Genomic DNA, 55,741 nt, shown 5'->3' on the forward strand with positions numbered 1-55,741 from the left:
CCGCATTCCGCACGAGCGCAGCGGCGCGAACCGCGTCGGCCAGGGTGAATCCGAACTTCTGGTCCTCGTGCGCCGTTGCGAGGAAGTCGTGGGTCTCGGCGTGGACACCGCTGTTGACGCGCAGCAGCACGTCCTGCACGGTCCCCGCGGCAGCGACGATGGCGGCGAGGCGCTCGATCTCCTGGAAGCTGTCGACGACGATCGAGCCCACACCGCTCGCGACGGCGCGCTCGAGTTCGGCGATGCTCTTGTTGTTGCCGTGCAGTCCGATCCGACCCGGGTCTGCTCCCGCGGCTAGAGCGACAGCCAACTCGCCGCCGCTGGCCACATCGACAGCGAGGCCCGCATCCGTGACCCACCGCACCACCTCGGTGCTCAGGAATGCCTTTCCGGCGTAATAGACACGGGCGGCGACACCGTGCCGCGCGGCGGCGGATTCGAACGCCTCGCGCGCGCGTCGCGCGTGGGAGCGGACCTCGTCCTCGTCGACGACGTACAGCGGCGTGCCGTACTCCCGGGCCAGCGCGGATGCGGTCACTCCCCCGATGATCAGATCGCCGTCAGCATCGCGCGCGGCATCCGTCGGCCACACGCCATCGACGAGGTCGTTGGGATCCGACGGCACGTCCAGCCACGCCGGCAGGGGCGGGGTGGAAGTCGGGTGGGCGGACACGCAGAAGCCAATCGGTGAAGTCTTCGGCGCCGAACAAGCGGCGCGAGCAGGCCCCGGGCGGTCAGCGCACGCGCCGAGACACTCCGGTCAGTCTAGGGCACCGGGTATCCTCGCCCGGGAATCCGCCGGCCGGCACGCTCAGGCCTCCGCGCGCTGTTCCGTCGGGGTGTCCAGTCGGCTCCGCCAGCCCTGTCGTACGCCGTCTGCGACGAACGCCGCGTCCACGCTGTGCCGCTCCAGCGCCGCGATCATGGCGTCATCGAACCCGAGGTCCTCGCGCAACACGGCGACTTCGCTCGACAGCAGCGAGCCGGTCTGGCGTGGATTGTCATCGCCGAGGACGACGCGGGCACCGGCGCGGGCGAATTGCGCCGCGGGGTGGGACGCCATCGACGACACAGCACCCGTGTAGACGTTCGAGGTTGGACACACTTCGATCGCGATTTCGCGCTCGACGAACCAGCCGATGAGGTTCGGTTCCTCGGCGATGCGCGCACCGTGGCCGATCCGTGTGGCACCCAGGAGCTCCACGGCCTGCTGAGCCGCGCGCCCGGATGCCGCCTCGGCAGCGTGGCATGTGATGCCCAGGCCCGCGCTGCGCGCGATCGCGAACGCGTCCCGATAGCGCTCGAGATCGGGGAAGAGCAGTTCGTCGCCGGCAAGATCGAATCCGACGACACCGGTCCCGGCCGCACGAGCGGCGGCCCGGGCCACCGCCTCATTCACCTCGGTCGGGTCGCTCCGCAAAGCGGCAACGACGACGCCGGCGGAAATCCCGGTGTCCGCCATGCCCGCTACGATTCCCGCGCACATTGCAGCGATCACGGCATCCAACTCAGCGAGCGTCGAGGCGTGCGAGGCGGGACCGAACCGCAGTTCGAGGTGCTCCTCACCATCGGCGGCAGCGTCTTCGACGGCTTCCCGCGTGATCCGCTCGAGCAGGTCGAGGCGCGAGAAGAACGGGAAGGTCGCGACAACCTTCACGAGGTACGTGGTGAGGTCTGCGGGACCGTCCAGTTGCAGCGCCGCAGTCCAGTCGCGGTCGGCATCCGGCAGCCCGAGTTTGCGCGCGATCCCTGCCGCCGTGCTCGGCCGCACCCGCCCTTCGAGGTGCGAGTGCAGGTTGATCAGGAGAGGCGCACCCGCCATCACGCGCTCTGCTGGAGTGAGATGGTGCCGGCCGCAGGCAGAATGACGTCTTTGGCATAGAGCACAGTCGTACCGCGATAGGAAACATGCTGCGTGAGAATCAGGGCGCTGGTGTCGGGGTCTGCTCCGAGCGCCTTGGCGCGGTGCTCACCGAGAACGCCCACGGAGATATCGCAGGCACTCGATACATGGGACGGGTCGACGGAGGCGAGAAGCCGAGTCAACGCGGTGGCTTCGGGCATGGTGTCTGTTCCGGGGTCCGGGAACGCAGAACTGGCGGCAGGAACAGCCTCGAACGTGAGTGCGAGCTCGTTTCCCGTCCGCCGCAGTACAGACTCCCACGTCCACACGGCAGCAGACGGATCGAGTGCTAGCGCCTGACTGAGCAGATCAGATGCCGGCTGCACTTCGTGGCTGATCCGATCCACCGTGATGGCGCCGACGGATTCGCCGAGCAAGAGCTCGAGTCCGCGTACGCGCTCGAGGCCGATCCCGGGAATCGCGTCGCTGACGAAGCGACCGACACCGCGACGCGTCGAAATCAAGCGGTCCTCTTCGAGGAGCAGCATCGCCTCGCGCACGACTGGTCGGCTCACACCCAGAGCTGTGCAGAACTCTGCATCGCTGGGCAGCACGGACCCGAGGGGGTATGTCCCGTTGCGGATTGCTCGGGAAATGCTGTTGTACACCGCGACACGCAGAGGTTGGCCGACGGTGAGAGACAACGGCTCGAGGGTCATACGGCCATCTCTCCTCACAAGCGTCTCGGCGGTCACAATCCTCCCCCCAGCGAGGTCGGGGAGGTCATGAGAGGACGCCGATCATGGTCTGGAAGAACAGATCCTCGTCGATCTCCTCGATCACGCGCGCATTCGGCTCGCGACCGGATCGACGGACCGAGTCGACCAAGCAGTAGCCGGTTGCGATTCCGCGCGCGGTCTCGACGTCCACATAGTAGTCGCTCGCCTTCGTTACGATCCGCGGCTCCACGGCGATCGCGACCGCGATGGAGTCCGGGTGGGTACTTCCATCCATCCCGTGGGCCTTCTTGTTGTAGGCGAGAGTGCCGCGGTTCGCTCGAACGAAGAACCGGGATGCCGGCGTATCCAAGCTCTCGATGCGCTGCAGCTTGTCCGGACCGAACACGCCCTGACGCATCACGAGATCCCAGGGGACGAGCGTCGTGCGAAAGCCTGCCCGGAGCACGATCGCGGCGGCCTCGGGGTCATGCCAGAAATTGGCCTCAGCGGCTGCTGTGATGTTGCCCGCGGCGTTATTCGTCCCCCCCATGATGACGAGTTCTTTGACGTTCCCGGCGAAGCGTCGATCCGCGGCGGCAGCGAGCGCGAGGTTGGTCAGCGGCGCCTGGGCGATGATCGTGAACTGTCCGGGGTTGCCGGCGACGAGACGGAGCAGAGCAGTGACGGCATTCTCGGGTTCGGGGCGCTGCTGGGCTCGGGGAAAGCCCGCCCCACCGAACCCGTCGGCACCGTGCACGTACGAGGAATCATCGACGGGGGCCAGCAGCGGTAGCCGCGCCCCCTCGTAGACGGGCACCTCGCCCCCGCGGCCCGCTACCTCGATCGTATAGAGAGCGTTCTCGACCATCTGGTCGAACGCGACGTTGCCGTAGTTGATCGTGACGGCCTCCAGCTGCGCGCGCGGGTCGCGCAGTCCGATCAGCAGCGCGAAGGCATCATCCTGCGCGGTGTCGGTGTCGATGATCATGCGAACTGTCATTGACGGCCCCTTTCTCGGTGGTTGTCTCTGATGATGGGCTGCGCGCAACGGCGCAGCCCATCAGGAGGGTCAGGAGCCGAGCGCGACGAGCTCAGGGAACTCGGCGTACACCTCGGCGAGCAGGGTCAGATCGAACAGATCGTCAGCCGCGACCTCGATCCCTGCGGCGGACAGGCTCGCGAGGGTACGCTCCTGGAGCTCTGGGCTGATGGTGAACAGGCCGTTGGCAACCGTCTCGTCCGACACGACGAGCGTGTTCTGCGCCTCGGCCCCGGCGCGCACGGCGACGGGGTCAAGGTCAAGGTCAACACCGAACTGCTCCGTGACCAGACGCACGGTCTCGTCGACGTTTCCCAGCGCATCAGCCCACCCCTGGATCTCGGCACGAAGGAAGGACTTCAGCATTTCCCGGTTCTCGGCGATTGTCTCGTCGGCGGCGGTGATCGTCTTTGCAACGAACGGCAGCCCGTTGGTCGCGAAGGGGAGCGTCGTCGTCGTGATGCCCTGGGCTTCCAACACGAGCGGCTCGTTCGTGAGGTAGGCGATGAATCCGTCGACGTCGCCGTTCACGAGCGGCGCCGGATCGAACTGCACGGGCACGACCGTGACCTCGTCGGCGCCGATTCCGTTCGCCGCGAGCAGTGCGGAGAACAGCGCGGAGTTGCCATCTTGAACGCCGATGCGCTTGCCGATCATGTCTTGCGGCGTCGCGATATCGGCCCCTTCCTTCAACGAGAGCACCGCGAACGGGTTCTGTTGGAACACGGCGCCGAGGATCTTCAAGGGCGCCTGCTCGCGGGCAACCGCGGCGCCGATGGTCACGGCGTCGCTGAACGCGACATCCGCCGTTCCGCTGATGAGTTCGGGCACACCTGCGGAGGGTCCGGGAACGAGCTGGACGGGACCGAGCCCCGCCTCGGCGTAGTAGCCGCTGGTTTCCGCGAAGTACTCCCCGGCGAACTCTTCGTTGAAGATCCAACTGAGTTGGACCGATACCGGCTCGGTCTGGGCGTTCGGATCAGCGGATGCCGAGGCTGAGGCCCCCGGGGCTTCGGAGGAACACGCGGCAAGGGCGAGTAGGCCGGTCAGTAGGGCGGCGAATCCGACGGCGTGACGAGCGCGGCCGGGTGAGAACAGGGTTGTCATGACGAGCTGACTCCGGGATCGAGGGGACCGACACGGATGTGCCGACACCATGAAGCTAGGCAGCCAGCATTTCGTCCCGTCATCCGGAAAGTTTCCATCTGATTTCAGATATCGGTTGTCTGACATCTGTAGGCATCCGACGGCCGATACACAGCGTGCGGCGCTGGTCAGCAGGTGCCGTTCTGCTGCAGCGTCGCGTCGTCAAGCATCCGGCCGTCAATGTCGAAGGTGGCGACAAGGTGATCGTCCGTGACGGATGCTGCCGTGAGCGTCGCCCCGGCCGGCAGGTACTGTGCGACGCAGATCTGCCAGTCCTGCAGGATCGGGTCGGCAATCGTCCCGAACTGCCGCCTCACACCGTCCGCGGTGACGGCCAGGCCGCTGACCTGAAGGCTCTCGGGACGAAGCACGAGCTCCCCCGCCTGCGCGCTGGGCACCAGCGACAGCGAGACCGGGATGCCGAATCCGAACAGCGAGAGCTCGGTACCGACGACGATCGCCGGGTCTTCGAGTGCGAGCTCGAGGATGTCGATCTGGGCGACGCTGTCGGTGAGTGCGGCGACCTGGCTCTGGTCCAGGGTCACGGTGGCAGCTCCGACCCCGACCGTATACGGAGCGGTCGTGCTGACGCCGCGCAGCGTGACCTCGACGTCCGCCGTTGTCGGACCGAGCGGGACGTCATCGGAAGAGAGCCGGAGGTCGTCGAGGCTCCCCGTAAGCAGCTGAAGGGTGAGCGGTCCCTCGATCGACACGTCGACGGGCTGATCGGCGGGCAGTTCCAGACCCGTCCGTACCTGGCTGGCGATGCCCGACTCGATGTTCGATCGCACGACGGTCTCGACGATGACGACGGCCACCACGACGACGATGACCACCGCCGCAGCGGCAACGAGCCACGGCCACACCCGGCGACGCTTCTTCGGCTCTTCGGGAACCGCGAGCACCCACCCCGCGCGCAGGTCCGGCAGCGGGTCGGTCGGGTGTTCGGCATCCGTCATGGGTTACATCCGTTCGGGGGCGCCGACGCCCAGCAGCGTCAGTCCGTTGCGCAGCACCTGGCCGGTGGCGTCGTTGAGCCACAACCGCGTCTGGTGCACGGGCTCGATGGGATCGTCGCCGAGCGGGATCACGCGGCAGTTGTCGTACCAGCGGTGATAGAGCCCCGCGAGCTCTTCGAGGTAGCGGGCGATCCGGTGAGGCTCCCGCACCTCTGCGGCGAACGCGACGGTTCGGGGGAACTCCTGCAGCGCGCCCAACAGCGCCGACTCGGTCTCGTGGGTCAGCGTCTCGGGCGCGAACACGCTGCGGTCGACGCCTGCCGCGGCAGCGTTGCGACCGACGTTGTGCGTGCGGGCGTGCGCGTACTGCACGTAGAAGACGGGGTTGTCGTTCGTCCGCTTCTGCAGGATGTCCAGGTCGATGTCGAGGTTCGAGTCCGCCGAACTCCGGGTGAGGGCGTAGCGGGCAGCATCCACCCCGACTGCCTCGACGAGGTCCTCCAGCGTCACGACCGTTCCGGCACGCTTGGACATCCGCACCGGCTGGCCCTCGCGCAGCAGGTTCACCATCTGGCCGATGAGGATCTGCAGGTTCACGTACGGCTCGTCGCCGAACGCTGCGCACATCGCCATGAGGCGCTTGACGTAACCGTGGTGATCGGCGCCGAGCATGATGATGCAGCGGTTGAAGCCCCGCTCGCGCTTGTCGAGGTAGTACGCCAGGTCGCCGGAGATGTAGGCAGGCTGACCGTCGCTCTTGATGACGACGCGGTCTTTGTCGTCGCCGAAGTCGGTCGAGCGCAGCCAGATGGCACCGTCTGCCTCGTAGATGTGGCCGAGATCGCGCAGCCGGTCGACGGCGCGGGTGACCGCGCCGGACGCGTGCAGATCGTTCTCGTGGAAGTACACGTCGAAATCGACACCGAACTCGTGCAGGCTCTGCTTGATCTCGTCGAACATGAACCCGACGCCGAGCTCTCGGAACGCCTCCTGCTTGGCCTCGGCATCCAGCGCACCGAGATCGCCGTCGTAGGCATCCGTCACTCGCGCCGCGATGTCGGCGATGTATGCCCCGCCGTATCCGTCCTCGGGCGCCGGGCGCCCCTCGGCCGCGGCGACGAGGCTCCTGGCGAACCGGTCGATCTGGGCGCCGTGATCGTTGAAGTAGTACTCCCGCGTCACGCGTGCGCCCTGGGAGGCGAGAATGCGGGCAAGGGCGTCGCCGACTGCCGCCCACCGGGTGCCGCCGATATGGATCGGTCCTGTCGGGTTCGCCGACACGAACTCCAGGTTGATGATCTGACCGTCGAGCACGTCAGAGGTCCCGAACGCGGCACCCGCGTCGACGATCGTCTTCGCGAGCGAACCCGCGGCTGCGGCATCCAGTCGAATGTTGATGAATCCGGGGCCGGCGACCTCGACGCTCGCGATCCCCTCGACCTGCTCGAGTCCGGCCGCGATCTCCGCCGCAAGCTCCCGCGGGTTGGCGCCGATGCTCTTCGCGAGCTTGAGTGCGGCGTTGGAGGCCCAGTCACCGTGATCGCGGTTCTTGGGACGCTCCAGTGGCAGGTCGGCGGCGGTGAGATCGGATGCCGAACCCGCGCGTCGCGCCTCCGCCAGGGGCGTGATGACGGCGAGCAGGGCGGCGGAGAGGGCTTCGGGATTCATGGCCGAACCAGTCTAGGCGCGCCGCGCGCCTGCCCCATCCGTCGTCGCAGCAGCACAGGACCAGCCAACAAGCCCCGCGACGGCGAAGCAGCCGCGTCCGCGGGCTGGTTCGCCGTGCGCGGGCTGGTTCGCGTTCAGGCGAGCTGGACGAGGGACGTGAAGTCGTCGGGCGCGGTGGGGGCGGGGGCTTCGGTGGGGGCGACCCAGGCGTCCACGCGCATCCGGTCGAGGGTGAGGTTTCCGCCGTGGTAGCTCAGGAACGCGCAGTCGGCGGCATCCCGGCCCGTCGCGATGCGCACGAGGGACCGGCGGTCCGCCAATCGCGTCGCATCGATGACGTACCAGGTCCCGTCGAGATAGGCCTCGGCGACGGCGTGGAAGTCCATCGGCTCCAGGCCCGGGGCGTAGCAGGCGGTGTACCGCGCTGGCACATCCATGGCCCGCAGGAGCGCGATCACGAGATGCGCGAAGTCGCGGCACACTCCCTGGCCGGTCATGAGGGTCGTGACCGCCGAATCCGTCCCGAGGCTCAAGCCGGGCGTATAGGCGACGGCGCCGGCCACGAAGTCGGTGACGGCAGCGACGAGCTCGGCGCCCGCGAGGCCCCGGAACTGCCGGCGCGCCTGCGAGAAGACCTCGTCGGACTGCGCGTAGCGGCTCGGACGCAGGTACGTGACGGCCTCGAGGTCGCTCGTCGGGCGCGAGGTGGGCTGCGCGTCGACGACGGCGTCATAGCGCACGGCCAGCGCGCCCGGCTCGCCCCGGAACCGGTGAAGCCGGCTGCCGGTCTGGTCGATGATCTCGATCGGGGTGTACACGCGCTCGCCCTGCGAGAACGTCAGATTCTCAGTCACGACGGGTGTGTACTGGGCCGCCGTGATCTGGAAGATGAGGTCGATCGACGCGGCCAGTTCCAGGTCGAGTTCGGCGGTCACGATGCGCTGCACCGGAGTATCCTCGCATGCTGCGATGACCTCGGGATGACGCGCCTCGAGGGCCCGTCCGCCGCGCCGTCAGAGAGGGCTGGGTCCGCGGTGGTAACCTCGATCGGTGCGCCTCCGTAGCTCAGGGGATAGAGCGTTGGTTTCCGGTACCAAAGGTCGCAGGTTCGATTCCTGTCGGGGGCACGATATCGAGAAAGGGGCCGTCCGAAGGGCGGTCCCTTTCTCGATATCTACACCACCCGTCGGGCGGGCCCCTGCCGCCGGAGGCTCCGCGCGACGCGAAGCGGCGCGTGGAGTGGCGGTAGGGCGCGGGGGCACGTTATTGAGAGAGGGATCGTCCCGGAGGGGCGGTCCCTCTCTCAATCTCTACACCCACCACCAGGCGGGCCCCCACCGCCCGAGGCTCCGCGCGACGCGAAGCGGCGCGTGGAGTGGCGGTAGGGCGCGGGGGCACGTTATTGAGAGAGGGGCCGTCCCGGAGGGGCGGTCCCTCTCTCAATCTCTACACCCACCACCAGGCGGGCCCCCACCGCCCGAGGCTCCGCGCGACGCGAAGCGGCGCGTGGAGTGGCGGTAGCCCTTCCGCTGCCGCCACCGCGTCGATAGCCTGCCCACGACAACACTCGGGGAGAAACCATGGCTCACCTCTTCGGCCGGCACGCACACGACGTCTTCGAGACGGGCTTCTACAGCGAGGACTTCGACTTCGACGTCCGCATCCAGCTCGGTATGGCCCCGTACGGCGGCGCGGATGCGGGTGAGGTACTGCGCACGATCGTCGACGTCAAGGATGGCGACCACGAGGCGTGGTTCTCGGCGTGGTCGGCCCTGGGTGCGCGTCTTCGTACGCAGGCCGAGGGGAGCGATGCTGCCGGACACCGGGTGAGCGCAGCATCCGCGTACCTGCGCTGCGCGAACGCGTTCGCTGTCGCGGTGAACGCGGCCGCGGCGCTGGGCGACGACGACCGCCTCCACACGGCGTTCCGAGCCCACCGCTCCGCCTGGGACGCATTCGTCGACCGCGCTCCGTATCGCGCCGAGCGCGTCGAGGTCCCCTACGGCGACGAGACGATGCCGGGATACTTCTTCGCCGCATCCGACGGACCCGGTCCTCTGCCGACGCTCATCCTCGTCAACGGGAGCGACGGCGCCATCAGTGGCATGTGGGCGACGGGGGGCCTGGGGGGACTACGACGCGGCTACAACGTGTTCATGTTCGACGGTCCGGGCCAACAGTCGATGCTCTTCGATCGCAACATCCCGTTCCGGCACGACTGGGAGGCCGTGCTCACACCGGTCGTCGACACGCTCGTCGCCCGGGCCGACGTGGATGCCGCCCGCCTCGCGGCGTACGGCATCAGCCAGGCCGGATACTGGCTCCCCCGGGCGCTGGCGTTCGAGCATCGGATCGCTGCGGCCGTCGCCGACCCGGGCGTCGTCGACGTGTCGCAGTCCTGGCTCGCGCACTTCCCCAAGAGCGAGCTCGCGCTGGTCGAGAAGGGCGAGAAGGAGAAGTTCGACCACGGGATGCGGCTTGCGATGCACTACTCGGCATCCGTCTCCCGCCTATGGAAGTTCCGCGCGCGGCCCTACGGCAAGGACAGCCCGTACGACACGATCGTCGAGATGATGACGTACCGCCTCTCGGACGAGGACGCGGCGCGCATCACCACTCCCCTGCTGATCACCTCCCCCGAGAAGGAGCAGTTCTGGCCGGGTCAGTCCGAGCAACTGGCGCAGATGGTGCCGAACGGGACGCTGCAACCGTTCACGGCAGACGAGGGCGCGGACTACCACTGCCAGCCGCTGGCGCGCCTGCTCACCGACGAGCGCATGTTCGACTGGCTCGACGTGCGCCTCGGGCGCTGAGGAGCCCGCGCCGCGAACGGCGAAGGCGCGCCCCTCAGGGCAGCACGATGTCGAAAGCCGGGTCACCCGGCTGCAGTACGCCGGCCAGCTGCTCGAACACCCTCCCGTCTCCGTCCGACTCGATACCGGGGCTCGACCTGTCGCCCCCGAGCAACGCGAGCAGGCGAAGCTTCGACATCCGCAGCACGAGAGGAGCATCCGTCGGTTCGGGCCGACGTCGGTAGACGAGCACGCCGTTTCGCAGCGTCACACGGTAGGTGGCGTCCAGGTCGGTGAACACGAGATCCAGGGCAAGGTCCAGATCCCATGCCGCCGGACCGTCGACCGACACCGCGAGCGAGTCCAGGAGCTGCTCGGGCGAGAGCTGCGCGACGATCGAGGGCGCGTTGGGACTGGTCGGAGTGCCGAAATTGCCCTCGGTCAGCTCGGTGGCACCGGAGAGGAAGAAGTTGCGCCACGGGCCGTTCTCGGAGCCGTAGCCGAGCTGACGAAGCGTCGCCGCGTACAGCTCCCGTACCGCAGTGTGCTCGGGATCGACGAAGACCGCATGATCGAGCAGGGTCGCCGCCCACCGAAAATCACCCTCGTCGTACGCCATCTGCGCACGCTCGATGACACGATCGACTCCCCCGATGGCCTCGACGTAGCGCTCGGCCAGCGCCTCGGGAGGATGGGGCCACAGCCGTGCCGGGTTCCCGTCGAACCAGCCCATGTAGCGCTGGTAGATCGCCTTGACGTTGTGGCTGACCGACCCGTAGTAGCCCCGAGCGTTCCACGCGTTCTCCAGCGCCGGGGGCAGCTGGATGACCTCAGCGATCTCCGCGCCGGTCATCCCCTGATTGAGCATGCGCACGGTCTGGTCGTGCAGATAGGCGTACAGGTCCCGCTGGGTCGAGAGGAACTCGACGATCTCGTCGCGGCCCCAGGTCGGCCAGTGGTGGGAGGCGAAGACGACATCGGACGCGTCGCCCCACCGCTCGATCGCCTCCGTGAGGTACTGCGACCACACGTGCGGGTCGCGCACGAGCGCGCCGCGCAGTGTGAGGATGTTGTGGAGGTTGTGGGTCGCGTTCTCGGCCATGCACAGGGCACGGAAACGCGGGAAGGAGAAGTGCATCTCGGCTGGCGCCTCGGTGCCCGGGGCCATCTGGAACTCGATCTCGATTCCGTCGATCGTGTGCCGTTCGCCTGTCTCACGGATGTCGAGGGTCGGGACGATGAGCCCGACCGAACCGGTCGAGGTCGTCTGTCCGAGGCCCGTGCCGACCTGCCCCCGAGGTCCCCGGGCCAGCACCGCTCCATACATGTAACCTGCGCGACGCCCCATCGCCGTCCCGGCATAGACGTTCTCTGCCACCGCGTGCGCCACGAGTCCCTCGGGGGCGATGACCTGCACCGCGCCGGAGTCCACCTCCTGCTGGGAGGTCACGCCGAAGACACCGCCGAAGTGATCGACGTGACTGTGGGTGTAGATGACCGCGACCACGGGACGCGCACCGCGGTGCTGCCGGTACAGGGCGAGTGCCGCGGCGGCTGTCTCGCTGGAGATCAGCGGGTCGATGACGATGATCCCGGTGTCCCCCTCGACGAACGTGATGTTCGAGAGGTCGAACCCGCGCACCTGATAGATCCCGGGCACGACTTCGAACAGACCGTGCCGCGAGGCAAGCGTGGACTGACGCCACAGACTCGGGTGCACGGATGCCGGAGGCTCGCCCTGCACGAAGGCGTAACTCTCCCCGTCCCAGACGACGCCGCCATCGGCATCCGTGATCACGAGCGGATCGAGCGTGCCGAGGAAGCCGCGCTCCGCGGCAACCACGTCCCGATCATCAGCGAACGGCAGGGTGTTCAGGGCGAGCGCATGAGCATCGACGATGGCCGGTGCCGGATCGAGGAGGTCGGTCATGGACTCAGCGTGGATGAGGTGTCCGACCGGCACAAGGGGCGAATGGCGTAGCCGGCCACGGGGTTCAGACCAGGAAGAACCCGTCGAACAGCCCGGGGTTGTGGGCGTGCACGAGCACGGCGAACACGACCGCGTCGAAGAGCAGATGCACCGTGACGACGTAGGCGAGTGACCGCGTCACGAGGAAGATGTACCCCTGTAGCAACGCGAACGGGATGGTCAGCAGCGGTCCCCACGCCTGGTAGCCGAGCTCCCACAGGAACGAGACGAACACGACAGCCTGCAGCAGGTTCGCGGTGACCGGATGCAGGTGGCGCAACAGCAGGACGAACACGGTGCAGATGAAGAAGAGCTCATCCCAGATCCCGACCGCGCCGACCCCGACGAACAGGCGCGCGATGAGGTCGGGGGTGTCGACGACTGGCCAGTTGAGGTAGACGCCGGAGGTGATGAAGTAGAACGGCAGGATGAGCCAGCCGAGCACGAGGACGGCGACAAGCCACGTCCATTGAAACCACGTCCACCGCCCGCCGCCGCGCCACGGAAAGCCGATCGCCCGATCCCGGTACACGAACCGTGAGATCAGGTAAGGGACCGCGACAGCTCCCCCGAGGGCGAGAGCGAAGCGGAGGATGGCGAGGTTGTCGAGCTCAGCCTTGAGCGGGATCGCGCTGACGATGAGCATCCCGATCGCGATGAGCGACAGGTCGCGGACGATCGACGGGGGCCGGGACACGACCCAGGCCGTCTCCCGGCGGGAGCCCGCGCGCACCGTCGGGCGCGACGGCGCGGGCGCGAACCGCTCGACGAGGACGGCGGCGATCATCCCGGCCGCCAGCAGCGTCCACCCCAGCCAAGGGATCAGGGCGACGAAGAACGCCGGCGCCGCCAGGACGACGAACCCGGCCGGCACGATCGACCACGAGATCGCAGGAAGCCGGGCCGTGACGCCGTGCCCGGCAGGGGAACCGACACTCACGGGGTTCGCCGATAGGTCAGGTCGCGGATCTCGCGTCCCGCGCGCACGCCCTTACGCTCGAAGGCCGTCAGCACCCGACCCTCGTAACGCTCTGCCCACTCGCCCTCGAACGCGCGCACGACGCCAGGTGCTGCATCCATGACCGACCGCATCTGGTCGGCGTAGTCCTGCCAGTCCGTCGCAAGACGCAGCACCCCGTCAGGGCGCAGCACGGATGCCGCGAGCGCGGCGAACTCGGTGGTGACCAGCCGGCGCTTGGTGTGCTTCTTCTTGTGCCACGGGTCGGGGAAGAAGACCCAGAGCTCATCGACGGATGCCGACGGCAGGAGATACTCGAGCACCTCCGGAGCGTTGCCCTCGACGAGTCGAAGGTTGGTAAGGCCGGCCCGGTCGGCATCGAGCATCGTCCGCGCGAGGCCCGCCCGGAAGACCTCGATGGCCAGGAAGTTCGCGTCGGGACGGGCTGACGCCCCGTGCACGATCGCGTGTCCCTGGCCCGATCCGATCTCAACGACCAGCGGCGCCGTGCGACCCCACACGGCTGCGGGGTCGATGGTCGACCCTTCCCGGATGCTCGTGGATGCGGCATCCCGCTCGACGGGAATCAGCATCCGGGGACTGACCTCGGCCCACGCGCGCTGCTGCGCTTCCGACATCCTGCCGCTTCGGCGGACGAAAGACACGGGCTGCTGACGAAAACCCGTCGAGGCGTTCTCGGCAGTCGTCACCGCGGGTGCCCGACCGCTCACGGATACCCGATGGTCCACAGCAGGAACACGGCGACGACCTGGAGGGCCAGGCACCCGAGCAGGAGCCATTGGCGGCGATGCTGCGTCGACGAGAAACGTTCGTCACCCAGCAGCGGCGACAGCGGCATCATGAGGCGGAACGTGCTCTGCTGCGGCAGGAAGACTCCGAACAGGTACAGACCGTAGCTGGCTGCGTACGCGACGATCACGAGGCCGAGCTTGCGAGTCGGCTTCGAGAACATCCACCAGGCGAAGGCCGCCATGATGGCCAGCACGACGAGAATGCCGAAGACGTTGAGGTAGGTGCCGAAGAACCGGAACCACGGCGTGAGCGGGACGAAGTCACCGGTGCCGACGAGAGGAATCCACCAGGCGGTCTCGGTGCGCACGTAGGCGTGAGGAATGCCCGTGACGGCATCGGCGATGTAGGTCCACGACAGGCCGGCAGCCGCGATCGCGAGGCCGCTCGCGGCAAGACTCAGCCGCTGCGTCCAGGGGAACGGGTCGGTGCGGTGCTGCATCCACCGCACGACGAAGACGATTCCCAGGCCCAGTGCCAGAGCGAGGACACCGGGACGTGTGTACGCCGCGAGCACCCCGACCGGCAGGATGAGCAGGTATTGGCGCCGGATGGCGAGTAGGAGCGCCGTGAAGATCAACAGAAGGAACAGCGACTCGGCGTAGGCGAGCACGAACACGAACGACAGCGGCGCGAACGTGAAGAGGACGACACCCCACCACGCGGCCTGCGGGGTCGTCACCCGACGCAGCAGCAGGAAGAGCACGAGCGTGGCGCCCAGGCTCGCGGCGATGCTGACGATGACGCCGATGATGCCCTCGTCGACTCCCGTCAGATCCGAACCCACCCGCTCGAGCAGCGGGAGGACGGGGAGGAACGCCCAGTCGTTGGTCTGGACGATCCCCTCTTCCATCGGCAGTCGGATCGGGTATCCGGTGCGCGCGATATTGAGGTAGTGGTCGGCGTCCCAGCCGGTGAGGAAGGTGAGGAAGCTGCGTACGTGGATGCCGAAAGGACCGAAACCGAGGTCTGCGAGGCGCGAGATCTCGAAGAACATCCACAGCAGGCCCATGTTGACCGCGCGTCCGATCGCCCAGATCCCGACGACCTTGGTGAGGGTGCCGGGTGCGATCGGTTCCACGCCGACGCGCGGCGACGTGAGATCGGCGAGCCAGGTGCTGAGGGCACGAGGAACTCCTCGCCATCCCCGGGAGGAGGGGGCTCTCCCTGCGGAGAGCGCGACATCCTGTCGAGAGGTGGGAACCACTGCTGACCTTCCGCGCACACAAAAGGAGGCGAGAACGCCTTCCCCCAGTATGCCAGGCCCCGACCCCGAAGCGGTGCAGCCGGGTCCGCCGGAGCGGATCAGTGCGAGGCGGTGACGTAGTCGATGAGCTCCTCCACGCGCCCCAGAAGACTCGGCTCGAGATCGCGGTAGGTGTGAACCGCCCCGAGGATCCGCCGCCAGGCCCGACTCAGATCCGCCGCGGACTCATGCGGCCAGCCCAACGCGCGGCACGTGCCCACCTTGATGTCTGTGCCGCGGGGAACGGTGGGCCACTCCCGCAGTCCGAGCGCTGCGGGCCGGACGCACTGCCAGACATCGATCTCGGGGTGGCCGACGATCAACAGGTGGGCGCCGTGCCGCCCGCGCGCGATCCCGTCAGCGATCCGTGACTCCTTGGACCCCGGGACGAGATGATCCAGGAGGATGCCGTAGCGGCGCCGCTCGGACGGAGGTTCCTCGTCGAGGAGAGCGGCCAGGCGGTCGACGCCCTCGAGATACTCGACGACCACGCCCTCCGCACGCAGGTCGTCGCCCCAGACCTTTTCCACGAGCTCCGCATCGTGGCGCCCTTCGACCAGGATCCGGCTGGCGCGCGCCACGCGCGCACGGGCCTGGGGAGCAGCGAAGGAACCGGAGGCGGTTCGGGCGGGAGTCCGCGACGGCGCGGGACGGTGCGGCACGAGCACGACGTGCGCGCCGTCGATGAGGAACCCCGGCCCGAGGGCGAATCGGCGCCTCGCTCCCCGCCGATCCTCGAGCTCGACCGTCGCCGCATCCGACTGCGTCACGGCGCCGCAGAATCCGTCGGCTTGGACCTCGACGACGAGTCCACGCTCGGCCGGGACACGCGGACTCTCAGACCGGCCGTGACCGCGCCAGCCGCTGTCGAGCACATCCGTTCCGTAGCGATCGTCCACCACCGCACCTGCCTTTCGGGCATTCACCCTATGTCGCAGGCTGTGAGGATCCGGTGTGCCCCGCGGAGCGCTTCCGCGCGACCTCACCGCCTCAATAGGATCGAGGGGCGCAGGCTGTCGCGCACCGGGAGGGGAATCGATGCCGAGTCGATGGTCGTTCGGGGCGTTCGTGAGCGCATGCGCGGCGGCGGTCGCGCTGGCGTTCACCGCCGCCCCGGCCGCTGCCACCGACCCGGTCACGCTCGGCTCCGGCTATGTCCTGGACGAGGTCGGCGCGCTGAGCGCAGCCGACGAGGCCGCGGCGAACGCTCGCCTGACCGAGCTCTACGACACGACCGGAGTCGACCTCTACGTCGTGTTCGCCGACGAGTTCACAAACCCCTCGAACAGCCAGGAATGGGCGGATGCCGTCGCTGCGGCCAACGGACTCGGGCCGAGCCAGTACATCTTCGCCGCTGCGACCGAATCCCGTCAGTTCTACATCTCAGCCGATACCGCGGGGCCCCTCAGCGAGGATCAGCTCCTGGCCATCGAGGCCGACATCAAGCCATTCCTGAGCGCTGGGGACTACCTGGGCGCGGTGACCACGGCAGCGGACGGCTTCGAGGCAGCGCTGGCCGGAGGGTCGGGTTTCGGCGGGTTCTTCACGGTGCTCCTGGTGCTCCTGGTGATCGTGGTGATCGCCGGGGTCGCGGCGCTCGTGATCTGGCTCGTCGTGCGCTCGCGGCGCACGCGCGCACCGGACGTGCACGCGATGGATCTCGGGGAACTGGCACGGCGCGCGGCGTCGGCGCTGGTCGCCACCGATGATGCGATCACGACGAGCGAGCAGGAGCTCGGTTTCGCGCGCGCCCAGTTCGGTGACGCCGCCGCGGTCGAGTTCGAGAAGGCCCTCGAGACGGCGACCGCGAGCCTTGCCGAAGCCTTCTCGCTTCAGCAGAAGCTCGATGACGGGCAACCCGACACGGACGCCCAGATCCGGGAGTGGAACCTGCGCATCCTGGAGCTGTGCGACAGCGCGAACGCCGCGCTCGACGAGAAGGCCGCGCACTTCGACGCGCTTCGCGAGCTCGAGCGCAACGCTCCCCAGGCGCTCGAGCGCGTCGCTCGGGACCGCGAGGAGGCGTTCGCTCGCATCGCGGATGCCGATCGCCGTCGCCAGGAACTGGCCGCGGCATTCCATCCGGACGCCATCGCCACGGTGGCCGACAATCCGGAGCAGATTCGGGAGCGGATCGTGTTCGCAGACGCCGCGCTCGCGACCGCGCGCAGCGCCCTCGATGCCGGCCGATCGTCGGAGGCCGCTGTCAGCATCCGTGCCGCCGAAGACGCCGTCGCCCAGGCGCTGCAGCTGGAGCGCGCGATCGACACCCTCGCGAGCGACCTGCGCGGCGCGACCACCCGCGCACAGTCCCTCATCGCGCAACTCGAGGCGGATGTGGCAACCGCGCGCGCTCTGCCCGACCCCGATGGCCGCTTGGCGGGCGTCGCGGCAGGCACCGCGCAGCAGATCGCGTCCGCACGGGCGCTGCTGAACGCGCCCCAGCAGCGCCCGCTGGCGGCCCTGCAGATGCTCGAGTCCGCGGATGCCGAGATCGACGCGGTCCTCCAGCACGCACGGGATGCGCAGGCGCAGGCCCAGCGCGCCCAACAGATGCTCGCGCAGGTCACGATGCAGGCGAGCGCTCAGATCTCGGCCGCCGAGGATTTCATCGCGGCACGCCGTGGTGCCGTGGGAGCGGAAGCGCGCACGCGACTGGCCGAAGCTCGTGCAAGCCTCGCCGCCGCGACCCGGCAACAGACCTCCGACCCGACCGGCGCGCTTGCCCATGCGCAGCGTGCCGATCACCTCGCCGCGCAGGCGATCCACGCCGCCCAACGCGACGTCGGCGCTTTCAGCGGCGGATACGGTGGCGCCCCCACGCGCGCCGGCTCGGACGGGATGATGGGCGCAATACTCGGCGGAATCGTGATCAACTCGCTGTTGGGGGGCGGCGCGCCCCGCGGCGGATTCGGGGGGTTCGGCGGCGGCAGCTCGCGGCGCGGCGGAGGCATCGGCGGCGGCTTCGGGGGCGGACGCGGTCCCGGCAGCTTCGGCGGGGGCGGCACCCGCGGACGCCGCGGCGGAGGCCGGTTCTAGCCCGCCACATCGACGTTCACCGGGCAGCACCTCTGAAGACTCAGCACTCGATACACCCAGCTTCACCCACACCCAGCAGGAAGGACACCCCGATGGCAAAGCAGTCCATCTTCGGACGCATCTCCACCCTCGTGAAGGCGAACATCAATGCGATGCTCGACCAGGCCGAGGACCCGCAGAAGATGCTCGATCAGCTCGTGCGCGACTACACCAACAACATCGCCGACGCCGAAGCGGCGATCGCCGAGACGATCGGCAACCTGCGCCTCCTCGAGCGCGACCACCAGGAAGACCTGCAGTCGGCTGCCGAGTGGGGCAACAAGGCGCTCGCCGCAAGCCGCAAGGCCGACGAGTTCCGCGCTGCGGGTGACCCCGTGGATGCCGACAAGTTCGACAACCTCGCAAAGGTCGCGCTGCAGCGTCAGATCGCGGCCGAGAACTCGGCGAAGGCTGCCGCTCCGCAGATCGCGTCGCAGACCGAGGTCGTGGGCAAGCTCAAGGACGGCCTCAACGGCATGAAGCAAAAGCTCGAGCAGCTCAAGGCCAAGTCGGCCGAGCTGGTCGCGCGTCAGAAGACCGCCGAAGCGCAGACCAAGGTCGTGGATGCCGTGAAGTCGATCGACGTTCTCGACCCGACGAGCGAACTCGGCCGCTTCGAGGAGAAGGTGCGTCGCCAGGAGGCGATCGCCCAGGGCAAGACGGAGCTCGCGGCGTCGAGCCTCGATGCGCAGTTCGAGAGCCTCGAGGACCTCGGCGAGCTCACGGAGGTCGAGGCGCGGCTGGCGGCGCTGAAGTCCGGCGGCTCCCCCGTCAAGCCCGCGATCGAGGGCTGACCGCATCACCTCATGGCTCACTTCGTCATCGCCCCGCAGTGGCAGGGTTCGGGCTCGGCCCGCGCGATGCAACTCATCGACGGCGCGGAGGCGATCGCGGCCGATCTCCCGGCTTCGGCCTGCACTCGTCTCGAGTTGCCGGTCGAAGCCGGTGAGAGCCTGGACAGCGGCATCCGCCGCGCGAGTTCGCTGGCCCGGATCCGCGATCTGGTCCGCGACGCGGTCGCGAGTCGAACCGAGCCTGTCGTCGTGATCGGCGGGGACTGCGGGGTGAGCCTCGGCGCCCTCGAGGCGGTGGCTGCCGAGGATGTCGCGCTCGTGTGGCTCGACGCCCACGCCGACCTGCACACGCCGGAGAGCTCGCCGAGCGGCGCCTTCCACGGGATGGTTCTGCGCGCCGCGCTGGGCGAGGGCTCCGACCGGCTTCGTCTCCCGCCCGGCGCCCTGGCCGCCGAGAGAGTCGTGCTGGCAGGGGTCCGGGACATCGACGACGCCGAGCGGCAGTTCCTCGACGAGCGGGCAATCCGGGTCGTCCCACCCGGCGACCTCGCCGATCCCGCAGCTCTCGTGACCGCGGTCGCAGCCACCGGAGCGAGCAGGGTGTATCTGCACATCGACCTGGACGTCTTCGATCCGTCCGTGATCACGGGGCTCTCGTTCCCGGTGCCGTTCGGTCCGGATGCCGCCGCCGTGATCAGCGCCGTCAGGGCGGTGCGCGACCGCTTCCCCCTCGTGGGCGCAACCGTCGCGGAGTTCTCACCGTCTCCCGCGGATGCTGCCATCGAGGACATGCCCACGATCTTGCGCCTGCTCGGGGCCGTGGCGTGAGTCCGATCCCGGCTCCACCGCCCGGATGGGAGGCGGCAGCAGAGCGCGCCCTCGCGCGGGGGCGACGGGTGGATCGCTGGCTGCCGTTCCTCGACTCGGTGTTCTCCCGCGCCGGCGCCACGGTCGGCACCGCCGTCGGGTTCGCGTGGGGTCTGCTCTGGAGCACGGGCCGGGTGACGCGCCATCGCGGCGCCGACGGCGTCGTGGTCTATGTCTTCCGCGGCATGCCTCGGTGGACCTTTCCCCGAGGCGGCGTCTGCGTCGGTGCCTGCTATCTCACCGCCGACAATGACGGCCCCCGAGTCCTGCGGCACGAACTCGTGCATGTGCGCCAGTGGCGCCGGTACGGCCTGCTCATGCCGCTGCTGTACCAGCTTTCGGGGCGCAACCCGCTCCGGAACCGCTTCGAGATCGAGGCGGGCCTCGAGGACGGGAACTACATCCCCCGCCGTCGCGCCCGCCGCACGATCACTCGATGAGCACCGCAGCCAACTCCTCGACCTCGTCGTCTGTCATGCCGTGGGCATGCAGGTAGTCGCGGGGAGATCCGTACGCCGCGTCAAGGCTGTCCAGCAACCTCGCCATCACGTCCGCCGGCGACCTGGTCGCAAGTTCCTCGAGGTTGACGGCATCCGGGTAGAACTGTCGGATACGCGCGATGACATCCCGGTTTCGTGAGGGGGGCAACAGCCCCTCGGTCCGCGCGTAGTCGGCGATGACGGCGCGGCGGTCGACCCCTGCCGCCGCCAAGGCGACAGCCACCGTCACCCCGGTCCGGTCCTTCCCGACGGTGCAGTGGACCAGTACCGGCTGATCGGCGATGATTCCACGGACGACGTCGACGACCCGTGACGCCGAATCCTCCACGAGCCGTCGGTACATCTCGGAGAGGGGAACATCCTCGACGAAGAACGACGCCACGGAACCGAGGAAGAGCGGGACTCGCTGCACGACGAGGTCGCTCTCGGCGATACGGCTCGGAGCGCTCGCGACCTCCGCATCGTCACGCAGGTCGATCACCCGGCGGATGCCGAGACGTGCGAATTGTCCGACACCACTGTCGTCGAGCCTGGCCAGGTTGCCCGACCGGTAGAGCACGCCCATCCGAGTGATGCCGGCGCCGGCGGGCAGACCGCCGGTGTCCCGGAAGTTGACCGCGCCGGGAATGTCGAGTGTGCTCACGTCCCTCCACCCTATCGCCGTCGCACCGCCCCGGGAGGCGCTCCTCCCCCGCCCATCGGCGGTCGCCGCGCAAGGGTCCACAATGGATGCATCTGCGCAGGCGACCGAGGATGGACGGCAATGACCACTCCCGACGACGAATTCCGCTTCCTGGCCATGGATGCGCGAAGCGTTGGCGCATCCGAGGTTCTTCCCCGGGTGGAGCGCCTCACCCTCACGCTCGATGACGGACGGACCCTGAGTGCGCTGCGGTTCGGCGATGCCGCGCCCGAGGTCACCTTCGTCCACGGTGCCGGTTTGAACGCCCACACGTGGGACTCCACCATCCTGGCGCTGGGGCTTCCCGCGCTCGCGATCGATCTTCCGGGCCACGGCGACTCGTCATGGCGACCCGACGCCGCCTACACGGCGAGGACTCTCGCCCCCGACGTCGCAGCCGGGCTGGCGGCATGGACCTCGCAGCCGCAGCTGATCGTGGGTCACTCGTTGGGAGGCCTCACGGCCGCGGCCGTTGCCGCATCTGTCCCCGACGCCGTGGCGCAGGTGATCGTGATCGACATCACGCCGGGCATCGATCCGAACGCCGGAGCAGCGCAGATCCGCGCCTTTTTCGCCGGACCCACCGACTGGGCCAGCCGTGACGAGTTGGTCGAGCGGGCGATGGCCTTTGGTCTGGGCGGCGGGACGCGGGAGAAGGTCGAGCGCGGCGTCTGGCTGAACTCACGCATACGCGAAGACGGTCGGGTGGAGTGGAAGCATCACTTCGCGCACCTCGCTGCCGCCCTCGCCGATGCTCCGGAACTCGCCGCCCAGGTCGATGCCCGGCAGGATGCACTCGCCGAGATCCTTACCGCCGATGGGTGGGAGGATGTCGCCGCCGTGGCGGCCCCGCTCGCCCTGGTCCGGGGCGAGCGGGGTTTCGTGACCGCCACCGACGCGGAGGAGTTCACGCGACGTCGCCCCGACGCCGTCGTCGTGGCGCTGGACACCGGTCACAACGTGCATGAGGAGGCGCCGACGGCGCTTGCCGCGACCGTCGCACAGCTGCGCGCCGGCGCACAACGATGACGTTACGTTCGCTTCCCGATGAGGGGAACACAGCCCCCGGACCCTAGAGTTATCTACCGCAGATCCCCTTCGCGCTCCGCGAGCCCCCTCCTTCGCCGCGGATGCCCCCCGGAAAGGACTCCCATGTTCCGCCGCACCGCTCTGGCCGCCTCGGCCTTGCTCGCCGCGAGCGCCCTCGTTCTGACCGCGTGCTCCGGCAGCAGTGACCCCGCCTCCACCACCACGGCAGCGCCCGACCCGAACGCGTCGGTGGCGATTCGCCTGGTGCTGGAGCCGGGCAATCTGGACATCCGGCAGACCGCGGGCGCGGCGCTCGATCAGATCCTGATCGACAACGTGTACCAAGGACTCGTAGGCCGGACCTCGGAGCAGGAGATCGTGCCGGTTCTCGCGGAGGACTATGAGGTTTCGCCTGACGGCCTGACGTATACGTTCACGCTGCGGGAGGGCGTCACCTTCGGGGATGGGCAAGCACTCACACCGGAGGATGTCGTGTGGTCGCTGACCACGCATCGCGACACCCCCGAATGGGCGGACTCCGCGCGGCTCGCGAAGGTCGCCTCGCTCACCGCCGACGGGCAGGAGATCACGCTGACGCTCTCGGAGCCGGACTCGAGCCTGCTGTGGAACCTCACGGGTCGTGCCGGCCTCATCTTCAAGCAAGGCGACACCGTCGATTACGCGACGGCGGCCAATGGCACCGGACCGTTCCTGCTGGACTCGTGGCGTCAGGGAGATTCGATCACCTTGGTGCGCAACGATGCGTACTGGGGTGAGAAGGCAGCGGTTGCCGAAGTCGTCTTCGACTACATCCCGGAGACGCAGGCGGCCCTCAACGCCGCGCTGGCCGGCGAGGTCGACGTCGTGACGGGATTCGATGCGAACTTCACCGAGCAGATCCAGGAGGGCGGCGACTTCGAGGTCGTGCTGGGGCAGTCAACCGACAAGGGCACCCTTGCGATGAACCAGAGCCCCGGCAGCCCCCTCGCCGATCAGCGGGTGCGGCAGGCGATCCGTCAGGCAATCGACCACACCTCGTTCACGGATGCCTTCGGGGCGGGCCAGACGCTGTACGGACCGATCCCGGAACTCGATCCCGGATACGAGGACCTCTCTGACGTCGCCCCGTACGACCCCGATGCAGCGAGGGCGTTGCTCGCTGAGGCGGGCGCCGAAGACCTCGAACTGACCCTCACGATCCCGTCGTTCTACCCGACGACCATCCCGCAGATCCTGGTCTCGGACCTCAACGAAGTCGGCATCACCCTCACCGTGAACAGCGTCGACTTCCCGACCTGGATCAACGACGTCTACATCAACAAGGACTACGACCTGAGCTTCGTCTTGCACACCGAAGCCCGCGACTTCGAGAACTGGGCGAACCCGGACTACTACTTCACCTATGACAACCCCGAGGTCCAGGAGCTCTACCAGGAGGCCCTCGCCGCGACGGACGAAGCCGAAGCAGCCGCTCTGCTGGCCGAAGCAGCCCGGATCGTGTCCGAGGATGCGGCCGCCGACTGGCTTTACAACGGCGCCTCCATCGTGGCCGTCGGGAGCGGCATCAGTGGAATGCCCACCATCAACGTGAACGAACGACTCAACCTCGCGGACCTGACCAAGAACGCAGGCTGAGGCGAACGCTGACCGGAGTACCCTGATGCGCCGCCCACCGTCGCCTGCCCGGGCGGTGCCGTGATCCGTTACGTGGTCACCCGGCTCGCACTGCTCGTGCTGGGTCTCGTGGTCGCGAGCGTGATCATCTTCCTCACGCTGCGAGTGCTCCCAGGGGATGTCGCGCAGTTGATCGCGGGGACAAGCGGCACTCCCGCGCAGATCGAGGCCATCCGAGAGCAGTTGGGCTTGAACCGTCCGCTGATCATGCAGTACGTCGACTGGATCGGCGGCGTGCTGCGCGGCGACCTCGGCACGTCGCTGCTGACCGGGACGCCGGTCGCGGTGGAACTCGCCGAGAAGGCGCAGGTGACGGTGCCCCTGGGCATCCTGTCCCTGAGCATCGCGATCCTGTTCAGTGTTCCGCTCGGCGTCGCCTCGGCGATCTGGCGCGGGCACCGCCGAGGAACCCTCATGAGCGTCGGCGCACAGACGCTGGCGGCCGTGCCAGTGGTGTGGGCGGGCATGATCCTCGTCGTCATCTTCGCGGTGTGGCTCGGATGGCTCCCGGCACAGGGTTTCCCCCGCGCCGGCTGGAGTGATCCGGCGGCCGCGGTGCGGTCGCTGATCCTGCCCGCGGTGACCATCGGTATCGTCGAAGGCGCGATGCTTCTGCGTTTCATCCGCAGCGCGACTCTTCAGGCTGTCGGGCAGGACTACGTCCGCACGGCAGCGGCCAAAGGGCTGACACGGACCACCGCCCTCATCCGGCACGGGCTTCCGAGCGTGGGCCTGTCGGTCATCACCGTTCTGGGATTGCAGGTCGCCGGGATCATCGTCGGGGCGGTCATCATCGAGCAGTTGTTCTCCCTGCCCGGGATCGGACGGATGCTCGTCGCTGACGTGGGCGCCCGCGATCTCCCGAAGGTCCAGGGCGAGCTGCTCGCCCTCACCGGGTTCGTCCTCATCGTGGGCTTCTTCGTCGACCTGCTCCACCGGGTCCTCGACCCGCGGCAACGGGAGACGTCATGACCTCGACTCGCACTCCCCCGCGCAACCGTCGCCGGAGCTGGGTTCGGTGGCCCCTGCGCGTCTGGGCGGTGGCGACGGGGCGCTTCGGCATCTGTGTCGTCGTCGCGCTCGTGGTCGTCGCCGTGATCGCATCCGTGTGGACACCGTTCGACCCGCAACAGGTGGACGTGCAGAACCGATGGCTACCGCCAAGCTGGCCCCACCTCCTGGGAACTGACGGGGCGGGGCGAGACATCCTGAGCCTGGTGATGGCGGGGGCGAGCACCACGATCTGGGTCGCGACGGGGTCGGCCTTCGTCGCGACGGTGATCGGCATTGCGCTTGCCGCGCTGGGCGCACTGACCACGCGCTGGGTGCGGGAGTCGGTGGCCGTCATGATCGACATCCTCGTGGCATTCCCGGTCCTGCTCGTCGCGATGATGATCTCGGCCGTGTGGGGCGGGTCGCTCTGGGTCGTGATCTGGTCGGTGGGGATCGGATTCGGGGTGAACATCGCCCGCGTCACGCGGCCTGAGTTGCGCCGCGTCCTGCACAGCGACTTCGTGCTCGCCGGGACGGCGTCTGGGCTCACACCGGCGCAGAACCTGTGGCGTCACCTCCTGCCCAATGTCGCGCCGGTGTTCATCGTTCAGCTGTCCTGGGCGATGGCGGTCGCTGTCCTCGCGGAGGCGGGACTGTCGTATCTCGGCTTCGGCGCTCCCGTCACCGAGCCGTCGTGGGGAGTCCTGCTGCAGGACCTGCAGCAGTACCTCACCGTGTACCCCCTGGCGGTCCTGTGGCCGGGACTTGCGATCACCGTGACCGTGCTCGGACTCAATCTCCTCGGCGACGGGATCCGAGAAGCCTCCGACCCCACACTCGCCCATGCGGCGGGCGCCGCGCGCACCTCGCGCACGCACGTTCCCGAGGTGGTCTCATGAGCCTTGAGGTGCGTGACCTCGTGATCGAGATCGGTGGACGGCGGGTTGTCGACGGAGTCAGCTTCGAGGTGCCCGACGGCAGCAGGATCGGTCTCATCGGGGAATCCGGATCGGGCAAATCACTGACGGCGCTCGCGATCACGGGACTGCTGCCCGAGGGTGCGAGCGCATCGGGCAGCATCCGGTGGGGCGGGCAGGAGATTCTGGGGCTCGGCGATCGCGCGCTCGCGCGGATTCGGGGCGACGAGATCGGAATGGTGTTCCAGGATCCGCTCACCGCGCTCAACCCGATCCGCACGGTCGGGCGCCAGATCGCGGAATCGATCCGGATCCACCAACGGGTGCGCGGCGCCGAACTCCGCGCACGCGCTGTCGCCGAAGCCGACCGCGTCGCTCTCCCCGACCCGCAGACCATCGTCCGGCGATATCCGCACCAGTTGTCGGGAGGCCAGCGCCAGCGGGTCGCGATTGCGATGGCCCTGGCCTGTCGACCGCGACTGCTCATCGCCGACGAACCGACCACAGCGCTGGACGCGACGATCCAGGCCGAGATCCTGAGGCTCCTGCGCGGCCTGACCGCGGACGACGCGATGTCACTCCTGTTCATCACCCATGACCTCGCCGTCCTCGCGCAGGTCGCGACTCATGCCCTCGTCCTCGAGCGCGGGCGCATCGTCGAATCGGGCCCGGTGTCTCACCTGTTGAGCGCCCCCCGTTCGGCGGTCACGCAGGGGCTCCTGCGCGATGCCACCGCAACGCTCTGGCGCGGTGACCAGCCATCCGGTGGGAGTTCCTCATGAGCGACGAGCTCGTTCGCGCTGCCGCTCTCACCCGCCGGCACCGTGTGCCCGCCACCCGGTTGTTCGCGCGGGCGGGGTACACCACCGCCCTCGATGCCGTCGACCTCGCGCTGCATGAAGGGGACGCGCTCGGGGTGATCGGCGAGTCGGGCTCGGGCAAGTCGACGCTCGTCCGGCTGCTCCTGGGGCTGGACCTGCCGACATCCGGAACGGTCCGCATCGCCGGCCGGCCGGTGGATGCCTCGGCATCCGCGCGCTCTCTGCGCTGGCTACGACACCTGACAGGCATCGTCTTCCAGGATCCCTACGCCTCGCTCGATCCGCGCATGAGCGTCGGGCGCATCGTCGGCGAGCCGCTGTGGGCCCTGGGCATCGAAGGAGACCGGCGCAGCCGGGTGCGCGAGGTTCTGCGGCAGGTCGGCCTGGATGACGCGGCGGCTGATCGATTCCCCCACGAGTTCTCGGGCGGCCAGCGTCAACGGATCGCGCTGGCCCGTGCGATCGTGCACCGTCCCCGGCTGCTCGTCGGCGACGAGCCGCTCTCGGCACTCGACGTGACCGTTCGCGCTCAGATCCTCGAGCTGCTCGGGCGGCTCCGCGCCGATGAGGGCATGACGATCATCCTGGTCTCCCACGACATCGGGGTCGTCCAGCACCTGTGCGACCGGGTCATCGTCATGAAGGACGGACGCGTCGTCGAGCGGGGGGCGACCGCAGACGTGCTCCGCACACCCCGGGAGGACTACACCCGCGCGCTCCTGGCCGCGATCCCCACGATCACCGCGCGGGCCGATCCGGGCGAGGACCGCGACGGAACAAACCCTTCCCGGCGGGCTTGAGCGATTTCTGCAGGTAGATCGTTCCGAGCCATCTGCCGAACTTGAAACCGACGCGGCCCATGCGCCCGACTTCGGTGAAGCCCAACCGTTCGTGGAGGGCGACGGATGCTTCGGCGCCCTTGTCGCTGATGACAGCCACGATCTCGCGGATGCCCTTCCGGCGGCACGCCTCGATGAGCGCCTCCAGCAGAGCCCTGCCCAGCCCCTTGCCCGCCGCAGCCTGCCCCAGGTAGATGGAATTCTCGACCGTGTAGCGGTACGCGGACTTCCCTGCCCACGGCTGCACAAGCGCGTACCCCAAGATCTGCCCGTTGGGTGACTGCGCGACCAGGAAGGGGAGGTCGAGCTTGCGCAAGAACGCGTACTTCTCGCGCCACTGCGCGTGCGACCAGATCTTCTCGTCGAAGGTCACGACGGAATTGCGCACGTAGTAGTTGTAGATCTCCCGGATGTCGGGCAGATCCCGCTCCTCAGCGGGGCGGATCACATAGCGGAACGGCCCCTCGGGCTCGGGTCGGCGCCGCAAATGGAAGGGAAGCCGCCGCTTCTTCTCGTATTCCTCTTCCAGCATGGGGTTCAGCCTACGCCGACCGCTCGACGCGCCAGTCGATCGGCGCAGCGCCCTGCTGCTGGAGCAACGCATTGGCCCGGGAGAACGGGCGCGAGCCGAAGAATCCACGGCTGGCCGACAGCGGCGACGGATGCGGCGACTCGATGATCGGCACGGAGCCCAGCAGCGGTCGGAGGCCCGCCGCATCCCGCCCCCACAGAATCGCGACGAGCGGCCGCTCGCGGGCCGCAAGAGTGCGGATCGCATGCTCCGTGACGGCTTCCCACCCCCAGCCGCGGTGGGAGCCGGGCGCGCCCGGCGTCACCGTCAGCACCCGATTCAGCAGCATGACGCCCTGGTCGCTCCACGCCGACAGGTCGCCGTGCGTCGCCGGAGCGATCCCGAGATCGTCCTCCAGCTCGCGGTAGATGTTGGCGAGGCTCCGGGGCAGCGGCCGGACGTGGGCATCGACAGCGAACGAGAGCCCGATCGGGTGTCCGGGAGTCGGATACGGGTCCTGCCCCACGATGAGGATGCGGACCTCCTCGAGCGGGCGGGCGAAGGCGCGCAGCACCCGATCACCCGAGGGAAGATAGCGGCGCCCGGCGGCGACCTCGCCGCGGAGGCGATCGCCCAGTCCAGCGATCCGATCCGAGACGGGGGCCAGCGCACGAGCCCATCCCGGATCGATCAGACCGGCCTCGGCGAGTTCAGGCAGGGACATCGCCATGGGTCACCCCACCCCGGCAGCCGCCATGTCCTCGTCGAGCACAGATCCCTGCCACGACCAGGGGAAGTCGATCCACAGGGCGGTGTCCTTCCACGACCAGTCCGGGCGGATGATCGTCGTGGGCTTCGTGTAGATGACCACACTGCGCACGAGCGCACCCCGCTCCGTCAACAGGCGCACCGCGAGATCGAGGGTGCGGCCACTGTCGGCGACGTCGTCGACCAGGAGCACCCGGCGTCCGTCGAGATACGACATGTCCAGCTCGGGCGGCAGCAGTTCAGGGTCGGGAAGCACCGTGCCGATGCCGGTGTAGAACTCGACGTTGATGGCGCCACAGTTCTTGACCCCTAGGCCGTACGCGATCGCACCGGCCGGGAGGAGACCGCCCCGCGCCACCGCGACGACGACGTCGGGCACGAAACCGTCGGCGACGATGGCACGAGACAGGTCGCGCGTCGCCTCCCCGAATCCCTGCCAGGTCAGCGTCTCACGCTCGTCCGTCACCGCATCTCCTCTCACCGTTCCCCCGCACCAGACTAGGCCGGTCGCGGTGCTATTCTCGCGGGCATGCCCGACGCATCCGCCCTGGACCGGTTGCGCGGAACGGGCCTGGGAATCACTGCGGGGCTGATCGGCTGGTTCATCCTGGTCGAGGTCGTCAGCGGCATCCTCCAGGGCTATTACGTTCCGCTCTTCAGCGACATCGTCATCAACCTCGACATCCACGACTCGGATGTCAACTGGTTCGAGGCGGCGCAGTTGCTGCTGTCGGCGATCGTGGTGCCGATCCTGGCCAAGCTCGGCGACATGTACGGGCACAAGCGGATCCTGTTGATCTCCTCGATCATCACCGCGGGCGCCAGTTGGTGGCTCGCCTTCGCCGGTGACTTCTGGACCTTCCTTCTCGCATGGGCCCTCCAAGGGTTCTACGTCGTGTGGTTGCCTCTCGAGGTCGCGCTGATTTTCGAACGCGGGCGCCGCCAGAACCGCGGCGTCTCTTCGACGCGGCGGGCGGCGGGGCTGCTCGTGGTCGGTCTGCAGGCCGGCGCGATCGCCGGTGCTCTCGCTGCCGGCGCCATCTTCGAGGCGACGGGCGGCAACCTCACGGTCACGATGATGATCCCGGCCATCGCGGTGACCCTTGTCGCCGGCGTGATCTGGCTCGGGGTCCCGGAGTCGGAACCGGCACCGGGGCGGCGGTTGGACACCTGGGGCTTCGTGCTCCTGACCTGGGGGCTGCTGCTCGTGACCGGCGCGCTGGTCTACATGCGGATGATCCCGCAGCTCGATCTGGGCGCCGGAGCCTGGTGGTGGGTCGTCGCGCTCATCGCCGCCGGCATCCTGGTGTTCGTCTGGTTCGTGCGGTTCGAACTGCGCCAGCAGGACCCCGCGATCGACATCCGTGTGCTGCGTCGCCCCGAGATGTGGCCGATCCAGATCACGGCGTTCCTCGTCGGGATCAGCCTGCTCGGGGCGCAAGGGCCGCTGTCGACGTACGCCGGCACCGACTCGGCCCTGGGCTACGGGCTCGGGCTGTCGACGTCGCAGCGCTCGTACATCATCGGCGTGTACCTGCTCTCGCTGATCATCGGGGCGGTCATCTTCGCGGTGCTCTCCCGCCGAGCCAATCCCCGTCTCATCCTGATCGGGGCGTCCCTTCTCGTCGGCGTCGGCTACACCCTGTTCCTGCCGTTCCACCTCGAGCTGTGGCAGGTGCTGATGAATCTGATGATCGCGGGCCTGGGTTCGGGGGCCCTGGTCGGAGCGCTCCCCGCGGCCGCGGCGGCCGCCGCGCCTCGCGGCCAGACCGGCATCGCGTCGGCGTTGACCAACACGACCAAGACCGTGGGCGGAGCGTTCGCGTCGGCCGTGTTCGGGGTGCTGCTCGCGGCAGGCGCCGGTGCCGTGGCGAGTGAGACGGCGGCCTCCCTCGGCGGCTACCTCTCGGTCTGGGCGATCTGTGCCGGCGGCGGCTTCCTCGCCGCGCTTCTGCTCCTGTTCGTCCCCAAGGTCGCCTTCGCAGACACCGGCACCAGCCAGCTCGACGCCACCCGGAGCGCGGGCACGCTCACCTGAGCGCCGGCCGGCGTCAACGGGCATCCGCGTGCAGCGACCACAGAGGGGCGATACCGGCTGCCCGCGGAGCGCGGCGGGCTCGATTACCGGATGCGGGGCACCAGCGGACCGCGCGCCAGCAGGTGCTGTGCGGACTGGGCGACAGGCCGCATCGTGACGAGGTCGAGGTTCACGTGGCCAGGCACCTCGAGCGCGTACCCGATGACATCGGCGACGTCCTCCGCGGTGAGCGGGTTCTGCACGCCCTCGTAGACGGCCGCCGCACGGTCGCGGTCGCCCCCGACGCGGTTCAGCGTGAACTCCTCGGTGTAGACCATCCCCGGCGCGATCTCGACGACCCGCAACGGCTCCCCATTGAGTTCGAGACGAAGGGCACCCACGAGCATCGACTCGGCTGCTTTCGCGGCGTTGTAGCCGCCTCCCCCCGGGTACGCGGCCTGGGCCGCGGTCGATGTCACGAACACCAGGTCGGCATGACCGTCGGTTGCCGCTGCCGACCGCAGGTGCGGCAGCAGAGCGCGTGTCAGCTGCTGCACCGCCAGGACGTTCACGTCGTACATCCAGCGCCAGTCCGCCGCGTCGCCGTCCTCGACCCTGTCGGTCCCCCGGGCACCGCCGGCAACGTGCGCAACGGCGTGCACGGGCCCTGACTCCGCCAGGAACTGGGCGAGCGCCGCGGTGTCGGCCTCCGCGGTGAGGTCCGCCGCGAATGACACCGCGCCGGTCTCGCGCTCAAGCTCCGCGAGGCGATCGGCGCGTCGGGCGACACCCACGACTTCCCACCCGCGGGAGCGGAGTCGCCGCACGGTCGCGGCGCCGATTCCCGAGCTTGCTCCTGTCACGACAGCGCGTCTGGTCATGCCTCCACGCTAGCTGTCGAAGTGTTACGTCACATTTCCCCCTTGTTGTTGACACCTCCACGGTGTTCGTACTCTCGGTGGTGGCCGGTCGACCCGCCGACCGACCCCACGACTCGAGGAGCACACCATGTCCGAGGCCCAGAACTGGCAGTTCGAGACCAAGCAGATCCACTCGGGCGCAGCACCCGACCCCGTCACCAAGTCGCGTGCGACGCCGATCTACCAGACGACGTCCTACGTCTTCGACAACGCCGATCACGCCGCGAACCTGTTCGCGCTGGCCGAGTTCGGCAACATCTACACCCGCATCCAGAACCCCACGCAGGATGTCGTCGAGCAGCGCGTCGCTGCGCTCGAAGGCGGCACCGGCGCGCTGCTCGTGTCGTCGGGCCAGGCCGCCGAGACCTTCGCGGTGCTCAACATCGCGCAGGCAGGCGACCACATCGTCTCGTCGAGCTCGATCTACGGCGGCACCTACAACCTCTTCAAGTACACGCTCGCCAAGCTCGGCATCGAGACCACGTTCGTCGAGAACCAGGACGACCCCGAGGAGTGGCGTCGCGCCGTTCGCCCCAACACGAAGCTCTTCTTCGCCGAGACGATCGGAAACCCGAAGATCAACGTCCTCGACATCCGTTCCGTCGCGAACGTCGCTCACGAGAACGGTGTTCCGCTCATCGTCGACAACACGATCGCGACCCCGTTCCTCATCCGTCCGCTCGAGCACGGCGCCGACATCGTCATCCACTCGGCCACGAAGTTCCTCGGCGGTCACGGCACGACGATCGGCGGCATCATCGTCGACGGTGGCAAGTTCGCCTGGTCGCAGAACGTCGAGAAGTTCCCGGGCCTGACCGAGCCGGACCCCTCGTACCACGGCGCCTCGTACACGACAGCGGTCGGTGACGGTCTGGCCTACATCATCAAGGCGCGCGTCCAGCTGCTTCGCGACCTCGGATCGGCGATCTCACCGATCAACGCGTGGCTGCTCCTCCAGGGCATCGAGACGCTGTCGCTGCGCATCGAGCGTCACGTGCAGAACGCGCAGGAGATCGCCGAGTGGCTCGAGAACCAGGACGACGTCGCGAGCGTGAACTACTCGGGTCTGCCCACCTCCCCGTGGTATGCCGCCGCCAACACGTACGCTCCGAAGGGTGTCGGCGCCGTGCTCTCGTTCGAGCTCAAGGGCGGTGTGGACGCCGGCCGTGCGTTCGTCGACTCGCTGACGCTGTTCAGCCACCTCGCCAACATCGGCGATGTGCGCTCCCTCGTCATCCACCCCGCCTCGACGACGCACTCGCAGCTCACCCCCGAGCAGCAGCTCACGGCCGGCGTGACGCCGGGCCTCGTGCGCCTCTCGGTGGGCCTCGAGAACATCGACGATCTGAAGGCTGATCTCGCTCAGGCCCTCGCGGCAGCCCGCAACGTCGGCGCCGCAGCGAACGCCTGATCGCACCCGCGCAGTCTCGGCCCGGTGTCCGTCCCCTGTGGACGGATACCGGGCCGTTGCGGTTCTCCTACCGCGGCGTGACTCGGTGGCGCGGCCGGACGCGGGAGAGCCCACCATCGACGGCGAGCACCTGACCGGTGATCCACTCGTTGGCCGGGTCCAGCAAGAAGGCCACGGCGCGACCGACGTCCTCGGGTCGCCCGAGCCGCGGCAGCGCGTGCATCGCGTCGGATGCTGCCCGCGCCTGCTCGCTGCCGGTCAGGGCGGCGGTGAGCCGGGTCTCCACGAGCCCAGGCGCAATGGCATTGACTCGAAGGTTCTGGGTCGCGTAGGTCGCTGCTGCCGACAACGTGAGCCCGATGACTCCCGCCTTGGCCGCAGCGATAGCCTCGTGGTTGGCGTAGCCGTCCATGGCCGCCGCCGACGAAAGCAGCACGACGGCGCCACCGGAGCGCATGTGCCGACCCGCCGCTCGCACCGCGGCAAAGGCCGTCGTCAACGACGCCGCGATGACCTCGTCGTACGCGTCCCGGGACGTCAGATGGGCCGGCTTGAGCAGCAGCGACCCCGCGAACACCGCAACCCCGTCGAACGGACCTCGCTCAGCGAACACGCGATCGACAGCGTCGAAGTCCGTCGCGTCGAGCACGACGTCGGGGTGGATGATGTCGGTGCCTCTCGCGGTGCGCACCACCTCGTGTCCCTGCTGCTCGAGCAGCGCCGTCGTGGCGCGCCCGATGTCGCTGGATCCGGCGATGAGAAGAAAACGGGCCATGGCCCCATTCTGACGCGCCATACGGGCCCGTGAGCCGTGTCGCCCGGACCCGCCGCCCGTAACAGATCGCGTGGGGGCACCGCGTCCGCGCTAGCGTTGGCAGTCCAAGCCTTCCTGAGTGAGAGATGACGTTACCAAGTGGACTGGCAGACCTCGGAAGACACGGTGCCCTCGGCTCCCGTGACGGAAGCCGACGCGCGCCTGCTGCTCGGACGTCCTCCTGCGACAGGCGCGTGGCGCGACGGCGATCCCCCCGGCGACCGCCGATTCGCCTCGTTCGGGGCCTTCCGCACCGAGGGGGGTGCCGAGCTTCCCGCGTACCGCCTCGCGTTCGAAACCTGGGGCGACCTGTCGCCCGCACGCGACAACGCCATCCTCATCCTTCATGCGCTCACCGGGGACTCCCACGTGCGCGGTCCCGCCGGCCCGGGGCATCCGACCGACGGCTGGTGGGACGGGATCGTCGGACCCGGCAACGCCATCGATACAGACCGGTGGTTCGTCGTCGCCCCCAACATGCTCGGCGGATGCCAGGGCTCCACGGGTCCGGCAACCATCGCACCGGACGGGTACGAATGGGCGGCGCGGTTCCCGTACCTCACCATCCGCGATCAGGTGCGCGCGCAGCGTCAACTCGCCGACGCGCTCGGGATCGATGTCTGGGCCGCCGTCATCGGGGGGTCCATGGGCGGGATGCACGCGCTCGAGTGGGCGGTCGAGTACCCCGACCGTCTCGCACGCGTCGCGGTGCTGTCGGCTCCCCCGGCGAACACGGCGGACCAGATCGCTCTCAACTCCGTCCAGCTCGATGCGATCCGGGTCGATCCCCGGTTCCAGGGGGGCGAGTACTATGACGCCGCCGACGGCGACGGTCCACACCGCGGCCTCGCTCTCGCGCGGCGGATGGCACTGCTGAACTACCGCTCCCCCACGGAGCTCAATCAACGATTCCAGCGTTCGTGGCAGTCCGAGGTGAGTCCGCTGGGCAGCGGCGGCCGGTTCGCGGTCGAGTCCTATCTCGACTTCCACGGCAACCGCTTCACGCGTCGGTTCGACGCGAACAGCTACATCACGCTGGTCGAAGCGATGAACTCCCACGATGTCGGTCGGGGCCGCGGCGGAATCGAAGAAGCCCTGGCGCGGGTGAAAGCGACGGCGCTGATCGTCGGGATCGACAGCGACAGGCTCTTCCCGGTCGACGGGCAGCACCGCATTGCACGCGGCATCCGTACGAGTCTCGACGGCGACCGGGCCGCGATCATCGCGAGCGATTTCGGGCACGACGGGTTTCTCATCGAAACCGCTGCCGTCAGCGCTCAGCTTCGCCGGCTGCTGGCCGACTGACGCAGTCGACGCGGTCAGTCGTCGGCGTCGATCGCGGCTTCGAGCCTCTCGAGTTTGCCGTCGAGTTCACCGGTGTACCCCGGCCGGATGTCGGCCTTGAGGACGAGCGAGACCCGCGAACCGAACGCGCCGACCGCCTCGGTCGCGGCCTTCACGACGGCGAACACCTCGTCCCACTCGCCCTCGATCTCGGTGAACATCGAGGTGGTGCGGTGGGGCAGGCCCGACTCTCTGACGATCCGGACGGCGGCGGCGACCGCGTCGTGGACCGACCCGTCAGCACGGCCGGTGCCGCTGGGCGCAACGGAGAAGGCGACGATCATGATGATGTCCTTTCGATGACGGATGGCGCGGACCTCGGCGACGTCGCGCGCTGTCCGGACCGCCTGGCCGGGGCATCCACGGCGACCCGGACGAGGTGGAGGACAGACCACGCGAACAGAACCACCAGCGCGAGGTTTCGGACCGTGAGCACGGCCACAACACCCCACGCGGGATGGTCGGTCATGAGGAAGTTGTAGAAGATCGGGTACACGATCTGCGTGAGCAACGCGGTACCGGCCGCGAACGCGGCGGGGCGAATCCAGGTTCCTCGATCCAGAACCAGACCCAGCACGAGCGGAGCGACGATCCACGTCATGTACTGCGGCGATCCGACCTTGTTGACCACGATCAGCGCGAGCACGAGGGCGAACCCGAGCGCCGGGAGCACCCGGATGACGTGAGCGCCCCGTCGCACGGCCCACACCCCCAGGAGCAGGAGCGCCAGGACGGATGCCGCCAGCAGCGGCGTCATGACGGCGATGACGGCGTTCACGGCCGGGCCGGTGACCTGGAATGTGAGCAGATCCGCGTCGTAGTAGACCTGCGAACCGAAGACGTCCAGCGCCGAGTACCACAGGTAGACGGCCGAGATCGGGGCTTCGATCTGCAGCCCCCGACCGGTCTGATCGGTGATGAACCCGAACAGGTATCGCCCACCGCCGAGAGCAACGACGGTGGCCATCGTCGCCGCCGAGACCACGATCGCCCCGCCGACGATCGCGAGGCGACGTCGCAGTGCGACCACGGCGGCGGCCAGCACCGCCGCCGGCCACACCTTGATCCATGTCGCCGCCGCCAGCAGCATCGAGGCGAGCCACGGGCGTCGCACGAGCCACAGGCATCCCATGATCGCGAGGGGCACGGTGATCCCCTCGAGCCGGTAGATCCCGACGGGACCGAGCAGGAGCATGAACAGGAGCCAGAAGCCCGCGGCCACCGCCCGTCCGCGCGAGCGACCGTTGCCGATGAGGACGGCGAACGCGACGGCATCCACGAGCGTGACCAGGATCGCCCAGGCGGGCGTGTACGACACGAGCCCCTCGAACAGCCATGCAGCGAGCATCGGGACGAGAGCCAGCGCCGGGTACACCCATGACTCGGTGATCCCGACGATCTCCCGTCCGGACGCGCCGCAGTACTCGGCGAACCCGAGCGCGCAGCCCGACCACGGCTCATAGACCAGATAGACATCGCCCATCGGTCCATGCGGCAGCACGTACCCCATGACCGCAACGAACCCATGAACCAGGGCGAACGCCACCCACAACCAACCCCGACGCGTCACTCGACCATCCTACGGACGCCGCATGGGCCGCCCGATCACGATCGGATGAGCACGACCCGACAGGCGCCGGCGCGGCGACTCACGCCGCGCCGAGCAGGCGACCGACGACGATGGGCAGGTGCTCTGCGACATCGAGCGCCGTGATCGGACCACCGCCGACGGCGCTCGAGGCCAGCTGTGCGGCGTGACCGTGCAGCCACACCGCTGTTGCCGCGCATTCGGCCAGCGACACGGATGCTGCTCTGGCAGCCGCACCAGCCGTCACCGCGCCGAGCACCCCCGCGAGCACATCGCCGGTGCCCGCGGTCGCCAGCCAGGAGGTCGGCGCCTCGATGTGACACTCCCACCCGTCCGGTGCCGCGATCACCGTGAGCGCCCCCTTGAGAAGCACCACAGCGTCGAGTGCGGCCGCGGTCTCTGCCGCACTCGACGGATTCCTCGCCGTCGTCGGGTCCAGGCCGAGGGTCTCGCGCAGTCGCGCGTGCTCGCCGGCATGCGGGGTCACCACGACCGGCGCCGTCGCCGATGCTGCAAGGTCGAGAGCCCCGGCGTCGACCACGACGGGGTCCGTTCCGCCCAGGATCGCGCGCAGCGCGTCGGACTCGGCATCCGTGCGCTCCTGGGCATTCGTCCCCGAGCCGAGAACCCACGTGTGTGCGCGACCAGCGACCGTCACCGTCTCCGGACGCCGCGCGAGCACGAACCGGGCCGGTCGGTCGGGGCCCACGTAGCGCACCATGCCGACCCCCGTGCGCCACGCACCCTCGACGCCGAGCACGGCGGCCCCGGGGAACTGACGCGATCCCGTCCGCATGCCCACGACTCCGCGGGAATACTTGTCGTCATCCACGGTTGGCCTACCGAGGACGCGTTGCGCGTCATCCGCCGACCATGACCGGGTCATGCGAGCCACCCTACCTCTGGAGAGTCGATGAGTCTGCTGTTCACCCCCGTCGAGATCGGTTCGTCGCGAGCGCGAAACCGCCTGTGGGTCGCGCCGATGTGTCAGTACAGCGCCACCGACGGGATGCCCAACACGTGGCATCTGACGCACCTGGCCGCATTCGCGACGGGCGGGGCAGGGCTGGTCATGACGGAGGCGACGGCGGTGAGCCCGGAGGGTCGGATCAGTCCGGACGACACGGGCATCTGGAACGACGCGCAACGCGATGCCTGGCGGCCGATCGCTGCCGAGATTCGCGCGCGAGGCGCCCTCGCCGCTATCCAGCTAGCGCACGCCGGACGCAAGGCGTCGACGTGGTCTCCGTTGACGGCGGGCACAGGAACGGTCCCTGATGCCGCAGGCGGATGGCAGGCGCTGGCCCCCTCCCCGGTCGCCTACGACGGCTACGCGACGCCCCAGCAGTTGGACACCGACGGCATCGCGAAGGTCATCGCCGACTTCGGCGCGGCTGCGCGCCGCAGCGTCGACGCGGGGTTCGATGTCCTCGAGGTGCACGCCGCGCACGGGTACCTCCTGCACGAGTTCCTCTCGCCGCTGTCCAACCAGCGCACCGACGAGTACGGCGGGTCGCTGGCCAACCGGGCGCGCCTTCTGTTGGAGGTGCTGGACGCGGTCCGCGCGGCCGCACCGGCGACCGCCGTGATGGTGCGGTTCTCGGCAACCGATTGGGCGGACGGGGGCTGGGACCTCGCCGACACGACGACGGTCGCCGCGTGGGCTGCCGAACGCGGCGCGGTCTTCGTCGACATCTCCAGCGGCGGCCTGGTCGCGCACCAGCGCCTCGTCGTGGGGCCCGGGTACCAGGTCCCCTTCGCCCGCGAGGTGCGGGAGAAGGCGGGAGTGCCGGTGGCAGCTGTCGGTCTGATCACGACCGGCACGCAGGCCGAGGAGGTCCTCCGGTCGGGTGCAGCGGATGCCGTGATGGCGGGCCGCGAGTGGCTGCGGGACCCGCACTTCGCGTTGCGTGCCGCAACCGAACTCGGCGCCGAGATCGACTACTGGCCCCCGCAGTACGAGCGGGCCCGCATCAGGCGCGCGAGCTGACCCGCTCGATCGCTACCGTTCGAGCCTCCAGCCACGGCGCGTCGCATCCTGCACTTCGCCGACGAGCTCCTCGATGACATCTTCGAGGAACAGCACGCCCGTCACCGCACCGCTGGCATCGCGCACCTGGGCGAGGTGACGGCCCTCCTCGCGCATCAGCGCGAGGGCGTCCTCCAGGTCCGTGTTCTCGGTCACGGGAACCATGTGGTGGATGCGGGCCGGATCGATCGGACGCAGGACATCGGTGGCGGCATCCTGTCCCTCGGCGGCGCGCAGGATGTCCTTCAGGTGTACGTACCCGAGCGGCGCGCCTGCCGGATCGACGATCACGTAGCGCGAGAAGCCGTTCTTCGCGACGGCCCGTTCGATCTGCTTCGGCGTGGTGTTCTGCGGCAGCGTCAGCAGGTCGGCAAGCGGGACCGCGATATCGCGCGCCTTCTTCTCGGTGAACTCGACAACCGCGGCGACGGTTCCCGCGGTGTCTTCGAGCACGCCTTCCATCCGCGATTGCGCGACGATCGTGGCGACTTCCTCGAGCGTGTACGTCGAGGTCGCCTCGTTCTTTGGCTCCACGCGGAACAGGCGCACGATGTGATTGGCGATCCAGTTCAGCGTCACGATGACCGGATGGAACACCTTCGACACCCAGACCAGAGGGGGCGCGAGCATCAGCACGGCACGATCGGGCACCGAGAAGGCCAGGTTCTTCGGAACCATCTCACCGAAGACGACGTGCAGGTACGAGACGATGACCAGGGCGATCACGAACGCGATGACATCGACGGCGGCATAGCTGAGCCCCGTCAGCTCCAGCGGCACCGCCAGAAGGTGATGGATCGCCGGCTCCGAGACGTTCAGGATCAGGAGCGAACAGATCGTGATCCCCAGCTGTGAGGTCGCCAGCATGAGCGTCGCGTGCTCCATGGCATACAGCGACGTCTTCGCGGCTCGGGAGCCGCGCTCGGCGAGCGGCTCGATCTGGGATCGGCGCGCGGAGATGACGGCGAACTCCGCGCCGACGAAGAACGCGTTCGCCACCAACAGCACGACGAGCCATGCGATGCCTGCCCAGTCGCTCATCCGGACACCTCCTCGTCGGCATCCGCGCCGGGGATGGCCACGGGCACGAACCGGACCCGGTCGACGCGCCGCCCTGCCATCCGCTCGACCGAGAGCGTGCCCTCGGGAAGGGCTACCGCATCGCCGACCACGGGGATGCGTTCGAGCTCACTCATGAGGTAGCCGCCGACGGTGTCGTAGACATCCCCTACCGGGATGCGGATGCCGACCCTGTCGAGCACCTCGTCAGGCCGGAGCTCACCGGGGAAGACCACGTCGCGATCGATCCGGACGATGTCCGTGCGACGCCGGTCGTGCTCGTCGAGCACCTCGCCGACGATCTCCTCCACGAGGTCCTCCAGGGTGACAACCCCCGCCGTTCCGCCGTACTCGTCGACGACGATCGCCATCTGGTACCCGCGAGAGCGCAGTTCCGCCAGAAGCGCATCCAGGTGCACGGCTTCGGGAACGCGAAGCGGCTCAGTGGCGATCGCGCCGACCGGCACACTGCCCCGCTTGCCGCGCGGCACGCCCACGGCAGCCTTCAGGTGTGCGATGCCGACGATGTCGTCCATCGACTCCTCGTAGACCGGGAAGCGGCTGTGACCGGTCGATCGAGCGAGCTGGATGACGTCCTCGACCGAATCATCGGCCGCGAGCGCATGGACGCTCGGGCGCGGTGTCATGACATCCGCCGCCGTGAGGCGCGCGAAGGTCAGCGAACGGTCGAGCAGCGAGGCAGTGTCCTGCTCCAGGACTCCCGCACTGGCGGAGCGGCGCACGAGGCTCGACAGCTCCTCGGCTGAGCGCGCACCCGACAGCTCCTCCTTCGGTTCGATGCCCACAGCGCGAAGGAAGGCGTTCGCGCTGCCGTTGAGCAGGACGATCGCCGGCCGGAAGACCGTCGTGAAGGCGACCTGGAAGGGTACGACGAGCTTCGCGGTCTGGCGCGGGACGGCGAGAGCGAAATTCTTGGGGACGAGTTCGCCGATCACCATCGAGAAGATCGTCGCGATGGCGACCCCGATGATCGCGGCGAGCGGGCTGATGACGGCATCCGGCCAGCCCCACCCGACGAAGACGGGACGCAGGAGACTCGAGATCGCCGGTTCCATCGTGTACCCGGTGAGCAGTGTCGTGAGTGTGATGCCCAGTTGCGCGCTCGAGAGGTGAGTCGAGGTGATCTTGAGCGCGCTGATCGTAAGCGACAGCCGCGTCTCGCCCGCAGCACGACGCGCCTCCAGATCGGCGCGGTCGAGGTTGACGAGAGCGAACTCGCTGGCCACGAACAGTCCGGTCCCGACGGTGAGCAGGAGCCCCACCCCCAGCATGAGGAGTTCCATCACGCATCACCCCCGGTCGGGGGTTCGGGTCGGTGGGGCGATCGTCGGCAACTCGGAGGGTCGTCCATCGTGCGTCGAGTCTACCCTCTGCAGCCCGACCGGCCGCCTGTCGGGCGCTGCCGCGCGCGGTCCTCATCCGCCGACAGCTGGAGCCCCGCGGGGACCCGGTCACCAGCTGACGGGCAGCGCCTTGCCTTCCTCGTACCCGGCCGCCGACTGCAGCCCGACGAGCGCCCGCTCGTGGAACTCGGGGACCGATGCGGCGCCGGCGTAGGTGAACGAGGACCGAACGCCGGAGGTGATCATGTCGATGAGGTCCTCAAGGCCTGGCCGCTGCGGGTCGAGGTAGATCTTCGAGGACGAGATCCCCTCCGCGAACAGTTCCTTCCGGGCGCGCTCGTAGGCGTCGAGGCGACCGAAACGAGCCTGTACGGCCTTTGTGGAGGCCATCCCCCACGATTCCTTGTACAGGCGGCCGGCGGAGTCGCGCTGGAGGGAGCCGGGAGCCTCGATCGTTCCCGCGAACCAGGAGCCGATCATGACGGATGCCGCACCTGCCGCGAGCGCCAACGCCACGTCGCGGGGGTAGCGCACGCCACCGTCTGCCCACACGTGGGCGCCCGCTGCGCGCGCGGCCAGCGCCGTCTCGTGGACGGCAGAGAATTGGGGACGGCCGACGGCGGTCATCATCCGCGTCGTGCACATCGCCCCGGGCCCGACACCGACCTTGATGATGTCGGCTCCGGCGGCGACGAGGTCGTCGACACCGGCGCTCGTGACCACGTTGCCGGCCACGAGCGGTACCCGTAGATCGAGCGCCGACACGGTGCGCAGAGCCTCCAGCATCCCCTCCTGGTGCCCGTGGGCGGTGTCGAGCACGAGCACGTCGACGCCTGCCGCCACGAGAGCTCTCGCCTTGCCCGCGACGTCGCCGTTGATCCCGACCGCGGCAGCCACGATCAAGCGTCCGTCCCGGTCAACGGCCGGCTGGTAGAGCGTGGCACGCAGCGCGCTGCGGCGCGACAGCGTGCCGACCACCAGTCCGTGATGGATGACGCAGACGATCTCGGCCTCGGCGGCGACGATCACATCGAACGCGTGCCGGGCGGATTCGATGTCATCTGCATCGATCGACGCGGGCCTGCCTCGCGCGAGGTCGCCCAGTCGCGCATCCGGGAGAGCCGAGCCGAGCCGGATGGCGGAGACGATGCCCCGCACATCATCGATCATGAGGCGGTCCGCGGAATCGGCGACGATCACGCCGTACCCCTCTGTCGGGGGAAGCAGCGTCGCCGCTTCAGCGACGGTGGCATCGGGCGGGAGCACCAGCGGGGTGTCCCACGCGACCGGCTGCTCCTTGACCCATCGGATCGCGGCGTCGAGGTCCTGCAACGGCAGGTCCTGCGGGAGGACGCCCAGACCGCCGCGGCGCGCGAGCGTCGCGGCAAGACGCGCGCCCGTCACGGAGTTCATGTTCGCCGACACGAGGGGCACGGTGGCCGCCGTCCCATCCTGCGGGGAGAGATCGACCTCCAGCCGGCTTCCCACGCCCGAGCGATGGGGCACGAGGAAGACGTCCGAATACGTCAGATCGAAAGCCGGTGTTTCACCGTAGAACTCCATGTGCGCCAAGCGTACCGGTCGCTCCTGTCAGCGAAATCGTGACGAATTCGCCGCGGGGGTGTGGCTCCGGATGGCCTGCCGGGGCACCGGGACGGACTACGCTGGGATGTTGAATGGCGCGGGCGCGAGGACGATGATCCGCGACGACAATCGTGACGAAAGCGGGCGATCTAACGTGTCGAGTCAGGTGACCGGCGTCGGAGTGTCGAACGAAAGCGAGTTCGGGGCTAACGAGTGGCTCGTGGAAGAGCTCTACGAGCAATTCCGCAAGGACCGCAACTCCGTAGACAAGGCGTGGTGGCCGGTTCTCGAGGCCTACCACTCGGCATCCGACACCGACGCGGCATCCGACGGCGCTGCGAAGACATCGTCGACGGATGGCGGCACGGACGCGAAGCCGCAGACCAGCGACGCGCACCCCGTCACCGCCCCCCTCCCGGTCATCGGCTCCCAGCCCGTCGCGCGCACGACCGCGCGTCCTGCCTCCGCGCAGCCGATCCCGGCTCAGGCGCCGGACACGACGCGTCCGACCTCCAACGAGGCGCCGTCGGAAGACAAGGTCACCGTCCTCAAGGGGATGCCCAAGACCCTCGCGGCGAACATGGACGAGTCGCTCACCGTCCCGACCGCGACGAGCGTCCGCACCGTCCCGGCCAAGCTCATGATCGACAACCGGATCGTGATCAACAACCACATGGCCCGCACTCGCGGCGGCAAGGTCAGCTTCACGCACCTGATCGGCTGGGCCATCATCCGGGCACTGACGGAATTCCCGAGCCAGAACGTCTTCTACGCCGAGATCGACGGAAAGCCCTCGGTGGTCGCTCCGGCGCACGTGAACCTGGGAATCGCGATCGATCTGCCCAAGCCCGATGGCACACGGGCGCTGCTCGTGCCGAGCATCAAGCACGCCGACACCCTCACCTTCGCCGAATACCTGGCGGCTTACGAGGACCTCGTCTCGCGCGCCCGCAAGAACAAGCTCACCGCGGCCGACTTCCAGAACACGACGATCTCGCTGACCAACCCGGGCGGGATCGGTACGGTGCACTCGGTCCCGCGCCTCATGAAGGGCCAGGGCTGCATCGTCGGCGCCGGTGCGCTGGAGTATCCCGCGGAGTTCCAGGGCGCGAGCGAGAAGACCCTCAACGAGCTCGCGATCGGCAAGACCATCACCCTCACGAGCACCTACGACCACCGTGTCATTCAGGGTGCCGGCTCCGGCGAGTTCCTCAAGAAGGTCCACGAGCTGCTGATCGGTGAGCGCCGCTTCTACGAGGACATCTTCGCCGAGCTGCGGATCCCCTACGCTCCCATCCGCTGGAACTCCGACATCAACGTCGACGTCGCGGAGCGGATCGACAAGACCGCTCGTGTGCAGGAGCTGATCAACAGCTACCGCGTCCGCGGCCACCTGATGGCCGACATCGACCCCCTCGAGTACAAGCAGCGCACGCACCCGGACCTCGAGATCGAGTCGCACGGTCTGACCTTCTGGGACCTGGACCGCGAGTTCGTCACGAACGGTTTCGGCGGGAAGCGCACCATGAAGCTGCGCGAGGTCCTCGGCGTGCTGCGCGACTCGTACTGCCGCACGATCGGCATCGAGTACATGCACATCCAGGATCCCGAGCAGCGCGCGTGGTTCCAGCAGAACCTCGAGGTCAAGTACACCAAGCCCGGCCATGACGAGCAGCTGCGCATCCTGAGCAAGCTCAACGAAGCCGAGGCCTTCGAGACGTTCCTGCAGACCAAGTACGTCGGGCAGAAGCGATTCAGTCTGGAAGGCGGCGAGTCCCTCATCCCGCTGCTGGACGAAATCCTCCAGGGCGCGGCTGAGTCGGGACTCGACGGCGCCACGATCGGTATGGCGCACCGCGGGCGACTGAACGTCCTGACGAACGTCGCCGGCAAGACCTATGGGCAGGTGTTCCGAGAGTTCGAAGGGCGCGTCGCCATCGGCTCCAAGCGCGGCTCCGGCGACGTGAAGTACCACCTGGGCACCGAGGGAACGTTCGTCGCCGAGGGCGGGGAAGAGCTCCCGGTGTACCTTGCGGCGAACCCGTCGCACCTCGAAACCGTCGACGGTGTGCTCGAGGGCATCACGCGCGCCAAGCAGGATCGTCTGCCGCTCGGATCGTTCTCCTGGCTGCCGATCCTGATCCACGGCGACGCCGCGTTCGCCGGCCAGGGCGTCGTGGTCGAGACCCTTCAGATGTCGCAGTTGCGGGCGTATCGAACGGGCGGCACGGTTCACGTCGTGGTCAACAACCAGGTCGGGTTCACGACGCTGCCGCAGGACGCGCGCACGTCGGTCTACGCCACCGACGTCGCCAAGACGATCCAGGCTCCGATCCTCCACGTGAACGGCGACGACCCCGAAGCGGTCGTCCGCGTGGCTCAGGTGGCTTTCGCCTATCGTGAGCGGTTCCATCGCGACGTCGTCATCGACCTCGTCGTGTATCGCCGCCGCGGCCACAACGAGGGTGATGACCCCTCGATGACGCAGCCGCTGATGACCAACCTCATCGAGGCGAAGCGTTCCGTGCGACGTCTGTACACCGAGTCCCTCGTCGGTCGCGGTGACATCACAGAAGAACAGTACGAACAGGCCAAGAAGGACTTCCAGGATCGCCTGGAGCAGGCGTTCGCCGAAACGCACGCCGCCGAGACCGGATCGACGCAGGTCGCGAGCGCGCCGGCGACCGGCCCGATCGACACGATCGGGGAGCCCGAGACGACGGGTGTGTCGCGCGATGTCGTCCAGCTCATCGGAGACGCCTTCGTCAACAAGCCTGACGGCTTCACGGTGCACCAGAAGTTGCAGCAGCTGCTGGACAAGCGACAGGACATGAGCCGCAACGGTGCCATCGACTGGGCGTTCGGCGAGCTGCTCGCGTTCGGCTCCCTCCTCGTGGAGGGGACCAACGTGCGGATGGTCGGGCAGGACTCGCGACGGGGCACGTTCGTGCAGCGCCATGCCGTGTTCCATGACCGCGCGAACGGGCAGGAATGGCTCCCGTTGGTGAACCTGTCGCAGTCCCAGGGGCGCTTCTGGATCTACGATTCGCTGCTCAGCGAGTACGCGGCCATGGCTTTCGAATACGGTTACTCGGTCGAGCGGTCCGACACCCTCGTGCTCTGGGAAGCCCAGTTCGGCGACTTCGCCAATGGTGCCCAGTCCGTGATCGACGAGTTCATCTCGTCCGCCGACCAGAAGTGGGGACAGCAATCGAGCGTGGTGCTGTTGCTGCCCCACGGCTATGAGGGTCAGGGGCCCGATCACTCCTCGGCGCGCATCGAGCGGTACCTGCAGATGTGCGCCCAGGACAACATGACAGTTGCGCGGCCGTCGACGCCCGCTTCCTACTTCCATCTGCTGCGCCGGCAGGCCTACGCACGTCCCCGACGCCCGCTCATCGTCTTCACGCCGAAGGCGATGCTGCGCCTGCGCGGCGCGACGAGTTCTGTGGAGGACTTCGTGAGCGGCCGGTTCCAGCCGGTGCTCGACGATGACCGCGGGATCGACAAGAGCGCGGTCAAGCGCGTCCTCCTGCACGCGGGCAAGATCCACTGGGATCTGAAGTCCGAGCTCGAGAAGAACCCGAACCCCGAGATCGCGCTGGTGCGGATGGAGCAGTTCTATCCGGCACCTGTCGACGAGCTCAACCGCGTCATCGACGAGTATCCCCATGCCGAGCTGGTGTGGGTACAGGATGAGCCCGAGAACCAGGGCGCGTGGCCGTTCATCGCTCTGGAGGTCGTCAAGCACCTCCACGGGCGAACGATCAGCCGCGTGTCGCGGGCGGCCGCCGCATCGACGGCGACCGGATCCCCCAAGGTCCACGCGGCAGAGCAGGCAGAGATCATCCAGAAGGCGCTCACTCTCTGAACGTCACCGTACTGGTCAACCCGGCGGCCCGAGCCGGGACGGGCAGCGCGATAGCAACCAGGGCGGCGAATCGGCTGCGTGAGCACGGCATCCGCACGACCCTGATCAGTGGCGGGAGCGCTGCGGAGTCGACGACGCTGCTTCGCGAGGCCGTGCGCTATGGAACGGATGCCGTGGCCGTCGCGGGCGGGGACGGCACCGTGGCCCTGGCTCTGCAGGTGCTGGCGCAGACGGGGACGCCGCTGGGCATCATCCCCGCAGGGACGGGAAACGACATCGCCGAGATGCTGGGATTACGCGAACTGCGCGCCGACGACGCCGCGGACGCCATCGCCGGGGGCCAGACTCGGGATATCGACCTTGCCCGTGTCCGACGGGATGGGCAGCCCCCCGTGTTCTTCGCTTCCGTCCTCGCGAGCGGGTTCGACTCGCGGGTCAACGATCGCGCCAACCGGATGCGGTGGCCACGCGGGTCCTCCCGGTACACGATCGCGATCCTGCGCGAGCTCGTGGCGCTGCGACGCATCGCCTACGAGGTGGAGCTGACGGATGCCGACGGCACGCTCACACGGTTCGATGGACCGCTTCTGATGGCCGCGGTGGCCAACGGAACGAGCTACGGTGGCGGCGTGCGCATCGCCCCGGGGGCCGATCCCGCGGACGGGGAGCTCGATGTCGTGCTCGTTCGCCCCACCCGGCGAGCACGGTTCCTCCGCCTTCTCCCCCGGGTGTACCGGGGCACTCACGGCAACGTCCCAGAGGTCGGCATGCACCGAGCGAGGCGGGTGACCCTGCGGGCTACCGGCGTCACGGCATACGCGGACGGCGACCCGATCGGGCCGCTCCCGGTGACGATCGATGTGGTCCCGCGGGCGCTTCGCGTGTTCGCGCCTTCCCCCGGCTCCGTCCCGTAGGGTGCGCTAGGTCGAGGGCGACGACTTGGTGGCAAGCTCCGTGTCGTGGACGGCTTGCACGGCGCGCAGCTTCGCCATGACCTGGTCGCGCAACTCCTCGGGCGCCGTCTCCTTGCACGCGCGCGCCACCGCTTCGGTGAGCGTGGTCGCCACCAGCGCCTCCTCGCGGCACGCGGGGCAATGCTCCAGATGCTCGCGGATGTCGGCGTGCTCGGTCTTGCACACCTCGTTGCGCAGGTACTCCTCCAAGTCCCGCGTGGCTTTTGCGCAGCCGCAATCGGTCATGTCGCACTCCTCGGGGCGACCGAGATCCCGCGCTCGGTCGCATATTCGGCCAGCAGCTCCCGCAGCATCCGCCTGCCACGGTGCAGGCGACTCATCACGGTGCCGATGGGGGTCTTCATGATGTCGGCGATCTCCTGGTACGCAAAGCCCTCGACGTCGGCGAGGTACACCGCCAGCCGGAAATCCTCGGGAATCGACTGCAGCGCGTCCTTCACGACGGATGCCGGCATGTGGTCGATCGCCTCCGCCTCGGCCGAACGCGTCCGCGTGGAGGTCGTCGACTCGGCTCCGCCGAGCTGCCAATCCTCGAGGTCCTCGATGGCGCTTTGGTAGGGCTCCCGCTGCTTCTTGCGGTACGTGTTGATGTACGCGTTCGTGAGGATGCGGTACAGCCACGCCTTCAGGTTCGTGCCCTGCGTGAAGCTCGACCACGACGCGTATGCCTTGACGAACGTCTCCTGGACGAGGTCGGCGGCATCCGCGGGATTGCGCGTCATCCGCATCGCGGCGGCGTACAGCTGGTCCATGAACGGCAGAGCCTGCTCTTCGAACTGCGCGCGCGTGTCTGCCTGATCAGTCATCACGCGCCAGTCTACGTCCGGCGCTACAGCGATCGTCATCGGGCTCCTTCCGTCCCTCGTTAGGCTAGAAACCGATGAGCGGCGACGAATATTCCCCCCGGACCGGTTCTGCACAGCCAGGCTGGCCGGCCCCACGCGCGGAGGGCGGCCTCGCCGCGCGTCTTGCGGTCCCGGGGTCCAAGTCGCTGACCAATCGAGAACTGATCCTCGCGGCGATCGCGGACGGCCCGAGCACTATCCACGCGCCGCTGCACTCCGACGATTCAGTGCGCATGGTCGCGGCTCTCACCGGCCTGGGCGTGCAGATCGAGTCGGTGGACGGCGACAGCCTCTTCGGTCCCGACCTCCTGGTCACTCCCCCGAGCGGGTCAGGCTCGGTCGGCGCCGCGTCGTCCGGGCTGCGAGGTGCGACGATCGACTGCGGCCAGGCCGGAACCGTCATGAGGTTCATCGCCGGGATCGCGGGGCTCGCGGACGGCGATGTCACCCTCACGGCGCACGAGAGCGCGCTGCACCGCCCCATGGGCGCCATGATCACGGCGCTGCGCGACGTCGGTGTCGACGTCGACGACGAAGGGCGGTGGGCCCTGCCCTTCCTGGTCCGCGGCCGCGGGCACATCCGCGGCGGCGAGGTCGTCATCGACGCGAGCGCGTCGAGCCAATTCGTCTCGGGCATGCTGCTGGCCGCCCCCCGGTTCGATACGGGGCTGCACCTCATCCACTCGGGGTCCCGACTGCCGAGCCTTCCGCACATCGACATGACGATCGAGTGCCTCGCCCACCGAGGGGTGCACGTCGAACGCCCCTCGCCGCGCGAGTGGATCGTGCCTCCGCACCCCCCGCGCGCGAAGAACGTGACGATCGAGCCGGACCTGTCCAATGCGGCGCCCTTCCTCGCGGCCGCCATGGTCACGGGAGGCACGGTGACCGTGACGGGGTGGCCTGCCCACTCCACGCAGCCGGGTGCGATGCTCGCGACGATCCTGCACGAGATGGGAGCACGGGTCGCGCGCCGAGGCGGGGCGTTGACCGTGTCGGGCGGACGCGGCATCCGGGGCATCGACATCGACCTGTCCGCCGCAAGCGAGCTGACCCCGACCATCGTGGGCCTTGCCGCCTTCGCATCCGACCCCACGACGATCACGGGGGTCGGGCACATCCGAGGTCACGAGACAGACCGGATCGCCGCTCTCGTGGGCAACCTGCGGGCCCTGGGAGGGGCCGCAGAGGAGCTCGAGGACGGGCTCCGGGTGCTGCCGCAACCTCTTCACGGCGGGGTATGGCGAGCGTTCCACGATCACCGCATTGCCACGACCGGCGCGCTCATCGGACTGGTCGTCGACGGCGTCGTCGTCGACGACATCGGCACGACGGCCAAGACGATGCCGCAGTTCCCCGAACTGTGGCACACGATGCTCGAGGGGAACGCCGCGGAGTGAGTTGGCTGGGGGACGTCGACGACGACGATGAACTCGGTGTGGACGAGAGCGACATCCGCGTCCGCCCGAACCCCAAGGCGAACCGTCCGCGCACCAAGCGCCGCCCCCGTCACGCCGACGCGCAGATCGCGCGTGTCCTGGGCGTGGACCGAGGACGCTACACGGTCCTGGTCGGCGAGGACACGCCTGACGAACGCCAGGTGATCGCCGCCCGCGCGCGGGAACTGCACCGCACCGCGATCGTCACCGGCGACCGAGTCCGTGTCGTCGGAGACACCTCGGGGAACGAGGGGACCCTCGGCCGCATCGTCGGGATCGAGCCGCGCACGTCGCTGCTGCGCCGCAGCGCCGATGACACCGATCAGGTCGAGCGGGTCATCGTCGCCAACGCCGACCAGATGCTCATCGTGATCGCGGCAGCCGACCCCGAACCGCGCCCTCGACTGGTGGATCGGTACCTCGTGGCTGCGCTCGATGCCGGCATCCGCCCGCTCATGGTCATCACCAAGACCGATCTCTCCGACCCGTCGGCGTTCCTGTCGCACTTCACCGGTCTCGACCTCGAGGTGTTCACCAGCGCCCGCGACGACATGCCCGTCGACAGGATCGGTGCGGCGCTCGTGGGCCATACCACGGTGTTCGTGGGCCACTCGGGCGTCGGCAAGTCGACACTGGTCAACGCGCTGGTCACCGGAGCGGATCGGGCCACCGGGTATGTCAACGAGGTCACCGGCCGCGGTCGCCACACCTCAAGCTCCACCGTCTCGCTGCGCTACGAGGCGCCCGAGGGGACGGGCTGGGTGGTCGACACCCCGGGGGTGCGGTCGTTCGGGCTCGGTCACGTGAACCCCGACAACATCCTGCGCGCGTTCACCGATCTCGCAGAGATCGCCAGAGAGTGCCCTCGCGGGTGCACGCACCTCCCGGATGCTCCCGACTGCGCGATCGTCGAGGCCGTCGCCGAGGGCCGGTTGGGGCCGGGAGGACCGGCACGGCTGGATTCGCTGCAACGACTCCTGGCGACGTTCTCGGATCGCCCCGGACACCCCTAGACCCGAGCCGCCGAGAGAGGACGCGCACCTCTAGGCTGGAGGCATGACCGTTCGTCTCGAGCCCGGCGCCGAAGCCCCCGATTTCACCCTCGTGAACCAGGACGAGAAGGATGTCTCGCTCCACGACCTCCGCGGGCAGGGCGTCATTCTGTTCTTCTACCCGCAGGCGATGACCCCCGGGTGCACGACGGAGGCCTGCGACTTCCGCGACAGCGTGGAGCCGCTGCGCAGCGCCGGCTACATCGTGCTCGGCATCTCCCGGGATGCGCCCGCCAAACTGCGTGCGTTCCGGGAGCGCGACGCGCTCCCCTACGACCTGTTGAGCGACCCCGACCGCGCCGTTCACGAGGCGTACGGGGCGTGGGGGGAGAAGACGATGTACGGCAAGGCCACGGAGGGTGTGTTGCGCTCGACGTTCGTGCTCGACGCGGACGGTGTCGTCACCCACGCGCTCTACAACGTGAAGGCCAGCGGGCACGTCGCCCGGATCCGCGGCCTGCTGGGGGTCTGAGGCCAGACCCCTCGCTTAGCGCGACGCGTCCCGACCACCGTCATCGGTGTTCGGAGTCGCGCTTCGCGACGACCCCCGGACCGCCACCACCAAGAGGACGAGGGCCAGAACGGCCGGGATCGCGATCACGAGCCCGGTCAACGGATGCGCATACTGCCCGGTGGCCGCGCCGAGCGCGACCGCGAGAATCAGCAGCTGCGTCACGATCGCTCCCGAACGCCCCCACGATGCGCCCTGCCAGGTCACAACGCCGAACACGGCGACGATCGCCGCTCCGGCGATCGTGAGGACCAACAGCGCGATGGCGCTGTCGAACGCTGTCGTGTCACCGGCGGCAAGGGCGATGATCTGCCACACGCCGAGCGCGAGGAGGCCTGCTGCTTCGATCGCCACGATCAGTCCCGCCGCTCGAGCGGCGACCACAGTGCGCATCGCGAACCTCCCGGGCTTTCGGCCGACGCCAGACCTTTTGCATCCCACTCACCACTCAACCCTTGATTCGGGTGAACGGCTGTGGGACGATTGGTAAAGCCGTGTGCTCCCACAAGGTCGTGGGACGAGACATCACTCGTACACCTCCCCAGAGTATCCGACCGCCCGGTGGTCCGATGCTCATTTCCCTCAAGGAGCACCCCTATGGACTGGCGCGACAAGGCCGCCTGCTTGACTGTCGATCCCGAGCTGTTCTTCCCCGTGGGAAACACGGGACCAGCCGTCGATCAGATCGAAAAGGCGAAATCCGTGTGCGCCCGGTGCACCGTCACCGAGATCTGCCTCCAGTACGCCCTGGAGTCCGGTCAGGACTCGGGCGTGTGGGGCGGACTCTCCGAGGACGAGCGCCGCGCACTCAAGCGCCGCGCAGCGCGCGCCCGGCGCGCCAGCTGACTCGCACGTCGCCCTGACGCGCTGACCGCGAGCACCGATGACCGGTGCCGCGTCGGATGATCGCGCTCAGTCGAGAGCGATGTAGCGAAGCGGGATGTCGATGGTGACTTCGGTACCGCTGCCCACGAGGGTGTGCCAGTCGATCGTCCCACCGAGCTCGCCCTGAATCAGAGTCCGGACGATCTGCGTGCCCAGCCCTCGGCCGACCTGCCCCTCCGGAAGCCCGACACCGTTGTCGCGCACGCGGACGAGGAGTCGTTCGGGATCCCGCTCGGCCTCGATCTCGACATCGCCTTCCTTGCCGGCCAAGCCGTGCTCGACGGCATTGGTCACCAGTTCCGTGAGAGCGAGCGCAAGCGGCGTCGCGTACTCACTCGGCAGCGTGCCGAACCGACCGACGGAGCGCGTGCGCGCGCGGGTGGTCGGTGCCGCGGCGACCTCGGCTACCAGCTTGAGCACCCGGTCGAAGACGTCGTCGAAGTCGACTCGCTGCGTCAGGCCCTCGGAGAGCGTGTCGTGGACGACCGCGATGGCCGACACCCGGCGCATCGCTTGAGTGAGCGCCTCCCTCGCTTCCTCGGTGTGCGAACGCCGCGCCTGGATGCGCAACAGCGACGCGACAGTCTGGAGGTTGTTCTTGACCCGGTGATGGATCTCGCGGATTGTCGCGTCCTTGGTGATCAGCTCCTGCTCCTGGTGTCGCAGCTCCGTCACGTCGCGGCACAACAGGATCGCACCGATGCGGATGCCGTGATCGCGCAGCGGGATCGTGCGCAGACTCACCGTCACCCCGCGCGCCTCGATGTCTGCTCGCCACGGTGCGCGGCCGGTCACCACGAGGGGAAGCGACTCATCGAACTGGCGCTTCTCGGGGAGGATCGCGGTCGTGACCTCCACGAGGGACTCGCCCTCGAGTTCGTCTTCAAAGCCCATGCGGTTGAACGCCGAGAGGGCGTTGGGGCTCGCGAACGTCACGGTCCCATCGACATCGAGCCGCACGAGTCCGTCCGAGGCGCGAGGGGCACCGCGCCGTGGCGCCGTCGGCGCGCTCAGGTCCGGAAAGTCGCCCGAGGCGACCATCCCGAACAGGTCGTCGGCGCACTCGTTGAAGGTGATCTGCTGGCGCGAGGGCGTACGGGTCTCACCGAGGTTGGTATGGCGGGTGAGAACGCCGAGCGTGGTGCGGCTCTCGCCGGTCCCGCGGACGATCGGCACCGCGCGGACGCGGGTGGGAGTCTCTTCGAACCAGTCGGGCGATGCCGAGTCGACGATCATCCCCGAGAAGAACGCTTCCCGGATCTGTGTGCGCCACTGCGGGCGGACCGGATCGCCGACGATGTCGCGATAGAAGAGGGTGGCCGCACCACTCGGGCGCGTGTGACCGACCGCGACGAAGGAATCATCGGCCGTCGGCACCCAGATCACGATGTCGGCGAAGGCGAGATCGGCAAGCAGCTGACCGTCTCCCGCGAGACGGTGGAGCCATTCGACATCCGCATCGGTGGAACGCCCCTGGGCATAGACGAGATCGCTGAGCGTCGACATCGTCTCAGCCTAAAGCCCCGACCGCATGCTCGAGCTACGCTGCGTTTCGAGAGTCGACGGTAAGCGCCTCTGCCGCAAAACGCCGCACGGCAGAGACGATCGGAGATCGACGTGCCACCTCGGCAATCGGTCGGGCCGCCAGAAGCGCGGCGTCCGCGGACCGCGGGTCCTGGGGGACGAACCAGACGTCGCGGATGCCTGCGAATCGGTCGAGGCTCCGCCGCACCTGACCGCGCGCGTCGATGCCCAGCGCGCCGGGACGAAGCCTGTTCGCGATGACCGCGATCGGCGTGGAGCCGACAGTCTCGCGCAGCTGCGCGTATCCCCGGACGAATCGACCGATGCCCACCGGGTCCGCGCCGGCAACGGCAACGACCAGATCCGCCTCCTGGAGCGCAGCGATCGTCGCGGCGTTGCGTCGATCGCCCGCGAGGTCGCTCACGATCTCCTCATCCCGATCCAGCGGCGCAGCCACGTCGACCACCGTGTCATCCACCCACTCCCGGCAGACCGCCAGGGCACGTCGGACCCGATCCTCACGCAGCTCCGGCCATCGAGACGGACGGTTGATGCCCGTCAGCACACGCGGTCCGCGTCCGACACGCAGCGCGATCCGTTCCAGTTCCGCGACATCCAGCGCGCCGCGCGTGACCTGGCGGCATGCGGCAGCGAACCCGGGCCCCTCGTCCGGCAACCCGAGCGTGATCGCCACGGATGGTGCGTGGGAATCGGCGTCGACGAGCGCTGCCGACCGGTCCCGGGCGAGGTGCACAGCCAGTTCGATCGCGATCGTCGAGCGTCCCGGCGACCCCGCCGGCCCCCACACGACGATGACGCGGCGCCCGCCGGGTGGCATGGGCGCCGCGGGAATCGGCGCACGCACGGCCTGCATCAACTCACGTCCAGAGACCCGCGGCGACATCAGAACGCCCAGTCCGAACGCCTGAGCCAGTCGAACGGATGCCTCCCCCTCCCCCACCGGGATGATCCGGATTCCCTCGCGATCGCACGCCATCACGACATCGCGGGTCAGCGTGTCGTGGCGGGAGGCGATGACCAGCAGCTCCGGTGAGCGGTCTGCGAGTTCGCGCATCCGACCCCGCGCTGCCATGAGGCCGGGAGCAGCCGGCGGGCGAGCCTCGGCATCCCATCCGAGACGGGACAGCTCGTCCGCGAGGCGTGCACCGTGGGGCTCGTCGAGAGCGATCACCGTCCTCATCGCTGCCCCGGCGCTGCGGGCACTACGGACAGTGCCGCCCCGTCCGCGATCGCGGCGAGCGCCGCCGCGACGTCGGCCCTCGGGATGACGAGTTCGACGGCGGCGGTCCCGCCCGCAAGCGGCGACTCGTCCCGGGTCACGCCGACCACCGTCGCGTCGGCCACGAGGATGCGCGGTGTGTCGTAGCGCGACTGGTCGAGGCGCGGCGCCGCCCACAACTCGACGGTCGAGCCGGCGACGACCGAACCGGGGACGTCGACTGCGCTGCGAACGACGACCGTCGTGGACTGGGCGCTCTCGTCCGAGACGAGGGCATCGGCGGGGACGAGCTCGCCCGCCGCGACCGTCCGTGTGGCCACGAGCCCCTCTTCGAGCTGATCGGCATGGAGGTAGGCGTCGGATGCCGCGCCCAGCGTGACCTCGACGACAGCGAGATCAGCGGCGTCGACCGGCTCACCCGGGACGATCGCGCGAGCGGCGACGTACATCGGCTGGGTCTGGCGCGCGGCCGAGACGACGATCCAGACACCTCCGACGGATGCCACGACCAGGACGATGCCGACCAGGAACCTCAGATCTGCCCAGGCGGGGCGCCGACTGCTGCGGGATTCGGAGACCATGCGAACCATGGTGGCCGAGCATCGCCCCCTGCCGCCGCGCTTATCCACAGCGCGCTCTAGAGCGCAG

At 68.7% G+C, this 55,741-nt stretch carries 52 protein-coding genes and 1 tRNA gene (1 of these 53 only partly in view); 22 read left to right on the forward strand and 31 right to left on the reverse strand.

Annotation, left to right across the window (positions count from 1 at the left end; all coding sequences use genetic code 11):
- The 8 genes from lysA to AC3ENO_RS07410 all read right to left on the reverse strand — a co-directional run.
- Positions 1–673, reverse strand: partial view of a diaminopimelate decarboxylase gene (gene lysA / locus AC3ENO_RS07375; protein ID WP_434969994.1) — the beginning only. The gene continues 761 nt to the left of window position 1, outside the view; only the first 673 of its 1,434 coding nucleotides appear in the window; it begins with the start codon at positions 671–673; its stop codon lies off the left edge, out of view.
- A gap of 138 nt (positions 674–811) precedes the next feature.
- Complete coding sequence (gene add / locus AC3ENO_RS07380; protein ID WP_434969995.1) at positions 812–1,822, reverse strand: adenosine deaminase; 1,011 nt, start codon at positions 1,820–1,822, stop codon at positions 812–814.
- Positions 1,822–2,562 carry a GntR family transcriptional regulator gene (locus tag AC3ENO_RS07385; RefSeq protein ID WP_434969996.1) on the reverse strand — a complete coding sequence of 247 codons (741 nt, stop codon included), beginning with the start codon at positions 2,560–2,562 and terminating at the stop codon, positions 1,822–1,824. Before AC3ENO_RS07385 ends, add begins: the two co-directional genes overlap by 1 nt.
- A gap of 64 nt (positions 2,563–2,626) precedes the next feature.
- A complete protein-coding gene (locus tag AC3ENO_RS07390) occupies positions 2,627–3,562 on the reverse strand; it encodes a nucleoside hydrolase (RefSeq protein WP_434969997.1) in 936 nt (311 codons plus the stop codon).
- A 69-nt stretch (positions 3,563–3,631) separates the two neighbouring features.
- Positions 3,632–4,708: an ABC transporter substrate-binding protein gene (locus AC3ENO_RS07395; RefSeq protein ID WP_434969998.1), complete on the reverse strand. Its 1,077-nt coding sequence runs from the start codon at positions 4,706–4,708 to the stop codon at positions 3,632–3,634.
- 167 nt (positions 4,709–4,875) lie between these two features.
- A complete protein-coding gene (locus AC3ENO_RS07400; protein ID WP_434969999.1) occupies positions 4,876–5,706 on the reverse strand; it encodes an LmeA family phospholipid-binding protein in 831 nt (276 codons plus the stop codon).
- Positions 5,707–5,709: 3 nt separating this feature from the next.
- Complete coding sequence (argS, locus tag AC3ENO_RS07405; protein ID WP_434970000.1) at positions 5,710–7,374, reverse strand: arginine--tRNA ligase; 1,665 nt, start codon at positions 7,372–7,374, stop codon at positions 5,710–5,712.
- Positions 7,375–7,508: 134 nt separating this feature from the next.
- A complete protein-coding gene (locus tag AC3ENO_RS07410; RefSeq protein WP_434970001.1) occupies positions 7,509–8,321 on the reverse strand; it encodes a transglutaminase-like domain-containing protein in 813 nt (270 codons plus the stop codon).
- Positions 8,322–8,428: 107 nt separating this feature from the next.
- Between AC3ENO_RS07410 and AC3ENO_RS07415 the strand changes: the two genes are divergently transcribed.
- A tRNA-Arg gene (locus tag AC3ENO_RS07415) sits at positions 8,429–8,501 on the forward strand.
- Positions 8,502–8,954: 453 nt separating this feature from the next.
- Entirely contained in the window at positions 8,955–10,187 is a 1,233-nt protein-coding gene (locus AC3ENO_RS07420; protein ID WP_434970002.1) for an alpha/beta hydrolase family protein, read from the forward strand.
- Between the two features lie 34 nt (positions 10,188–10,221).
- Here AC3ENO_RS07420 and AC3ENO_RS07425 read toward each other — a convergent pair whose 3' ends face one another.
- The 5 genes from AC3ENO_RS07425 to AC3ENO_RS07445 form a co-directional block, all read right to left on the reverse strand.
- Complete coding sequence (locus AC3ENO_RS07425) at positions 10,222–12,096, reverse strand: alkyl/aryl-sulfatase (RefSeq protein ID WP_434970003.1); 1,875 nt, start codon at positions 12,094–12,096, stop codon at positions 10,222–10,224.
- Between the two features lie 64 nt (positions 12,097–12,160).
- The gene (locus AC3ENO_RS07430) at positions 12,161–13,075 is read right to left on the reverse strand and encodes a CPBP family intramembrane glutamic endopeptidase (protein WP_434970004.1); all 915 of its coding nucleotides are present in this window, start codon (positions 13,073–13,075) and stop codon (positions 12,161–12,163) included.
- Positions 13,072–13,731, reverse strand: coding sequence for a tRNA (guanosine(46)-N7)-methyltransferase TrmB (gene trmB / locus AC3ENO_RS07435; RefSeq protein WP_434970094.1), 660 nt, complete (start codon positions 13,729–13,731; stop codon positions 13,072–13,074). Before trmB ends, AC3ENO_RS07430 begins: the two co-directional genes overlap by 4 nt.
- Positions 13,732–13,820: 89 nt before the next feature.
- Entirely contained in the window at positions 13,821–14,984 is a 1,164-nt protein-coding gene (locus AC3ENO_RS07440; protein WP_434970005.1) for a hypothetical protein, read from the reverse strand.
- A gap of 224 nt (positions 14,985–15,208) precedes the next feature.
- Positions 15,209–16,048, reverse strand: a complete 840-nt coding sequence (locus AC3ENO_RS07445; RefSeq protein WP_434970095.1) for a DUF3097 family protein — start codon at positions 16,046–16,048, stop codon at positions 15,209–15,211.
- A 139-nt stretch (positions 16,049–16,187) separates the two neighbouring features.
- Here AC3ENO_RS07445 and AC3ENO_RS07450 point away from each other — a divergent pair, with 139 nt between their 5' ends.
- The 4 genes from AC3ENO_RS07450 (at position 16,188) to AC3ENO_RS07465 (ending at position 20,328) form a co-directional block, all read left to right on the forward strand.
- Complete coding sequence (locus AC3ENO_RS07450; RefSeq protein ID WP_434970006.1) at positions 16,188–18,188, forward strand: TPM domain-containing protein; 2,001 nt, start codon at positions 16,188–16,190, stop codon at positions 18,186–18,188.
- Between the two features lie 92 nt (positions 18,189–18,280).
- On the forward strand, positions 18,281–19,021 hold the full coding sequence (locus tag AC3ENO_RS07455) for a PspA/IM30 family protein (RefSeq protein ID WP_434970007.1): 741 nt from the start codon (positions 18,281–18,283) through the stop codon (positions 19,019–19,021).
- Positions 19,022–19,033: 12 nt separating this feature from the next.
- Complete coding sequence (locus AC3ENO_RS07460; protein WP_434970008.1) at positions 19,034–19,849, forward strand: arginase family protein; 816 nt, start codon at positions 19,034–19,036, stop codon at positions 19,847–19,849.
- Positions 19,846–20,328 carry a Fe-S oxidoreductase gene (locus AC3ENO_RS07465; RefSeq protein ID WP_434970009.1) on the forward strand — a complete coding sequence of 161 codons (483 nt, stop codon included), beginning with the start codon at positions 19,846–19,848 and terminating at the stop codon, positions 20,326–20,328. Before AC3ENO_RS07460 ends, AC3ENO_RS07465 begins: the two co-directional genes overlap by 4 nt.
- Here the strand turns inward: AC3ENO_RS07465 and AC3ENO_RS07470 are convergent.
- Entirely contained in the window at positions 20,318–21,031 is a 714-nt protein-coding gene (locus AC3ENO_RS07470) for a tyrosine-protein phosphatase (RefSeq protein WP_434970010.1), read from the reverse strand. The genes AC3ENO_RS07465 and AC3ENO_RS07470 overlap by 11 nt on opposite strands.
- 120 nt (positions 21,032–21,151) lie before the next feature.
- Between AC3ENO_RS07470 and AC3ENO_RS07475 the strand changes: the two genes are divergently transcribed.
- The 6 genes from AC3ENO_RS07475 to AC3ENO_RS07500 all read left to right on the forward strand — a co-directional run bounded on the left by AC3ENO_RS07475 (position 21,152) and on the right by AC3ENO_RS07500 (position 27,304).
- Entirely contained in the window at positions 21,152–22,099 is a 948-nt protein-coding gene (locus tag AC3ENO_RS07475; RefSeq protein WP_434970011.1) for an alpha/beta fold hydrolase, read from the forward strand.
- Between the two features lie 123 nt (positions 22,100–22,222).
- Positions 22,223–23,734 carry an ABC transporter substrate-binding protein gene (locus AC3ENO_RS07480; protein WP_434970012.1) on the forward strand — a complete coding sequence of 504 codons (1,512 nt, stop codon included), beginning with the start codon at positions 22,223–22,225 and terminating at the stop codon, positions 23,732–23,734.
- A gap of 60 nt (positions 23,735–23,794) precedes the next feature.
- A complete protein-coding gene (locus AC3ENO_RS07485) occupies positions 23,795–24,745 on the forward strand; it encodes an ABC transporter permease (RefSeq protein WP_434970013.1) in 951 nt (316 codons plus the stop codon).
- Complete coding sequence (locus AC3ENO_RS07490) at positions 24,742–25,665, forward strand: ABC transporter permease (protein WP_434970014.1); 924 nt, start codon at positions 24,742–24,744, stop codon at positions 25,663–25,665. The genes AC3ENO_RS07485 and AC3ENO_RS07490 overlap by 4 nt, the downstream gene beginning before the upstream one ends.
- The gene (locus tag AC3ENO_RS07495) at positions 25,662–26,465 is read left to right on the forward strand and encodes an ABC transporter ATP-binding protein (RefSeq protein WP_434970015.1); all 804 of its coding nucleotides are present in this window, start codon (positions 25,662–25,664) and stop codon (positions 26,463–26,465) included. The genes AC3ENO_RS07490 and AC3ENO_RS07495 overlap by 4 nt, the downstream gene beginning before the upstream one ends.
- Positions 26,462–27,304, forward strand: coding sequence for an ATP-binding cassette domain-containing protein (locus AC3ENO_RS07500; protein WP_434970016.1), 843 nt, complete (start codon positions 26,462–26,464; stop codon positions 27,302–27,304). The genes AC3ENO_RS07495 and AC3ENO_RS07500 overlap by 4 nt, the downstream gene beginning before the upstream one ends.
- Here the strand turns inward: AC3ENO_RS07500 and AC3ENO_RS07505 are convergent.
- From AC3ENO_RS07505 to AC3ENO_RS07515, 3 genes are read right to left on the reverse strand one after another with little or no spacing between them, the layout of a single operon-like run.
- Positions 27,243–27,875: a GNAT family N-acetyltransferase gene (locus tag AC3ENO_RS07505; RefSeq protein ID WP_434970017.1), complete on the reverse strand. Its 633-nt coding sequence runs from the start codon at positions 27,873–27,875 to the stop codon at positions 27,243–27,245. The two genes, AC3ENO_RS07500 and AC3ENO_RS07505, sit on opposite strands and share 62 nt — an antisense overlap.
- A gap of 10 nt (positions 27,876–27,885) precedes the next feature.
- Positions 27,886–28,584 (reverse strand): uracil-DNA glycosylase, encoded by a 699-nt coding sequence (locus AC3ENO_RS07510; RefSeq protein WP_434970018.1) that lies wholly within the window; start codon positions 28,582–28,584, stop codon positions 27,886–27,888.
- 3 nt (positions 28,585–28,587) lie between these two features.
- Complete coding sequence (locus tag AC3ENO_RS07515; RefSeq protein WP_434970019.1) at positions 28,588–29,088, reverse strand: phosphoribosyltransferase; 501 nt, start codon at positions 29,086–29,088, stop codon at positions 28,588–28,590.
- 63 nt (positions 29,089–29,151) lie between these two features.
- Here AC3ENO_RS07515 and AC3ENO_RS07520 point away from each other — a divergent pair, with 63 nt between their 5' ends.
- Positions 29,152–30,660 (forward strand): MFS transporter, encoded by a 1,509-nt coding sequence (locus AC3ENO_RS07520; RefSeq protein WP_434970020.1) that lies wholly within the window; start codon positions 29,152–29,154, stop codon positions 30,658–30,660.
- A gap of 83 nt (positions 30,661–30,743) precedes the next feature.
- On the opposite strand, the gene AC3ENO_RS07525 is transcribed toward AC3ENO_RS07520, so the two are convergent.
- Positions 30,744–31,520: an SDR family oxidoreductase gene (locus AC3ENO_RS07525; RefSeq protein WP_434970021.1), complete on the reverse strand. Its 777-nt coding sequence runs from the start codon at positions 31,518–31,520 to the stop codon at positions 30,744–30,746.
- A 127-nt stretch (positions 31,521–31,647) separates the two neighbouring features.
- Between AC3ENO_RS07525 and AC3ENO_RS07530 the strand changes: the two genes are divergently transcribed.
- A complete protein-coding gene (locus AC3ENO_RS07530) occupies positions 31,648–32,970 on the forward strand; it encodes a bifunctional o-acetylhomoserine/o-acetylserine sulfhydrylase (protein WP_434970022.1) in 1,323 nt (440 codons plus the stop codon).
- Positions 32,971–33,037: 67 nt separating this feature from the next.
- On the opposite strand, the gene AC3ENO_RS07535 is transcribed toward AC3ENO_RS07530, so the two are convergent.
- Positions 33,038–33,745 (reverse strand): SDR family oxidoreductase, encoded by a 708-nt coding sequence (locus AC3ENO_RS07535; RefSeq protein WP_434970023.1) that lies wholly within the window; start codon positions 33,743–33,745, stop codon positions 33,038–33,040.
- Between the two features lie 138 nt (positions 33,746–33,883).
- Here AC3ENO_RS07535 and metX point away from each other — a divergent pair, with 138 nt between their 5' ends.
- A complete protein-coding gene (metX, locus tag AC3ENO_RS07540) occupies positions 33,884–35,089 on the forward strand; it encodes a homoserine O-acetyltransferase MetX (protein ID WP_434970024.1) in 1,206 nt (401 codons plus the stop codon).
- 14 nt (positions 35,090–35,103) lie between these two features.
- On the opposite strand, the gene AC3ENO_RS07545 is transcribed toward metX, so the two are convergent.
- From AC3ENO_RS07545 to AC3ENO_RS07555, 3 genes are all read right to left on the reverse strand, one after another.
- On the reverse strand, positions 35,104–35,412 hold the full coding sequence (locus tag AC3ENO_RS07545) for a thiamine-binding protein (RefSeq protein WP_434970025.1): 309 nt from the start codon (positions 35,410–35,412) through the stop codon (positions 35,104–35,106).
- On the reverse strand, positions 35,409–36,698 hold the full coding sequence (locus AC3ENO_RS07550) for a hypothetical protein (RefSeq protein ID WP_434970026.1): 1,290 nt from the start codon (positions 36,696–36,698) through the stop codon (positions 35,409–35,411). Before AC3ENO_RS07550 ends, AC3ENO_RS07545 begins: the two co-directional genes overlap by 4 nt.
- 79 nt (positions 36,699–36,777) lie before the next feature.
- Positions 36,778–37,602 (reverse strand): ADP-dependent NAD(P)H-hydrate dehydratase, encoded by an 825-nt coding sequence (locus AC3ENO_RS07555; protein WP_434970027.1) that lies wholly within the window; start codon positions 37,600–37,602, stop codon positions 36,778–36,780.
- Between the two features lie 27 nt (positions 37,603–37,629).
- On the opposite strand from AC3ENO_RS07555, the gene AC3ENO_RS07560 reads away from it, so the two are divergent.
- A complete protein-coding gene (locus tag AC3ENO_RS07560; RefSeq protein ID WP_434970028.1) occupies positions 37,630–38,706 on the forward strand; it encodes an NADH:flavin oxidoreductase/NADH oxidase in 1,077 nt (358 codons plus the stop codon).
- Between the two features lie 12 nt (positions 38,707–38,718).
- Here AC3ENO_RS07560 and AC3ENO_RS07565 read toward each other — a convergent pair whose 3' ends face one another.
- From AC3ENO_RS07565 to guaB1, 3 genes are all read right to left on the reverse strand, one after another.
- Positions 38,719–39,786: a hemolysin family protein gene (locus AC3ENO_RS07565; protein ID WP_434970029.1), complete on the reverse strand. Its 1,068-nt coding sequence runs from the start codon at positions 39,784–39,786 to the stop codon at positions 38,719–38,721.
- Complete coding sequence (locus AC3ENO_RS07570; RefSeq protein ID WP_434970096.1) at positions 39,783–41,108, reverse strand: hemolysin family protein; 1,326 nt, start codon at positions 41,106–41,108, stop codon at positions 39,783–39,785. The genes AC3ENO_RS07565 and AC3ENO_RS07570 overlap by 4 nt, the downstream gene beginning before the upstream one ends.
- Before the next feature lie 168 nt (positions 41,109–41,276).
- Positions 41,277–42,731, reverse strand: coding sequence for a GMP reductase (gene guaB1, locus AC3ENO_RS07575; RefSeq protein WP_434970030.1), 1,455 nt, complete (start codon positions 42,729–42,731; stop codon positions 41,277–41,279).
- Positions 42,732–42,906: 175 nt separating this feature from the next.
- On the opposite strand from guaB1, the gene AC3ENO_RS07580 reads away from it, so the two are divergent.
- Both AC3ENO_RS07580 and AC3ENO_RS07585 read left to right on the forward strand, forming a co-directional pair.
- Positions 42,907–46,623, forward strand: coding sequence for a multifunctional oxoglutarate decarboxylase/oxoglutarate dehydrogenase thiamine pyrophosphate-binding subunit/dihydrolipoyllysine-residue succinyltransferase subunit (locus tag AC3ENO_RS07580; protein WP_434970031.1), 3,717 nt, complete (start codon positions 42,907–42,909; stop codon positions 46,621–46,623).
- Positions 46,624–46,634: 11 nt separating this feature from the next.
- Entirely contained in the window at positions 46,635–47,537 is a 903-nt protein-coding gene (locus AC3ENO_RS07585) for a diacylglycerol kinase (RefSeq protein WP_434970097.1), read from the forward strand.
- A 6-nt stretch (positions 47,538–47,543) separates the two neighbouring features.
- On the opposite strand, the gene AC3ENO_RS07590 is transcribed toward AC3ENO_RS07585, so the two are convergent.
- Together AC3ENO_RS07590 and AC3ENO_RS07595 are read right to left on the reverse strand one after the other, a co-directional pair.
- Positions 47,544–47,822: a zf-HC2 domain-containing protein gene (locus AC3ENO_RS07590; RefSeq protein ID WP_434970032.1), complete on the reverse strand. Its 279-nt coding sequence runs from the start codon at positions 47,820–47,822 to the stop codon at positions 47,544–47,546.
- Entirely contained in the window at positions 47,819–48,442 is a 624-nt protein-coding gene (locus AC3ENO_RS07595; RefSeq protein ID WP_434970033.1) for a sigma-70 family RNA polymerase sigma factor, read from the reverse strand. The genes AC3ENO_RS07590 and AC3ENO_RS07595 overlap by 4 nt, the downstream gene beginning before the upstream one ends.
- Positions 48,443–48,477: 35 nt before the next feature.
- Between AC3ENO_RS07595 and aroA the strand changes: the two genes are divergently transcribed.
- Genes aroA through bcp form a run of 3 tightly spaced genes read left to right on the forward strand, consistent with a single transcriptional unit; the run spans position 48,478 to position 51,405 of the window.
- Positions 48,478–49,842: a 3-phosphoshikimate 1-carboxyvinyltransferase gene (aroA, locus tag AC3ENO_RS07600; RefSeq protein WP_434970034.1), complete on the forward strand. Its 1,365-nt coding sequence runs from the start codon at positions 48,478–48,480 to the stop codon at positions 49,840–49,842.
- Complete coding sequence (rsgA, locus tag AC3ENO_RS07605) at positions 49,839–50,894, forward strand: ribosome small subunit-dependent GTPase A (protein ID WP_434970035.1); 1,056 nt, start codon at positions 49,839–49,841, stop codon at positions 50,892–50,894. The genes aroA and rsgA overlap by 4 nt, the downstream gene beginning before the upstream one ends.
- 43 nt (positions 50,895–50,937) lie before the next feature.
- Positions 50,938–51,405: a thioredoxin-dependent thiol peroxidase gene (gene bcp, locus AC3ENO_RS07610; RefSeq protein ID WP_434970036.1), complete on the forward strand. Its 468-nt coding sequence runs from the start codon at positions 50,938–50,940 to the stop codon at positions 51,403–51,405.
- Positions 51,406–51,420: 15 nt separating this feature from the next.
- Here the strand turns inward: bcp and AC3ENO_RS07615 are convergent, their stop codons facing one another.
- Positions 51,421–51,837: a histidine kinase gene (locus tag AC3ENO_RS07615; protein ID WP_434970037.1), complete on the reverse strand. Its 417-nt coding sequence runs from the start codon at positions 51,835–51,837 to the stop codon at positions 51,421–51,423.
- Positions 51,838–52,041: 204 nt separating this feature from the next.
- On the opposite strand from AC3ENO_RS07615, the gene AC3ENO_RS07620 reads away from it, so the two are divergent.
- Complete coding sequence (locus AC3ENO_RS07620) at positions 52,042–52,290, forward strand: WhiB family transcriptional regulator (RefSeq protein ID WP_019182239.1); 249 nt, start codon at positions 52,042–52,044, stop codon at positions 52,288–52,290.
- A gap of 66 nt (positions 52,291–52,356) precedes the next feature.
- Here AC3ENO_RS07620 and AC3ENO_RS07625 read toward each other — a convergent pair whose 3' ends face one another.
- From AC3ENO_RS07625 to AC3ENO_RS07635, 3 genes are read right to left on the reverse strand one after another with little or no spacing between them, the layout of a single operon-like run.
- Positions 52,357–53,835 carry a sensor histidine kinase gene (locus AC3ENO_RS07625; RefSeq protein WP_434970038.1) on the reverse strand — a complete coding sequence of 493 codons (1,479 nt, stop codon included), beginning with the start codon at positions 53,833–53,835 and terminating at the stop codon, positions 52,357–52,359.
- A gap of 34 nt (positions 53,836–53,869) precedes the next feature.
- Positions 53,870–55,054, reverse strand: a complete 1,185-nt coding sequence (locus AC3ENO_RS07630) for a CpaE/TadZ family protein (protein WP_434970039.1) — start codon at positions 55,052–55,054, stop codon at positions 53,870–53,872.
- Positions 55,051–55,674: an SAF domain-containing protein gene (locus AC3ENO_RS07635; protein WP_434970040.1), complete on the reverse strand. Its 624-nt coding sequence runs from the start codon at positions 55,672–55,674 to the stop codon at positions 55,051–55,053. Before AC3ENO_RS07635 ends, AC3ENO_RS07630 begins: the two co-directional genes overlap by 4 nt.
- Positions 55,675–55,741 lie beyond the last annotated feature (67 nt).

The organism is Microbacterium sp. bgisy207 (genome assembly GCF_057706855.1).

What these genes read in the sequence shown, in the direction of transcription:
- add (WP_434969995.1), bottom strand. Translation starts at nt 1,822, where the DNA reads ATGGCGGGTGCGCCTCTCCTGATCAACCTGCACTCGCACCTCGAAGGG.
- AC3ENO_RS07385 (WP_434969996.1), bottom strand. Translation starts at nt 2,562, where the DNA reads ATGACCCTCGAGCCGTTGTCTCTCACCGTCGGCCAACCTCTGCGTGTC.
- AC3ENO_RS07390 (WP_434969997.1), bottom strand. Translation starts at nt 3,562, where the DNA reads ATGACAGTTCGCATGATCATCGACACCGACACCGCGCAGGATGATGCC.
- AC3ENO_RS07395 (WP_434969998.1), bottom strand. Translation starts at nt 4,708, where the DNA reads ATGACAACCCTGTTCTCACCCGGCCGCGCTCGTCACGCCGTCGGATTC.
- AC3ENO_RS07400 (WP_434969999.1), bottom strand. Translation starts at nt 5,706, where the DNA reads ATGACGGATGCCGAACACCCGACCGACCCGCTGCCGGACCTGCGCGCG.
- argS (WP_434970000.1), bottom strand. Translation starts at nt 7,374, where the DNA reads ATGAATCCCGAAGCCCTCTCCGCCGCCCTGCTCGCCGTCATCACGCCC.
- AC3ENO_RS07420 (WP_434970002.1), top strand. Translation starts at nt 8,955, where the DNA reads ATGGCTCACCTCTTCGGCCGGCACGCACACGACGTCTTCGAGACGGGC.
- AC3ENO_RS07425 (WP_434970003.1), bottom strand. Translation starts at nt 12,096, where the DNA reads ATGACCGACCTCCTCGATCCGGCACCGGCCATCGTCGATGCTCATGCG.
- trmB (WP_434970094.1), bottom strand. Translation starts at nt 13,731, where the DNA reads ATGTCGGAAGCGCAGCAGCGCGCGTGGGCCGAGGTCAGTCCCCGGATG.
- AC3ENO_RS07450 (WP_434970006.1), top strand. Translation starts at nt 16,188, where the DNA reads ATGCCGAGTCGATGGTCGTTCGGGGCGTTCGTGAGCGCATGCGCGGCG.
- AC3ENO_RS07455 (WP_434970007.1), top strand. Translation starts at nt 18,281, where the DNA reads ATGGCAAAGCAGTCCATCTTCGGACGCATCTCCACCCTCGTGAAGGCG.
- AC3ENO_RS07460 (WP_434970008.1), top strand. Translation starts at nt 19,034, where the DNA reads ATGGCTCACTTCGTCATCGCCCCGCAGTGGCAGGGTTCGGGCTCGGCC.
- AC3ENO_RS07475 (WP_434970011.1), top strand. Translation starts at nt 21,152, where the DNA reads ATGACCACTCCCGACGACGAATTCCGCTTCCTGGCCATGGATGCGCGA.
- AC3ENO_RS07480 (WP_434970012.1), top strand. Translation starts at nt 22,223, where the DNA reads ATGTTCCGCCGCACCGCTCTGGCCGCCTCGGCCTTGCTCGCCGCGAGC.
- AC3ENO_RS07490 (WP_434970014.1), top strand. Translation starts at nt 24,742, where the DNA reads ATGACCTCGACTCGCACTCCCCCGCGCAACCGTCGCCGGAGCTGGGTT.
- AC3ENO_RS07495 (WP_434970015.1), top strand. Translation starts at nt 25,662, where the DNA reads ATGAGCCTTGAGGTGCGTGACCTCGTGATCGAGATCGGTGGACGGCGG.
- AC3ENO_RS07500 (WP_434970016.1), top strand. Translation starts at nt 26,462, where the DNA reads ATGAGCGACGAGCTCGTTCGCGCTGCCGCTCTCACCCGCCGGCACCGT.
- AC3ENO_RS07505 (WP_434970017.1), bottom strand. Translation starts at nt 27,875, where the DNA reads ATGCTGGAAGAGGAATACGAGAAGAAGCGGCGGCTTCCCTTCCATTTG.
- AC3ENO_RS07510 (WP_434970018.1), bottom strand. Translation starts at nt 28,584, where the DNA reads ATGGCGATGTCCCTGCCTGAACTCGCCGAGGCCGGTCTGATCGATCCG.
- AC3ENO_RS07520 (WP_434970020.1), top strand. Translation starts at nt 29,152, where the DNA reads ATGCCCGACGCATCCGCCCTGGACCGGTTGCGCGGAACGGGCCTGGGA.
- AC3ENO_RS07525 (WP_434970021.1), bottom strand. Translation starts at nt 31,520, where the DNA reads ATGACCAGACGCGCTGTCGTGACAGGAGCAAGCTCGGGAATCGGCGCC.
- AC3ENO_RS07530 (WP_434970022.1), top strand. Translation starts at nt 31,648, where the DNA reads ATGTCCGAGGCCCAGAACTGGCAGTTCGAGACCAAGCAGATCCACTCG.
- AC3ENO_RS07535 (WP_434970023.1), bottom strand. Translation starts at nt 33,745, where the DNA reads ATGGCCCGTTTTCTTCTCATCGCCGGATCCAGCGACATCGGGCGCGCC.
- AC3ENO_RS07545 (WP_434970025.1), bottom strand. Translation starts at nt 35,412, where the DNA reads ATGATCGTCGCCTTCTCCGTTGCGCCCAGCGGCACCGGCCGTGCTGAC.
- AC3ENO_RS07555 (WP_434970027.1), bottom strand. Translation starts at nt 37,602, where the DNA reads ATGACCCGGTCATGGTCGGCGGATGACGCGCAACGCGTCCTCGGTAGG.
- AC3ENO_RS07560 (WP_434970028.1), top strand. Translation starts at nt 37,630, where the DNA reads ATGAGTCTGCTGTTCACCCCCGTCGAGATCGGTTCGTCGCGAGCGCGA.
- AC3ENO_RS07565 (WP_434970029.1), bottom strand. Translation starts at nt 39,786, where the DNA reads ATGAGCGACTGGGCAGGCATCGCATGGCTCGTCGTGCTGTTGGTGGCG.
- AC3ENO_RS07570 (WP_434970096.1), bottom strand. Translation starts at nt 41,108, where the DNA reads ATGGAACTCCTCATGCTGGGGGTGGGGCTCCTGCTCACCGTCGGGACC.
- guaB1 (WP_434970030.1), bottom strand. Translation starts at nt 42,731, where the DNA reads ATGGAGTTCTACGGTGAAACACCGGCTTTCGATCTGACGTATTCGGAC.
- AC3ENO_RS07590 (WP_434970032.1), bottom strand. Translation starts at nt 47,822, where the DNA reads ATGACCGATTGCGGCTGCGCAAAAGCCACGCGGGACTTGGAGGAGTAC.
- AC3ENO_RS07595 (WP_434970033.1), bottom strand. Translation starts at nt 48,442, where the DNA reads ATGACGATCGCTGTAGCGCCGGACGTAGACTGGCGCGTGATGACTGAT.
- aroA (WP_434970034.1), top strand. Translation starts at nt 48,478, where the DNA reads ATGAGCGGCGACGAATATTCCCCCCGGACCGGTTCTGCACAGCCAGGC.
- bcp (WP_434970036.1), top strand. Translation starts at nt 50,938, where the DNA reads ATGACCGTTCGTCTCGAGCCCGGCGCCGAAGCCCCCGATTTCACCCTC.
- AC3ENO_RS07615 (WP_434970037.1), bottom strand. Translation starts at nt 51,837, where the DNA reads ATGCGCACTGTGGTCGCCGCTCGAGCGGCGGGACTGATCGTGGCGATC.
- AC3ENO_RS07620 (WP_019182239.1), top strand. Translation starts at nt 52,042, where the DNA reads ATGGACTGGCGCGACAAGGCCGCCTGCTTGACTGTCGATCCCGAGCTG.
- AC3ENO_RS07625 (WP_434970038.1), bottom strand. Translation starts at nt 53,835, where the DNA reads ATGTCGACGCTCAGCGATCTCGTCTATGCCCAGGGGCGTTCCACCGAT.
- AC3ENO_RS07630 (WP_434970039.1), bottom strand. Translation starts at nt 55,054, where the DNA reads ATGAGGACGGTGATCGCTCTCGACGAGCCCCACGGTGCACGCCTCGCG.
- AC3ENO_RS07635 (WP_434970040.1), bottom strand. Translation starts at nt 55,674, where the DNA reads ATGGTCTCCGAATCCCGCAGCAGTCGGCGCCCCGCCTGGGCAGATCTG.